Origin of the sequence: Variovorax sp. J22R115 (assembly GCF_030317005.1) — a bacterium.
In the GTDB taxonomy this organism is placed as follows: Bacteria; Pseudomonadota; Gammaproteobacteria; order Burkholderiales; family Burkholderiaceae_C; genus Variovorax.
In genome coordinates this window covers 57,672-109,523 of the sequence record NZ_JASZYM010000021.1, presented here as the reverse complement: position 1 = coordinate 109,523, position 51,852 = coordinate 57,672, and the positions used below count along the sequence as shown (strand labels likewise).

48 protein-coding genes and 1 pseudogene (1 of these 49 cut by a window edge) are annotated in these 51,852 nt (G+C 66.7%); 17 read left to right on the top strand and 32 right to left on the bottom strand.

Features of this window, described 5'->3' with window-relative positions; genetic code table 11:
* Nucleotides 1-499: 499 nt before the first annotated feature.
* The 4 genes from kdpF to kdpC all read left to right on the top strand — a co-directional run bounded on the left by kdpF (nucleotide 500) and on the right by kdpC (nucleotide 5,196).
* Nucleotides 500-598, top strand: coding sequence for a K(+)-transporting ATPase subunit F (gene kdpF / locus QTI04_RS29475; protein WP_286604693.1), 99 nt, complete (start codon nucleotides 500-502; stop codon nucleotides 596-598).
* 1 nt (nucleotide 599) lies between these two features.
* Entirely contained in the window at nucleotides 600-2,402 is a 1,803-nt protein-coding gene (gene kdpA, locus QTI04_RS29470) for a potassium-transporting ATPase subunit KdpA (RefSeq protein ID WP_286618773.1), read from the top strand.
* A gap of 110 nt (nucleotides 2,403-2,512) precedes the next feature.
* Nucleotides 2,513-4,606 (top strand): potassium-transporting ATPase subunit KdpB, encoded by a 2,094-nt coding sequence (gene kdpB / locus QTI04_RS29465; RefSeq protein ID WP_286604696.1) that lies wholly within the window; start codon nucleotides 2,513-2,515, stop codon nucleotides 4,604-4,606.
* A gap of 11 nt (nucleotides 4,607-4,617) precedes the next feature.
* Nucleotides 4,618-5,196 (top strand): potassium-transporting ATPase subunit KdpC, encoded by a 579-nt coding sequence (gene kdpC / locus QTI04_RS29460; protein ID WP_286618771.1) that lies wholly within the window; start codon nucleotides 4,618-4,620, stop codon nucleotides 5,194-5,196.
* Between the two features lie 16 nt (nucleotides 5,197-5,212).
* Here the strand turns inward: kdpC and QTI04_RS29455 are convergent, their stop codons facing one another.
* The 8 genes from QTI04_RS29455 to QTI04_RS29420 all read right to left on the bottom strand — a co-directional run bounded on the left by QTI04_RS29455 (nucleotide 5,213) and on the right by QTI04_RS29420 (nucleotide 14,341).
* Nucleotides 5,213-5,944 carry an MBL fold metallo-hydrolase gene (locus tag QTI04_RS29455; protein WP_286604698.1) on the bottom strand — a complete coding sequence of 244 codons (732 nt, stop codon included), beginning with the start codon at nucleotides 5,942-5,944 and terminating at the stop codon, nucleotides 5,213-5,215.
* A gap of 216 nt (nucleotides 5,945-6,160) precedes the next feature.
* Entirely contained in the window at nucleotides 6,161-6,628 is a 468-nt protein-coding gene (locus tag QTI04_RS29450) for a MarR family winged helix-turn-helix transcriptional regulator (protein WP_286604699.1), read from the bottom strand.
* A gap of 179 nt (nucleotides 6,629-6,807) precedes the next feature.
* Nucleotides 6,808-7,257: an Ohr family peroxiredoxin gene (locus QTI04_RS29445; RefSeq protein WP_286618769.1), complete on the bottom strand. Its 450-nt coding sequence runs from the start codon at nucleotides 7,255-7,257 to the stop codon at nucleotides 6,808-6,810.
* Nucleotides 7,258-7,711: 454 nt separating this feature from the next.
* Nucleotides 7,712-9,223: an efflux transporter outer membrane subunit gene (locus tag QTI04_RS29440; RefSeq protein WP_286618767.1), complete on the bottom strand. Its 1,512-nt coding sequence runs from the start codon at nucleotides 9,221-9,223 to the stop codon at nucleotides 7,712-7,714.
* Between the two features lie 24 nt (nucleotides 9,224-9,247).
* Nucleotides 9,248-10,378: an ABC transporter permease gene (locus tag QTI04_RS29435; protein WP_286618766.1), complete on the bottom strand. Its 1,131-nt coding sequence runs from the start codon at nucleotides 10,376-10,378 to the stop codon at nucleotides 9,248-9,250.
* Nucleotides 10,379-10,383: 5 nt separating this feature from the next.
* A complete protein-coding gene (locus tag QTI04_RS29430) occupies nucleotides 10,384-11,538 on the bottom strand; it encodes an ABC transporter permease (RefSeq protein WP_286618764.1) in 1,155 nt (384 codons plus the stop codon).
* Nucleotides 11,535-13,316 (bottom strand): ATP-binding cassette domain-containing protein, encoded by a 1,782-nt coding sequence (locus QTI04_RS29425; protein ID WP_286618763.1) that lies wholly within the window; start codon nucleotides 13,314-13,316, stop codon nucleotides 11,535-11,537. Before QTI04_RS29425 ends, QTI04_RS29430 begins: the two co-directional genes overlap by 4 nt.
* Nucleotides 13,316-14,341, bottom strand: a complete 1,026-nt coding sequence (locus QTI04_RS29420; protein WP_286618761.1) for an HlyD family efflux transporter periplasmic adaptor subunit — start codon at nucleotides 14,339-14,341, stop codon at nucleotides 13,316-13,318. Before QTI04_RS29420 ends, QTI04_RS29425 begins: the two co-directional genes overlap by 1 nt.
* Before the next feature lie 104 nt (nucleotides 14,342-14,445).
* Here QTI04_RS29420 and QTI04_RS29415 point away from each other — a divergent pair.
* A pseudogene (locus QTI04_RS29415) lies at nucleotides 14,446-14,964 on the top strand (TetR/AcrR family transcriptional regulator); the annotation flags it as partial.
* A gap of 103 nt (nucleotides 14,965-15,067) precedes the next feature.
* Here QTI04_RS29415 and QTI04_RS29410 read toward each other — a convergent pair.
* A complete protein-coding gene (locus QTI04_RS29410) occupies nucleotides 15,068-16,060 on the bottom strand; it encodes a LysR substrate-binding domain-containing protein (RefSeq protein WP_286618760.1) in 993 nt (330 codons plus the stop codon).
* A gap of 177 nt (nucleotides 16,061-16,237) precedes the next feature.
* Between QTI04_RS29410 and QTI04_RS29405 the strand changes: the two genes are divergently transcribed.
* From QTI04_RS29405 to treF, 3 genes are read left to right on the top strand one after another with little or no spacing between them, the layout of a single operon-like run.
* Nucleotides 16,238-17,437, top strand: coding sequence for an acyl-CoA dehydrogenase (locus QTI04_RS29405; protein ID WP_286618759.1), 1,200 nt, complete (start codon nucleotides 16,238-16,240; stop codon nucleotides 17,435-17,437).
* Nucleotide 17,438: 1 nt separating this feature from the next.
* Entirely contained in the window at nucleotides 17,439-18,680 is a 1,242-nt protein-coding gene (locus QTI04_RS29400; protein WP_286618758.1) for a CaiB/BaiF CoA-transferase family protein, read from the top strand.
* The gene (gene treF, locus QTI04_RS29395; protein WP_286618756.1) at nucleotides 18,677-20,347 is read left to right on the top strand and encodes an alpha,alpha-trehalase TreF; all 1,671 of its coding nucleotides are present in this window, start codon (nucleotides 18,677-18,679) and stop codon (nucleotides 20,345-20,347) included. Before QTI04_RS29400 ends, treF begins: the two co-directional genes overlap by 4 nt.
* Here the strand turns inward: treF and QTI04_RS29390 are convergent.
* A complete protein-coding gene (locus QTI04_RS29390) occupies nucleotides 20,265-20,522 on the bottom strand; it encodes a DUF1127 domain-containing protein (RefSeq protein ID WP_286618755.1) in 258 nt (85 codons plus the stop codon). The two genes, treF and QTI04_RS29390, sit on opposite strands and share 83 nt — an antisense overlap.
* 88 nt (nucleotides 20,523-20,610) lie before the next feature.
* Here QTI04_RS29390 and QTI04_RS29385 point away from each other — a divergent pair, with 88 nt between their 5' ends.
* Nucleotides 20,611-21,501, top strand: coding sequence for a LysR family transcriptional regulator (locus QTI04_RS29385; protein ID WP_286618754.1), 891 nt, complete (start codon nucleotides 20,611-20,613; stop codon nucleotides 21,499-21,501).
* 21 nt (nucleotides 21,502-21,522) lie between these two features.
* Here the strand turns inward: QTI04_RS29385 and QTI04_RS29380 are convergent, their stop codons facing one another.
* From QTI04_RS29380 to QTI04_RS29350, 7 genes are all read right to left on the bottom strand, one after another.
* A complete protein-coding gene (locus tag QTI04_RS29380) occupies nucleotides 21,523-21,984 on the bottom strand; it encodes a CopD family protein (protein WP_286618753.1) in 462 nt (153 codons plus the stop codon).
* Between the two features lie 172 nt (nucleotides 21,985-22,156).
* Nucleotides 22,157-23,137: a tripartite tricarboxylate transporter substrate binding protein gene (locus QTI04_RS29375; protein ID WP_286604724.1), complete on the bottom strand. Its 981-nt coding sequence runs from the start codon at nucleotides 23,135-23,137 to the stop codon at nucleotides 22,157-22,159.
* Nucleotides 23,138-23,211: 74 nt separating this feature from the next.
* Nucleotides 23,212-23,571, bottom strand: a complete 360-nt coding sequence (locus QTI04_RS29370; RefSeq protein ID WP_286604726.1) for a cupin domain-containing protein — start codon at nucleotides 23,569-23,571, stop codon at nucleotides 23,212-23,214.
* A 13-nt stretch (nucleotides 23,572-23,584) separates the two neighbouring features.
* Nucleotides 23,585-24,580: a zinc-binding alcohol dehydrogenase family protein gene (locus tag QTI04_RS29365; protein ID WP_286618750.1), complete on the bottom strand. Its 996-nt coding sequence runs from the start codon at nucleotides 24,578-24,580 to the stop codon at nucleotides 23,585-23,587.
* Entirely contained in the window at nucleotides 24,577-25,464 is an 888-nt protein-coding gene (locus QTI04_RS29360; protein ID WP_286618749.1) for a 3-keto-5-aminohexanoate cleavage protein, read from the bottom strand. The genes QTI04_RS29365 and QTI04_RS29360 overlap by 4 nt, the downstream gene beginning before the upstream one ends.
* Complete coding sequence (locus QTI04_RS29355) at nucleotides 25,461-26,225, bottom strand: SDR family NAD(P)-dependent oxidoreductase (RefSeq protein ID WP_286618747.1); 765 nt, start codon at nucleotides 26,223-26,225, stop codon at nucleotides 25,461-25,463. The genes QTI04_RS29360 and QTI04_RS29355 overlap by 4 nt, the downstream gene beginning before the upstream one ends.
* Nucleotides 26,226-26,358: 133 nt before the next feature.
* Nucleotides 26,359-27,228, bottom strand: a complete 870-nt coding sequence (locus QTI04_RS29350) for a dioxygenase (RefSeq protein WP_286618778.1) — start codon at nucleotides 27,226-27,228, stop codon at nucleotides 26,359-26,361.
* Nucleotides 27,229-27,363: 135 nt separating this feature from the next.
* On the opposite strand from QTI04_RS29350, the gene QTI04_RS29345 reads away from it, so the two are divergent.
* Nucleotides 27,364-28,395, top strand: coding sequence for a LacI family DNA-binding transcriptional regulator (locus QTI04_RS29345; protein WP_286604733.1), 1,032 nt, complete (start codon nucleotides 27,364-27,366; stop codon nucleotides 28,393-28,395).
* Here QTI04_RS29345 and QTI04_RS29340 read toward each other — a convergent pair whose 3' ends face one another.
* From QTI04_RS29340 to QTI04_RS29315, 6 genes are all read right to left on the bottom strand, one after another.
* Nucleotides 28,396-28,872: a hypothetical protein gene (locus QTI04_RS29340; protein WP_286618746.1), complete on the bottom strand. Its 477-nt coding sequence runs from the start codon at nucleotides 28,870-28,872 to the stop codon at nucleotides 28,396-28,398.
* Between the two features lie 22 nt (nucleotides 28,873-28,894).
* On the bottom strand, nucleotides 28,895-29,809 hold the full coding sequence (locus tag QTI04_RS29335; RefSeq protein WP_286618744.1) for a glutaminase: 915 nt from the start codon (nucleotides 29,807-29,809) through the stop codon (nucleotides 28,895-28,897).
* The gene (locus QTI04_RS29330; RefSeq protein WP_286618743.1) at nucleotides 29,806-30,708 is read right to left on the bottom strand and encodes a DMT family transporter; all 903 of its coding nucleotides are present in this window, start codon (nucleotides 30,706-30,708) and stop codon (nucleotides 29,806-29,808) included. The genes QTI04_RS29335 and QTI04_RS29330 overlap by 4 nt, the downstream gene beginning before the upstream one ends.
* Nucleotides 30,705-31,253, bottom strand: coding sequence for a BON domain-containing protein (locus QTI04_RS29325; protein WP_286618741.1), 549 nt, complete (start codon nucleotides 31,251-31,253; stop codon nucleotides 30,705-30,707). The genes QTI04_RS29330 and QTI04_RS29325 overlap by 4 nt, the downstream gene beginning before the upstream one ends.
* Nucleotides 31,253-31,762, bottom strand: coding sequence for a flavin reductase family protein (locus tag QTI04_RS29320; protein ID WP_286604739.1), 510 nt, complete (start codon nucleotides 31,760-31,762; stop codon nucleotides 31,253-31,255). The genes QTI04_RS29325 and QTI04_RS29320 overlap by 1 nt, the downstream gene beginning before the upstream one ends.
* 63 nt (nucleotides 31,763-31,825) lie before the next feature.
* Nucleotides 31,826-33,055, bottom strand: a complete 1,230-nt coding sequence (locus QTI04_RS29315; protein WP_286618777.1) for a nucleoside recognition domain-containing protein — start codon at nucleotides 33,053-33,055, stop codon at nucleotides 31,826-31,828.
* 83 nt (nucleotides 33,056-33,138) lie between these two features.
* On the opposite strand from QTI04_RS29315, the gene QTI04_RS29310 reads away from it, so the two are divergent.
* Nucleotides 33,139-34,764, top strand: coding sequence for an alkaline phosphatase (locus tag QTI04_RS29310; protein ID WP_286618740.1), 1,626 nt, complete (start codon nucleotides 33,139-33,141; stop codon nucleotides 34,762-34,764).
* Here QTI04_RS29310 and QTI04_RS29305 read toward each other — a convergent pair.
* A complete protein-coding gene (locus QTI04_RS29305) occupies nucleotides 34,703-35,635 on the bottom strand; it encodes a helix-turn-helix domain-containing protein (RefSeq protein WP_286618739.1) in 933 nt (310 codons plus the stop codon). The genes QTI04_RS29310 and QTI04_RS29305 overlap by 62 nt on opposite strands.
* A 118-nt stretch (nucleotides 35,636-35,753) precedes the next feature.
* On the opposite strand from QTI04_RS29305, the gene QTI04_RS29300 reads away from it, so the two are divergent.
* The gene (locus QTI04_RS29300) at nucleotides 35,754-36,545 is read left to right on the top strand and encodes a fumarylacetoacetate hydrolase family protein (protein ID WP_286618737.1); all 792 of its coding nucleotides are present in this window, start codon (nucleotides 35,754-35,756) and stop codon (nucleotides 36,543-36,545) included.
* A gap of 9 nt (nucleotides 36,546-36,554) precedes the next feature.
* Here QTI04_RS29300 and QTI04_RS29295 read toward each other — a convergent pair whose 3' ends face one another.
* From QTI04_RS29295 to QTI04_RS29285, 3 genes are read right to left on the bottom strand one after another with little or no spacing between them, the layout of a single operon-like run.
* Entirely contained in the window at nucleotides 36,555-37,310 is a 756-nt protein-coding gene (locus QTI04_RS29295; protein ID WP_286618735.1) for a fumarylacetoacetate hydrolase family protein, read from the bottom strand.
* The gene (locus tag QTI04_RS29290) at nucleotides 37,307-38,287 is read right to left on the bottom strand and encodes a tripartite tricarboxylate transporter substrate binding protein (RefSeq protein ID WP_286618733.1); all 981 of its coding nucleotides are present in this window, start codon (nucleotides 38,285-38,287) and stop codon (nucleotides 37,307-37,309) included. Before QTI04_RS29290 ends, QTI04_RS29295 begins: the two co-directional genes overlap by 4 nt.
* A gap of 35 nt (nucleotides 38,288-38,322) precedes the next feature.
* A complete protein-coding gene (locus tag QTI04_RS29285) occupies nucleotides 38,323-39,564 on the bottom strand; it encodes an alanine--glyoxylate aminotransferase family protein (protein ID WP_286618732.1) in 1,242 nt (413 codons plus the stop codon).
* 123 nt (nucleotides 39,565-39,687) lie between these two features.
* Between QTI04_RS29285 and QTI04_RS29280 the strand changes: the two genes are divergently transcribed.
* Together QTI04_RS29280 and QTI04_RS29275 are read left to right on the top strand one after the other, a co-directional pair.
* Entirely contained in the window at nucleotides 39,688-40,383 is a 696-nt protein-coding gene (locus QTI04_RS29280) for a GntR family transcriptional regulator (protein WP_286604757.1), read from the top strand.
* Nucleotides 40,384-40,394: 11 nt separating this feature from the next.
* A complete protein-coding gene (locus tag QTI04_RS29275; protein WP_286618730.1) occupies nucleotides 40,395-43,439 on the top strand; it encodes an FAD-binding and (Fe-S)-binding domain-containing protein in 3,045 nt (1,014 codons plus the stop codon).
* A gap of 15 nt (nucleotides 43,440-43,454) precedes the next feature.
* Here the strand turns inward: QTI04_RS29275 and QTI04_RS29270 are convergent, their stop codons facing one another.
* On the bottom strand, nucleotides 43,455-44,261 hold the full coding sequence (locus QTI04_RS29270) for a metallophosphoesterase (RefSeq protein WP_286618729.1): 807 nt from the start codon (nucleotides 44,259-44,261) through the stop codon (nucleotides 43,455-43,457).
* Nucleotides 44,262-44,383: 122 nt separating this feature from the next.
* On the opposite strand from QTI04_RS29270, the gene QTI04_RS29265 reads away from it, so the two are divergent.
* A complete protein-coding gene (locus QTI04_RS29265; RefSeq protein WP_286604764.1) occupies nucleotides 44,384-44,557 on the top strand; it encodes a hypothetical protein in 174 nt (57 codons plus the stop codon).
* A 15-nt stretch (nucleotides 44,558-44,572) separates the two neighbouring features.
* Here the strand turns inward: QTI04_RS29265 and QTI04_RS29260 are convergent, their stop codons facing one another.
* Complete coding sequence (locus tag QTI04_RS29260; RefSeq protein WP_286604766.1) at nucleotides 44,573-45,553, bottom strand: LysR family transcriptional regulator; 981 nt, start codon at nucleotides 45,551-45,553, stop codon at nucleotides 44,573-44,575.
* 108 nt (nucleotides 45,554-45,661) lie between these two features.
* Here QTI04_RS29260 and QTI04_RS29255 point away from each other — a divergent pair, with 108 nt between their 5' ends.
* Nucleotides 45,662-46,207: a hypothetical protein gene (locus QTI04_RS29255; RefSeq protein WP_286604768.1), complete on the top strand. Its 546-nt coding sequence runs from the start codon at nucleotides 45,662-45,664 to the stop codon at nucleotides 46,205-46,207.
* 165 nt (nucleotides 46,208-46,372) lie between these two features.
* Here the strand turns inward: QTI04_RS29255 and QTI04_RS29250 are convergent, their stop codons facing one another.
* The 3 genes from QTI04_RS29250 to QTI04_RS29240 form a co-directional block, all read right to left on the bottom strand.
* Nucleotides 46,373-48,220: a phosphoenolpyruvate carboxykinase (GTP) gene (locus QTI04_RS29250; RefSeq protein WP_286604770.1), complete on the bottom strand. Its 1,848-nt coding sequence runs from the start codon at nucleotides 48,218-48,220 to the stop codon at nucleotides 46,373-46,375.
* A 213-nt stretch (nucleotides 48,221-48,433) separates the two neighbouring features.
* The gene (locus QTI04_RS29245) at nucleotides 48,434-48,586 is read right to left on the bottom strand and encodes a hypothetical protein (protein WP_286604772.1); all 153 of its coding nucleotides are present in this window, start codon (nucleotides 48,584-48,586) and stop codon (nucleotides 48,434-48,436) included.
* Nucleotides 48,587-48,678: 92 nt separating this feature from the next.
* Nucleotides 48,679-49,878: a threonine ammonia-lyase gene (locus tag QTI04_RS29240; RefSeq protein ID WP_286618728.1), complete on the bottom strand. Its 1,200-nt coding sequence runs from the start codon at nucleotides 49,876-49,878 to the stop codon at nucleotides 48,679-48,681.
* 121 nt (nucleotides 49,879-49,999) lie between these two features.
* Here QTI04_RS29240 and QTI04_RS29235 point away from each other — a divergent pair, with 121 nt between their 5' ends.
* A protein-coding gene (locus QTI04_RS29235; RefSeq protein WP_286604775.1) for an ATP-binding protein crosses the window boundary here: on the top strand, nucleotides 50,000-51,852 show its 5' portion. The gene runs 469 nt beyond the window's last position; only the first 1,853 of its 2,322 coding nucleotides appear in the window; it begins with the start codon at nucleotides 50,000-50,002; its stop codon lies off the right edge, out of view.

The following is a 51,852-nucleotide window of genomic DNA, read 5'->3' as shown; positions in this document are numbered from 1 at the left end:
CCGATCACGTCCTGATCCTGGCCACGGAACTTGTAATTGGTGGTCAGCGCCACGTTGCCCGTGAGGTTCGGCGGCTCGGCAGTCTGCGCGCCAGCGAGCATCGGCATGGCGATCAGAGACGCCGCGATCAGTTTTCTTTCAAATGCGTGTTTCATGTTTGAAGAGCGATGGGAGGAGGCGAGAGCGTATGGTTGCGCTCGTAAAGAGCACGCAAAAATCCGACGGCCGCGCATAAAGAATCGATCTCTTCGCAGTCGACTGAAGCACAAGGCAAATGCCTTTTCTTTGGCGTCGGCAGCTGGGCATTTACGACTTCTTTACGCCTCTCACTTCACTCTATCCCCTGTTTTTACGCAGCCGCGCGGAGACTTTCAGGATTGCTTTTGCAGGAGTGAAGAATGGACATCGTGTGGATTGCTGGCTTGGCGGCGATGTGGGTCGTCATGGCCGGAATGGTGGTCGGGCTCTTCAAGCTCGCCACACCCCAGGGAGAGCGTTCGTGATCGGCCTCGAAATCCTCTACGGGTTCGGCGGGCTCATCGCCGTGATCCTGTTCGCTTACCTTGTGTTCGCGCTGATCTGCGCGGAGGAGTTCTGAAATGAGCGCCTCTGCCTGGGGCCTGCTGGCCCTCTTCCTCGTTGTGCTGGGCCTCATGGCCTGGCCGCTTGGCCGGTACCTCGCCGTCCTGTGCGAAGGGCGCCTGCCGCGCTGGATGCAGCGTGTCGAATCGCCCATCTTCAAGCTCGCGGGCGCATCACCGGACAGCCCAATGCACTGGCGCAGCTATGCCCTGGCACTGCTCGCATTCAACGCGATCGGCGCGTTGGCCGTCTACGGCCTGCAGCGGCTGCAATCGCTGCTGCCGCTCAACCCCGCGGGCATGTCGGCGGTGTCACCGGATTCGGCTTTCAACACTGCTGTGAGCTTCGTCTCCAACACCAACTGGCAGGGCTATGCCGGCGAATCGACGATGAGCTATCTCACGCAGATGCTCGGGCTCACGGTGCAGAACTTCCTGTCCGGCGCGACCGGCATCGCGGTCGCGTTCGCGCTGGCGCGCGGCTTCGCGGCGCGCAGCACGGACGGCAAGGGACTCGTCGGCAACTTCTGGGTCGACGTCACGCGCATCACCGCGTGGCTGCTGCTGCCGATCTCCTTCGTGATCGCGATCTTCTTCGCGAGCCAGGGCGTGATCCAGAACCTCGACGCCTACAAGACCGTGACCACCGTGGAGGCCACGGCCTACCAACAGCCGAAGCTCGACGCAGCGGGCCAGCCGATCAAGGATGCATCCGGCAACCCACCGCTGGAGGACGCGACCACGACGATGCAGACGCTGGCCATGGGCCCCGTCGCCTCGCAGGAGGCGATCAAGATGCTCGGCACCAATGGCGGCGGCTTCTTCAACGCCAACTCGGCGCATCCCTACGAGAACCCCACCGCTCTCACCAACTTCGCACAGATGCTGGCGATCTTCCTGATTCCGGCCGCCTTGTGCTTCGCCTTCGGCCGCGTGGTCGGCGATCTGCGCCAGGGCTGGGCGGTGCTGGCCGCGATGACGGTGCTCTTCGTGGCCGCGGTCGTTGTGGTCATTCCCGCGGAGCAGGCCGGCAACCCCCTGATCGGCGCACTGGGCGTGGACCAGGCATCCAGCGCGATGCAGGCCGGCGGCAACATGGAAGGCAAGGAAGTGCGCTTCGGCATCGCCGCGTCGAGCCTGTTCGCGGCGGTCACGACGGCCGCGTCCTGCGGCGCCGTCAACGCGATGCACGACGCTTTCACGCCGCTCGGTGGCATGGTGCCGCTGGTGTTGATGCAGCTCGGCGAAGTCGTCTTCGGCGGGGTCGGTACGGGGCTCTACAGCATGCTGATCTTCGCGATCCTCGCGGTCTTCATCGCGGGGCTGATGATCGGTCGCACGCCGGAGTACCTCGGCAAGAAGATCGAAGTCCACGAGATGAAGCTGACATCGATCGCGATCCTGGTCACGCCCATCCTGGTGCTGGCGGGCACGGCCATCGCCGTGATCGCGGACGCGGGCAAGGCGGGCATCGCCAATCCGGGGGCACATGGATTCTCGGAAATCCTCTACGCGTTCACCTCGGCCGGCAATAACAACGGCAGCGCCTTCGCCGGCCTGTCGGCCAACACACCCTTCTACAACGCGTGGCTCGCCATCGCCATGTGGTTCGGCCGCTTCGGCGTGATCGTGCCGGTGCTCGCCATCGCCGGCGCACTCGCCGCCAAGAAGCGCATTCCGGTCACTGCGGGAACGATGCCGACGCACGGCCCGTTGTTCGTGACCCTGCTGATCGGCACCGTGCTGCTGGTGGGCTTGCTCAACTATGTGCCCGCGCTGGCCCTGGGGCCCGTGGTCGAACACCTGATGCTCTGGAAATAGGCACACCTCCAGGCTGCGCGCACTTCGTGTCGCTTCGCCAACCCCCTCGCAGGGGGCTACACCGGCGGGCCGGCGGAGCCGGTTCCACGGTGTTTCTGAAAGGTATTGAGATGCAAACTAAAACTTCCCTGTCACTGTTTGATGCAGCGCTGCTGCGCCCCGCGCTGTGGGCGTCGGTCACCAAGCTGAGCCCGCGCGTGCAGTGGCGCAATCCGGTGATGTTCATCGTCTACATCGGCAGCATCCTCACGACCGCGTTGTGGGTGCACTCGATCAGCTTCCCGGGCGACACAGGCATGCCAACCGCCTTCGTGCTCGCGGTCTCGATCTGGTTGTGGTTCACCGTGCTCTTCGCCAACTTCGCCGAGGCGCTGGCCGAAGGCCGCAGCAAGGCGCAGGCGGCCTCGCTGCGCGGACTGCGCAAGGACACCTGGGCCAAGAAGATGGTCGAGCCCTTCCACGGCGGCAAGTGGTTGCCGCTGCAGGCGCCGGAACTGCGCCGCGGCGACGTCGTGCTGGTCGAGGCGCACGACGTCATTCCGCTCGACGGCGAAGTGATCGAAGGCGTGGCCTCGGTCGACGAGAGCGCCATCACCGGCGAATCCGCGCCCGTGGTGCGCGAATCGGGTGGCGACTTCTCGGCCGTCACAGGCGGCACGCGGGTGCTGTCGGACTGGCTGGTCGTGCGCATCACGGTCAATCCGGGCGAATCCTTCCTCGATCGCATGATCGGCATGGTCGAAGCGGCCAAGCGCCAGAAGACGCCGAACGAGATCGCGCTGACGATCCTGCTGGTGGCGCTGACGCTGGTGTTCCTGGTCGTCACCGCGACGCTGCTGCCGTACTCGGTGTTCAGCGTCGGCGCGGCGGGCACGGGCACGGTGGTGTCGCTGACCGCACTGGTCGCGCTGCTCGTGTGCCTGATCCCGACCACCATCGGCGGCCTGCTGTCGGCGGTCGGAGTGGCCGGCATGAGCCGCATGATGCAGGCCAACGTGATCGCGACCTCGGGCCGCGCGGTCGAGGCCGCGGGCGACGTCGATGTGCTGCTGCTCGACAAGACCGGCACCATCACGCATGGCAATCGCCAGGCCAGCGCCTTCCTCGCGGCGCCAGGCGTTCCTCAGGAGCGCCTCGCGCGCGCCGCGCTACTGGCGTCGCTGCCCGATGAAACGCCGGAAGGCCGCAGCATCGTCGAGCTGGCCCGCCGCGGCGGCACGGATGACAAGGGCGTAGCAGATGCCCACTTTGTGCCCTTCACGGCGCAGACCCGCATGAGCGGCATCAACCTGCCGCCGGCGCCCAACAGTCTCGACGCCGAAGCGATCGCGCTGCGCAAGGGCGCTGTCGACGCGGTACGTCGGCACGTGGAAGCCATCGGCGGTGCGATGCCGGCCGAAGTCCTGCATGCCGCCGATGCGGTGGCGCGTCGCGGCAGCACGCCGCTGGCGGTGGCCGAGGGGCAGCGTGTGCTGGGCATCGTCGAGCTCAAGGACATCGTCAAGACCGACATCAAGGAGCGCTTCGCCGAGCTGCGCCGCATGGGTATCAAGACCGTGATGATCACCGGCGACAACAAGCTCACGGCCGCTGCCATTGCGGCCGAGGCCGGCGTGGACGACTTCCTCGCCGAAGCCACGCCGGAGGACAAGCTCGCGCTGATACGCCGCTACCAGGCCGACGGCCGCCTCGTCGCGATGACCGGCGACGGCACCAACGACGCACCCGCACTGGCGCAGGCGGACGTGGCCGTCGCGATGGGCAGCGGCACGCAGGCCGCGAAGGAGGCCGGCAACATGGTCGACCTCGACTCGAACCCGACCAAGCTGCTCGAAGTGGTCGAGACCGGCAAGGCGCTCCTGATGACGCGCGGCTCGCTCACCACCTTCTCGATCGCGAACGACGTGGCGAAGTACTTCGCGATCATTCCTGCGATCTTCATCTCGACCTATCCGCAGCTCGGCGCACTCAACGTCATGCGGCTGTCGAGCCCGTCGTCGGCCATCCTGTCGGCGGTGATCTTCAATGCGCTGATCATCGTGTTCCTGATCCCGCTTGCCCTGAAGGGCGTGCGCTACAGGCCCGTCGGTGCTGCCTCGCTGCTGCGCCGCAATCTCGCGATCTACGGCCTCGGCGGCCTCATCGTGCCTTTTGTCGGCATCAAGTTGATTGACTGGCTGCTCGTGGCAGTCGGTCTGGTCTGAGAACCTTCACCATGAAAAACATTCTTCGTCCCGCCCTCGTGCTCTTCGTACTGCTCAGCGCGCTCACGGGCATCGTCTATCCGTTGGCAGTGACGGGTGTTGCGCAGGCCGTGTTCCCGGCGCAAGCCGCTGGCAGCCTGGTCGTGCGCGACGGCATGACCGTTGGCTCCACGCTCATCGGTCAGAACTTCAGCGATCCGAAGCACTTCTGGGGCCGTCCCTCGGCCACGGCGCCCATGCCCTACAACGGCGGTGCGTCGGGTGGCGCCAACCAGGGGCCGCTGAATCCGGCGCTGGCCGATGCGGTCAAGAGCCGGATCGAAGCCCTGCGTGCGGCGGATCCGGGCAATACCGTGCCCGTGCCGGTCGATCTCGTGACGACCTCGGCCAGCGGACTCGACCCGGACATCAGCCCGGCGGCCGCGCACTACCAGGCGGCGCGCGTGGCGCGTCTGCGCAACCTCCCGATCGGACAGGTCGAGAACTTGATCGATCACCACACCGATGCGCCACTCTGGGGCCTGCTCGGCGGGGCGCGGGTCAACGTGCTGGCGCTCAACCTTGCGCTCGACGCGCAACCGTCTCCCTGAGGCTGCGCGCCCTGGCTCAATGCGCCTCCGACAATGCCTCCGAAAGCTGGCGCAACAATGATGCGCCGTCGCCCTGCCATGCGCTGCCGTGCATGCATGCGAGCGTGCGGGGTTGCTGCTGCGCAAGGCCGGCCAGCAATGCAGCCGTGTGCGGTGCATGCGCGTAGTAGTCCATTTGGTGTCGAAACGCCTCGCTCGGGCCCAGGATGTCGGTATCGGTGAGCGCCTTCTCGCCGTTGCCCGGCTGCGTGAAGAGGTCGCCACAGAAGAATGTGTGCGTGCGCGTGTCCATCATCAGCCCACATTCCCAGCCATGTGGAAGATGGGGAGTGTCGAACCAGCGCATCGTATGGTGGCCGAGCTCAAGTTCCTCGCCGTCGGCAAGCGCGCGCGGCGGGCGGTCGGCCAGATCGCCCATCGAGACCATGGCCGCGACACTGCTGCACACCGGCACTGCCTGCGGCGCTGCCGCCAGGAACAGGTTGATGGCGCCGCACTCGTCGGCCTCGACATGGGAGAACGCAACGTAGCGCAGGCGCTCGAGGGGCATCACGCTCGCGATGGCTTCGCTCACCAATGGAAAGAGCTGGCGCAGCCCGGAGTGAAACAACAACGGCTCGTCGTCGACCACGAGGTACTGGTTGAAGCTGAACAGGTTGCCGTCGGGCAACGGCGCGGGCGTGTTGATGCGGAAGATGCCCGTCCCGATTTCCTGTACGTTGGTGCCCGACTGTGAATTCGTGACCATTGCGCGTCTCCTCTGCGTTGGGAGCGACGACCGGATGCGTCGCCCGGGGGCGTCACGGTACTCCGATTCGGCAGTCCGGCGCCAGGGGCGCGAACCTGAAGCCGCAAATTCACAGCCTTCCGCTCACGACGCGGTAGATGTTCAAACAAGAATAATTGTCATCTGACCTCGCGCTGGTCAGCTGAAGCGCCGGACGTTCGCGAGGACGACTGACGCTTATTCCTCTGGACCAGCCGACTGAAACTCGATGAGATTGTTGCGCAGCGACACGATCGCCTTTTGCATCCGAGCGAATTCGTCCGGGGCGAGGCCCGGTGCATCCTTGATGCCCAATTCCATGCGCTTCTCGCGCAGTCGCCGACCGGCCTTCGTCAGCTTGACTCGCACCTGGCGCTCGTCCTCGGGGTCACGCTGCCTCTCCAGATAGCCCATCGCCTCCAGCTTCTTCAGCATCGGCGTGAGGGTGTTCGATTCGAGAAACAGCTTTTCGCCAAGGCCGCCGACCGTCTGATTGTCTTCCTCCCATAGCGCAATGATGGTGATGTATTGCGTATAGGTAAGCCCGAGCTGGTCGAGGACAGGCTTGTATGTCTTGCCGAAGGCCAGGTTCGCAGAATAGACCGCAAAACACAGGAAATCGGAGAGCCTCAGATCCTCGGAGTCCGCCTTGTCTGTCGATTTCATTTGCATCCTTTTGTCAAGAGACGAATGTCTCGGAAGAATTGAATTGTGGATCGTATGCGATCTCATCGCAAGGTATCCAACAGTCGCGAAAGAAGCCCGCAGACACAACTGCGGGCTTCTTCGGACCAGGGCCGGGGATGGAAATCAGTCCTCGATCACCGCGAGTGCCGCATGGTGCATCACGACGTGAGGACGTTCAGCGCCACGTCGATGTTGCCCCGGGTGGCCTTCGAATACGGGCAGATGTCGTGCGCGCCGTGTGCAATGGCCTCGGCGACTTCCTGCGCCACGCCCGGCAAGCGGACATGGAACCGGGCCTGGATGAAGTAAGCCTGGCCGGTCTGGCCCAGGTCGACCTCGATCTCGACGGACAGATCTGGCGGAAGCACCACCTTCTTCTCCCTGGCCACGAGCCCGATCGCAGCGGTGTAGCAGGCGGACCAGGCACCCGCGAACAGCTGTTCCGCGGTGGGGTGCGGCTGGATGGCCGAGAACACGTGTGCGGGCTTGGCTCCGGGCGACGAGAGCTGGATGTTGAGACTGTCGTAATGGCCGCGCGAAGCGCCGGCAGTGTTGTTGACCGTGGTGGTCGTCTTGCCTGTCATCAGGACTTTTTCGATCTTGCTCATGGGATGGATCCTTAAGGTTGCGGTTGGGGGATAGGGTGAACGGAGGATTGCAAATCTGATGCGATTACATCGTGTGCGATATATATGACGCACTCACACTGGCGCCCACGAGAACGCCGAACGCGGCCAGAAGCGAGGCAGCGGCGGTAGCGATGTAGTTGGAGCTCTTCATTTCAGTTTCCTTCGATGGTTTGGATGTTGCTTCGATTGCTATCGTATGCGTGTTAATCGTATGCGATACATACAATCCGATTGGCTGGCAAGGTCTTCATTTGTCTCCTGGATCGGTTGAGTTGTTATCGTATGCGATTGAATCGTATGCGATGGCGGAATCATAGCTTGCGACGCATCAATGTCAAGCGACCGAAGCCGGGCAGTTTGTAACGAAGAGAACGCGACCGCGGAGCATGTCCTGGGTGACCAGCCGGCCGCTCCCATGTTGTCCCGGCCGACGTCAGGACCTCCCCGCAACATCCCCCGCACCACCCAACGCCTTCGACACAGCCACCAGCCCCATCGCCAACCGGCTCGTGCTCTCCGCGTAATCCCTCTGCGCCTGCAGCCACGTCCGCTGCGCATCGAGCTGCACCAGAAAGTCGGTGAGCCCGTGCTCGTAGCGCACCTGCGCCAGTTGCAGCGACTCGCGGCTGCTGCGCTCCCTCACCGCCAGTTGCGCGTTGCGGCGCCGTTCCGCCGTGTAGACGTTCAGTGCGTCGTCGATCTCATGCCATGCTTTCAGCACGGTCTGCTGGTAGGCGACCGCGGCTTCCTGTTGCTGCAGTTCGCGCAGGGTCACGGTCGAGCGGCGGCGACCGCCGTCGAAGATGGGCAGTTGCAGGCTGGGCCCGATGGCCCACGTGCGGCTGCCCCAGTCGCCGAAGCTGCTGCTGTTCACCGACTCGAAGCCGAAGTTCGCGCCCAGCGTGATGCGCGGATACAGGTCGGCCACTGCCACGCCGATGGTCGCGGTGGCCTCGTGCAGTCGCGCCTGCGCCATCTGGATGTCGGGGCGGCGCAATGCCACTTCCGAAGGCAGGCCCAGCGACAGATCGGGCAACGGCGCCGTCGCCGCCGTGTCGGGCAGCGGCGCGAGTTGCGCCTGGAGCGCACCGGGTCGCTCGGCGACGAGCAGGGTGAGCTGGTTGATGGCCTGCGCCTCTTGCGCCAGCAGTTGCGGCAGGCGCGCACGGAGATCGGCGGCCTGCGCGTTCTGCCGCGTGACGTCGAGGTCGGTGGTGAGTCCGCCGTCGGCGCGGGCCTTGACCAGTTCCAGCGTCTCTTCGGCCGCCGCAATGTCTTGCCGCGTGAGCCGGATCTGGCGCTGCACCGCGCGCAGGTCGAAGTAGTGCCGTGCCACTTCGGCCTGCACGCTGAGCTGCACTTGCGCGAGCATCGCCTTCGATGCGGCGACGTTGGCATCGGCGGCTTCGACGGAGCGGCGCACGCGGCCCCAGAGGTCGATTTCCCACGAGGCATCGAAGCCGGCCTGATAGAAGTTGTGCGGATCGCTCAGCACCCGGATCAACTCGTCGCGGTTGGCCGGGTTCAGCGCGCCGAGCAGTCGCGTCATCTCGCCGTCCTCGCTCTCTCGCAGCCGCATCGCCCCGGCGCTGGCGTTGACCTGGACGCTCTTCTGCGAATTGACCACCGCGAGCTGCGCGCGGCTCTGGGCGAAGCGCAGGGCAGCGGTCTGCAGGTCCTGGTTGGCGGCGAGCGCCTTGGCCTCCAGCGCGTCGAGTACCGGGTCGCCGAACATCGACCAGCTCTGCGGTGGTGCTGAGGCAGCCGGTTTGGCGAGCTCCGGGTCGATCAATTCCGGCGAGCCGCTGTGCCATGTGGAGAAGCTGGCGGGCGCCTCGGGCGCTTCGGGCCTGAAATCGGGGCCGACAGCGCAACCGGACAGCGTGGCGATCGCCAGCATCGCGAGTGCGGCCATGGCGTTGAGTGGGAACGAGGGTGTCTTCATGTCATGTCCTCCAGGTGCGGGGCTTCAGACGAGCCTGTGGCGGAAGAGCCAGGCGGCGAGCGGCAGCGTGATGGCCGCAATGATGAAAAGCGGAATGAGGTTGTGCCAGACGGTGAGCAGTCCCACCCCTTCGAGATAGACGCGCTGCACCAGGTCGATGGCGAAGCGCAGCGGATTCGCCATGGTGGCGATCTGCAGTACGCGCGGCATGTTGCTCACCGGTGTGGTCAGGCCCGACAGCAGCATCATCGGCATGATCAGCACGAAGGTGTAGAGCATTGCCTGCTGCATGTTCGCCGAAACGGCCGAGATCGAGAGCCCGATGCCCACGCTCGCGATGGTGAAGAACGAGAGCCCGATGTAGAGGGTGACGAGGGAGCCCGCCATCGGCACCCTGAACCACAGCAGCGTGATGAGCAGCACGAGCGTGGATTGCACCAGCCCGATCATCACCGGCGGGATGGCCTTGCCGATCATGATCTCGGTGGGCGACAGCGGCGTCACGAGCAACTGGTCGAAGGTGCCTTGCTCGCGTTCGCGCGCCACGGAGAGTGCGGTCAGCAACAGGGTCTGGATCATGCTGAGCGCGGCGATCATGCCGGGCATGAAATTCCAGCGCGTCTCCAGATTGGGGTTGAACCACGCGCGCGATTCGATCGAGACGGGCGCCTTGAGGCCGCCGTGCTTCTGGCGCCATTCGTCGTTGAAGGCGGTCACGACGGAGTTGACGAAGCCCGCCGCCGAGCCCGCGGTGTTGGAGTTGCGCGCATCGACGATGACCTGGATGGGCGCCTGCTCGCCCGCGTTGAGCTGCCGCTCGAACTGCGGCCCGATCTGGATCACGACCAGCGCGTCCTGCGCATTGACGATGGGCGCGATCTCGTTCGGTGAGCTGAGCGTCGCGGCGCGGTGGAAAACGCCGGTGCCGTCGAGCTTGGCGATGAGCGCGGTCGATGCTCCGCTGCGGCTCTGGTCGAGCAGCGCGTAGTCGACGTGGCTCAGGTCGTAGGTGGCGGCATAGCCGAAGAGCAGGCTCTGCATCAGCGCCGGCACGATCAGGATGACGCGGCTGGATGGATCCTTGAGGATCGCCAGCAGCTCCTTGTGGCAGAGGTGGGCAACGCGTCGCACGAAGTCGAGCAATGAGCCATTCATGATCTTCAGTCCAGCCTTTTGCGGGTGACAAGGCGCGCGACACCGAGCAACACCACCGCGTAGAGCATCAGGATCGCGCAGTTCCTGAAGATCAGCGGCCACACGTTGCCCGCGAGGAAGAGAGTGCGGACCAGCTCCATGAAGTAGGTCGCCGGCAGCGCCTGCCCCACGACGCGAACGACGGTCGGCACGTTGCGCAGGTCGAACAGAAAGCCCGACAGCATCAGCGACGGCAGGAAGCTCGAAATCAGCGCCACCTGGCTCGCCAGGAACTGGTTGCGCGTGACGGAGGAGATGACGAGCCCCACGCCCACCGCGACCAGCAGGTAGAGCATGGCGCTGACGACGATGACGGCGAGCGATCCGTACATCGGCACCTCGAACAGGAAGCGCGCAGCGACGAGGCACAGCAGCAGTCCGATCATGCCGATGCCGAAGTAGGGAATGATCTTCGCCAGCAAGATCTCCACCGGCCGCACGGGCGTGACGAACAGCGCCTCCAGCGTGCCGCGCTCCCATTCGCGCGCCATCACGAGCGCGGTGAGAAAGGCGCCGACCAGCGTCATGATGAGCACGATCAGCCCCGGCACCAGATACCAGGTGCTGGTGTTGGCGCCGTTGAACCACAGCCGCTGCTCGATGATGACCGAGCCGACGCCGGGTGCGGTGCCGGCGCCCTGGTCGGCCATCCGCAACGGGTTCTGCGCGAGGGCGCCGCTCGCGTAGCGCAGCACGATGCCGGCCTTGTTCGCGTCCGCGCCGTGCACGACCACCTGGATGCTGGCATTGCCCGCCGCGAGCCGACGCGAGAAGTCGCCCGGCACGCGCACGATGCCGTCCACCTTGCGCTCGTGCATGAGCACCTCCGCCTCCCGCATCGACGTGAGCATCACCGGCGAGATGTAGGGCGTGAGCTGCAGGCCCGAGACGGCCTGCACGGCGGTGGGCGAGGTGTCTTCGAGGACGACGGCCATCGGCGCGTTCTTCACGTCGAGCGAGAGGCCATAGCCGAAGATGAGGATCAGGATGATCGGCAGCAAGATGCCGATCGCCAGGCTGCTCGGGTCGCGCAGGAGTTGCCGCGTCTCCTTGCGCGTGAGCGCGATCAGCCGGGGCCAGAAGCGGCTGTGCGTCGCGGGGGCCTGCGCTGGCGCGCTCATGCGGCCGCCTCGGTTGCGGGTGCGTGGGCGGCATCGCGCGCCTGCGTGACGATGTCGATGAAGGCCTCCTCCATGCTGAGGCGGCTGTCCGGTGCGCTGCCGGCCTGCACGCGGACTTGCTGCGGCGTGCCGATGGCGAGCAGCTTGCCTGCATCCTGGATCACGATGCGGTCGCAGTACTCCGCCTCTTCCATGAAGTGCGTGGTGATGATGACCGTCACGCCCGCTGCGGCCAGCGCGGTGATTCGACGCCAGAACTCGCGCCGCGCGAGCGGATCGGTGCCGCTGGTGGGCTCGTCGAGAAAGAGGATCTCCGGCTCGTGGAGCAGGCCGGTCGCCATCGCCAGGCGTTGCTTGAAGCCGCCGGGCAACTGGCCGCTGGTGGCGTTCTCCTGGCCGAGCAGGTCGAACTGCTGAAGCACCGTCTGCATGCGATCGCGAAGGCGCTGCCCGCGCAGGCCGTAGGCGCCCCCGAAAAACTGCAGGTTCTCCGAGACGGAGAGATTGCCGTAGAGCCCGAACTTCTGCGAGACGTAGCCGATGCGGGCGCGAGCCTGCGCGCGGGCGGTGCGCAAGTTGACGCCGGCCACCTGCAGGAAGCCGCTGCTGGCCGGCAGCAGTCCGCAGAGCATTCGGAAGGTGGTGGTCTTTCCGGCGCCATTGGGGCCGAGCAGGCCGAAGATCTCGCCGCGCCGTACGTCGAAGCTGGTGCTTGCGACGGCGGTGAAATCGCCGAACTTGCGCACGAGGTCCTTCACCTCGATGACGACCTCGTCGGAGTTGTCGCCGGACGCAGAGGCTTCAGATGGAACACCGGCCGCCTTTGCTGAAGACTGCTTCGCGCGCAGCAGCACCATGAAGCCGTCCTCCAGCCGCGCCGACACCGGCTCGGAGGGCGCGCCGTCGAGCAGGGCGGTGACGGCCGCGGCATCCGCATCGGGCCGCCGGATGAAGCGCACCTCGCCGCCTTGCGGCACCGCATCGATGATCGCCTCGGGTGCGTCCAGCAACCGTGCCTGCAAGGTGCGCGGCGCGGTGCCTTTGGGGGGTGTCGTGACGAAGCAGAGATTCGTCGCGTTGTCTCGGATCCCGGCGGGCGCGCCTTGCGCGATCAGCTTGCCGTCGTGCAGCACGAAGACCTGCGCGCAACGCTCGGCCTCGTCCAGATAGGCCGTGCTGACGATCACCGACAGATGCTCGTCGTTGACCAACTGTTGCACGATCTCCCACAACTCGCGCCGCGACAGTGGATCGACGCCGACCGTCGGCTCGTCGAGCAGCAGCAGCGCGGGCGAGCGCACCAGCGTGCAGGCCAGGCCGAGCTTCTGCTTCATGCCGCCGGAGAGTTTGCCGGCCGGCCGCGACGTGAAGCGGCCCAGGTCGGTCATCTCCATCAGGCGGGCGTAGCGCTCGCGCCGCTCGGCCTTGCCCACGCCGTGCAGGTCGGCGTAGAGATCGAGGTTCTCCTGCACGCTCAGGTCGTCGTAGAGGCCGAAGCGCTGCGGCATGTAGCTGATGCGGTCCTGCACCGACTGGGGGTCTTTCGCGACGTCGATGCCCAGCACCGCCAGCGAGCCCTCGTCGGCGCGCATCAGGCCGGCGGCCAGGCGCAGCAGCGTGGTCTTGCCGGCGCCGTCGGGGCCCACCAGCGCGGTGAGCGTTCCGGACGGCACTTCGAGCGACACGTCGTCGAGCGCGCGAACCACGTCCGCCGCACCCTTGACCTGGAACCGCTTGTGCAGGCCGCGGCCCGCGAGCGCCGGCGCGGGGTGGTCCATCAGGGCTTGCCCCCCGCTGTCGCGGCGTTGCCGTCGAGTGCGATCCGCACCGTCACGGGCATGCCGAGGCGCAGCCGGTCTTCGGGGTCGTCGGCGAGCACGCGGATCTCGTAGACGAGGCTGCTGCGCAGTTCCTCGGTCTGCACGGTCTTGGGCGTGAACTCGGCGACCGAGGAGATGTAGCCGACCTTGCCCTGCAAGGGCTGGCCCGGATGGCTGTCGGTGCTCAGCGTCGCGGGCATGCCGGGCTTGACGCGGCCGAGATCGCCTTCGGTCACGTAGGCGCGCACCCACTTGGGATCGGTGATCGCCAGCGTGAAGACCGGCCGCTGCGGTGACGCCATGTCACCCGGTTCCATCAGCCGCGCGCGCACCACCGCATCGATGGGCGCCTTGAGCTGCGCTTCCTGCAACTGGTGCCTGAGCACGGCGAGCGCCGCGACCGCGACATCGAGTTGCGCCTGGGCCTGCGCGATGTCTTCCTTGCGCGGCCCGGTCACGACGAGTTGTTGTGCCTTGCGCACGTTCTCGAGTTGCGCCTGCGCCACCTTCTGGCGCGCCTGCGCGGCATCGATGTCCTGCTGGCTGACAGCGCGGCCGACCGTGGTCTGGCGGATGGATTGCAGGCGCTCCAGTTGCTGGCGGGCCAGTTCGGCATCCGCCGCGGCGGCGGCGACCTGCGCGCGAGATTGCGCGACTTCCTCCGGGCGGCTGCCACTCTTCAGGCGCTGCAGCGCTTGCGTCTGCACGGCGATCTGTGCCTCGGCCTGTGCGGCTTGCAATTGCAGGGTGCGCGTGTCGAGTTCGCCGAGCACCTGGCCGGCTTTCACGCGGTCGCCTTCCTGCACGTGGAGCTTGCCGATGCGCTCGCTGCCGTTGAAGGCCAGGGATACCTGCCGTAGATCGACGTTGCCGTAGAGCACGAGGCTGTGCGCGTCGGTGGGTTGCCGGTTGAAGTACCACGCCGCGAAGGCGGCACCCGCCAGGAGAACGATGGCGCCCAGGATGATCGGCTTCTTGTTCATGGTCTCTTGCGTGTCGAGGTGACGATGCGTTGTCGATGAAGTAGACTGATGATATCGAATTTGAATTTAAATTCAAACTGCCACTTTGTTTCCAGGGTTAACAGATGCCAGCGACCGCGAAGAAGAGATCCACCGCACCCGCCAGGCGCGCCTCGCGCCCTGACGGCGATGCCACGCGGCTGACGCTGATCGAGACGGCGGGACAGGTCTTCGCCGAGCGCGGCTACGCCGAAGCGACCAGCAAGGAAATCTGCGAACGCGCCGGCATGCCGCTGGCGTCGGTCAATTACCACTTCGGCAGCCGAGACGGTTTGTACGAGGCTGTGCTCATCGCCGCGCACCAGCAAGTCATCGGGCTCGACGACCTGATGAAGCTGGTGGAAGCCATCGAAGACCCCAAGCTGAAGCTGCGCACCGTGCTAACGCAACTCGTGCGGCTGGCGACGCGCGCGGGCGCGCCGTGGGGGTTCCGCGTGGTACTGCGCGAGGTGATGACGCCTTCGGCCGCGATGCCCGCACTGATCGAGAAGGCGGTGCGCCCCAAGTCGCAATTCATGCTCGGCCTCGTGAGCGGCGCAATGGGGCTACCGCCGGAGCATCCCACCGTTCAGCGCGGGCTGATCTTCGCGCTCTTGCCTTGCCTGGCGATCATGATCGTCCCGAAGGATGTGCCGGCCAAGCTGCTACCGGCCATCGCGCGCGACAGCGATGGGCTGGCGGATGAACTTATGCGCTACGTGATGGCGGGGCTGGACGCGATGGCGAGCGCGCAGCGGCCTGAGAAGAAGGCTGAGAAGACGGGGAAGAAGCAGACGAGCCTGGCGCGCCCGCCTGCGCTAGCAACCAAGCGCGAAAAAGCGTGAGTGCCGGGCGCTCGTCGTGGGTCGCGGGCGTCACCAGGTAGTAGCTCCGCTCGCCGCGCAGCGGCCGGTCGCAGGCAATCACGAGTTCACCTCGCGCGAGTTCCGCCTCGATCAACATGCTCGGCATCAAGGCCACGCCCAGCCCGTGCGCAGCCGCAATCGCCAGCATCGAGAACAGCTCGTAGCGTGGTCCGCTGTGGGCCCGCGCCGAATCCACGCGCTGCGCGTCGAACCACTGGCGCCAACCGTCGGGCCGCGTGCTCTGCTGCAGCAGCGGCATCCGCGTCACCGCCGCGGGTGACAGCGGCTTTCGGCCGGTGAGCAGGGTGGGGCTGCAGACCGGCACTACGTCTTCATTGAGCAGCACCGTAGATTGCGTGCCGGCCCAGTTGGCCGTCTGCGCAGCGGTGCCGGCATAGAGCGCGGCGTCGAAGGTCGTGTCGTTGAACAGGAAAGGCCGCGTCCTCGTCTCGATGTGCACTGTGATGTCCGGGTGCTTCGCCGCGAAATCCGGCAGCCTCGGGATCAGCCAGCGCGTCGCGAAGGTCGGCACCGCCGCGAGCTGGAGCGAGCCGCCCTGGCCTTGCCGCGCCATGGCGTCGAGCGTGTCGCGCTCCATGGTGTCGAGCTGCCGCGCGATCTGGCGGGCGTAGTCCGCGCCGGCCGGCGTGAGCGCCACGCCGTGGCGGGTTCGGCGGAAGAGCGCCATGCCGAGGAAATCTTCCAGGGCGGTGATCTGGCGCGACACGGCGCTCTGCGTCAGCGCCAGTTCCTGCGCGGCGCGCGTGTAGCTCTCGTGGCGGGCGGCGGCCTCGAAACAGATCAAGGCCTGCGTGGAAGGGATCTTGCGGCGCATGGTATGCGGAGCCTACATAGTTGATGATCGAAGCCCGCCTATGGAGTGACGACGCAACATTATGTCTTGATGTGAGTAAAACGCATAACTGGGTGTGGAATCGTCGTTTGCGCTCGTCACCCCGCGCGCTTACGATCACGCCCAACCTCAGCACTTCCACACCCTCGGAGACATCACATGGCCAAGCACGCCGCATTTCATTGGGACGACCCCCTTCTCCTCGACCAGCAGCTCACCGACGACGAGCGCATGGTGCGCGATGCCGCCAACGCCTACTGCCAGGAGCGCCTCGCACCGCGTGTGCTCGATGGCTTCCGCAACGGCGAAACCGATCCGGCCATCTTCCGCGAGATGGGCGCGCTGGGTCTCCTCGGCCCGACCATCCCCGAGCAATACGGCGGCCCCGGCCTCAACTACGTCTGCTACGGCCTGATCGCCCGTGAAGTCGAGCGCGTCGATTCCGGCTACCGCTCCATGGCCAGCGTGCAAAGCTCGCTCGTGATGGTGCCCATCTACGAATTCGGCAGCGAAGCGCAGAAGCAGAAGTACCTGCCCAAGCTCGCCACCGGCGAATGGATCGGCTGCTTCGGCCTCACCGAACCCGACCATGGTTCCGACCCCGGCAGCATGGTCACGCGTGCCAAGAAGGTGCCCGGCGGCTACTCGCTCACCGGCGCCAAGATGTGGATCAGCAACAGCCCGATCGCCGACGTGTTCGTCGTGTGGGCCAAGGAAGTCAGCGAGAGCGGCGCCGTCGGTCCGATCCGCGGCTTCGTGCTCGAAAAAGGCGCCAAGGGCCTGAGCGCGCCCGCGATCCACGGCAAAGTCGGGCTGCGTGCCTCGATCACCGGCGAGATCGTCATGGACAACGTGTTCTGCTCGGAAGAGAACGCTTTCCCCGAAGTGCAGGGCCTCAAGGGTCCGTTCACCTGCCTCAACAGCGCCCGCTACGGCATCTCATGGGGCGCGCTCGGCGCCGCCGAGGACTGCTGGCACCGTGCTCGCCAGTACACGCTGGACCGCAAGCAATTCGGCCGCCCGCTCGCCGCCAACCAGCTCATCCAGAAGAAGCTGGCCGACATGCAGACCGAGATCACGCTGGGTCTGCAGGGCTGCCTGCGCCTCGGCCGCATGAAGGACGAGGGCACCGCCTCGGTCGAAGTGACCTCGCTGCTCAAGCGCAATTCCTGCGGCAAGGCGCTCGACATCGCACGCCTGGCCCGAGACATGATGGGCGGCAACGGCATCAGCGACGAATTCGGCGTGGCGCGCCACCTGGTCAACCTCGAAGTCGTGAACACCTACGAAGGCACGCACGACATTCACGCGTTGATCCTTGGGCGCGCTCAAACCGGCATCGCTGCCTTTGCCAACTGACATGGCGGCTCCGAAGGAAGGCGCCCTCGCGGGCCTCAAGGTTCTGGACCTCTCCCGCGTGCTCGCGGGCCCGTGGTGCACGCAGATCCTGGCGGACCTTGGGGCGGACGTCGTCAAGATCGAACGCCCCGGCGTCGGCGACGACACGCGGACCTGGGGCCCGCCCTTCCTGAAGGATGCCGAAGGCAGGGACACCAACCAGGCGACTTACTTCACCGCCTGCAATCGCAACAAGCGCTCGGTCACCATCGACATGGCCACGGCCGAGGGGCAGGCTCTGTTGAAGCAGATGGCCGCGCAGAGCGACATCCTGGTCGAGAACTTCAAGACCGGCGGGCTCAAGCAGCACGGACTCGACCACGAATCCCTGCGCGCGGCGAACCCGCGCCTCATCTATTGCAGCGTGACCGGCTTCGGTCATGACGGACCGCATGCCTCGCGCGCCGGCTACGACCTGATGATCCAGGCCACCAGCGGCATGATGAGCATCACCGGCCGTCCCGACGATGCCCCCGGCGGCGGACCGCTGCGCGTCGGCGTGGCGCTGACGGACCTGTTTACCGGCGTCTATGCAAGCACCGCGATCCTCGCTGCGATCGAAGTGCGGCACCGCACCGGCGAAGGTCAGCACATCGACATGGCACTCCTCGACGTCGGCATGGCGATCCTCGCCAACCAGGCGAGCGCCTTCCTCAACACCGGCGTGGCGCCACAGCGCCAGGGCAACAGCCATCCGAGCCTCGCGCCCTACCAGGACTTCCGCACGAAGGACGGCGCGATGCTGCTGGCCATCGGCAACAACGGCCAGTTCGCCCGCTTCTGCGAAGCCGCCGGCCATGCGGACTGGGCCAGCGATCCGCGCTTTGCCACCAACACGCTGCGCGTGAAGCATCGCGAAGTATTGGTGCCGCAGATGGAAGTCGTGACCCGAACCCGCACCACCGCGGAGTGGATCGCGCTGCTCGAAGACAAGGCCGTGCCCTGCGGACCGATCAACGACATCGCGCAGGCCTTCGATGACGATCAGGTCAAGGCGCGAGGGCTTGCCGTGAGCCTGCCGCGCGATGCGGGCGACGGCATCGAGCAGATCATCGGCGTCGCGAGCCCGTTGCGTTTGCAGGCCACGCCACCGGTTCTGCGTCACGCGCCGCCTGCATTGGGGCAGCACACGGACGAGGTGCTGGCCGAACTGGGCATCGACGAGAAACGGCGCGCCGCGTTGCGCGAGGCGGGCGTGGTGTGAGCCACGCGGGCACGGCCGGCACGCAGCGCTCGACGCGCGCCGCCGCCGCGCCCGCACCCGACACGCTCACGCCGGCCGACCGCTACGAAGAGCTCTTCATCGCTGTCCAGACGAACCACGTCTTCTCGGACAGCAAGAGCTTCGTCGACTGCGCGCCGCGCATCGAGCCGGCGGACATCCTCGCGGCCTACCGCGCGCAGTCGTCGCAGCCCGGCTTCGATCTCGCCGCCTTCGTGCACGCGCATTTCGAGGTGATCGAGCACGCGCCTTCCGAGTATGTGTCGGTACCCGGCCAGCCCATCGACGCGCACATCGCCGATCTCTGGAACGTGCTCACGCGGCATCCGCAGGCTCATCCGCTTCAGTCCTCGCTGCTGCAACTGCCCCGTGCCTACATCGTGCCGGGCGGTCGCTTCCGCGAGCTCTACTACTGGGACTCGTACTTCACCCTGCTCGGCCTGTGCGGCGACGGCCATGCGCAACTCATGCGCGGCATGCTGGAGAACTTCGCCTACCTCATCGACACCTACGGCCACGTGCCGAACGGCACCCGCATCTACTACCTGAGCCGTTCGCAGCCGCCGGTGTTCGCGCTGATGGTCGAACTCGCGCAAGTGCATGGCGTTGCGGCCGAAGTCGACTTCCTGCCCCAGCTTCGCAAGGAGCACGCGTTCTGGATGAATGGCAGCGACACGCTGGCCGAAGGACAGGCCGCACGGCGCGTGGTGCGCCTGCCCGGCGGTGCCCTGCTCAATCGCTATTGGGACGAGCGCGACGCGCCGCGCGAGGAATCCTGGCTCGAAGACGTGACGACGGCGCAATCGTGCCAGCGCGATGCGGCCTCGATCTACCGCGACATCCGCGCTGCCTGCGAATCGGGCTGGGACTTCAGCACGCGCTGGCTGCGATCGCCGCCGCCGCACAGCACGCGGCGAAACCGGCCGCATGTGCGCGCGGCCACGGCCCCGTCGCTGGCGAGCATCTGCACCACGGACATCCTGCCGGTGGACCTCAACGCCTTTCTCCACAAGCTGGAGTCGAAGATCGCCGTGCTCGCGCAACAGGCCGGCGATGCCACCGCCGCGCAGGAGTTCGCCGCGCGTGCCGACGCGCGCAAGGCCGCGATCAACGAGTACTTCTGGGATCCGAAGCACAACGCGTACTTCGACTACGACTGGCGCCGCGGCGAGTTGCGCGATTGCCTGACTGCCGCCTGCGTCGTGCCGCTCTTCGTCGGCATCGCCGAACCGGCGCAAGCGCAAGCGCTGGCGGACACCGTGTCGCGCAGGTTGCTGGCGCACGGCGGCCTCTCGACCACCGAATGCGGCGGCGACCAGCAATGGGACCAGCCCAACGGCTGGGCCGCCATGCAATGGATGGCGGTCCGCGGCCTGGCCGACTACGGCCACGACGCGCTCTCAGGGACCATTGCCAGGCGCTGGCTCGCGACCGTGGCCGCCGTCTACGAGCGCGAGGGAAAGCTGGTCGAGAAGTACGCCATGCGGCACGTGGAGAACGAAGGCACCGAAGGCGGCAGCGGGGGCGAATACCCGCTGCAGGATGGCTTCGGCTGGACCAACGGCGTCACGGCCGCGCTGCTGGCCCTCCATCCGCGCCACACCGCGCATGGCTGCGTGGCCCACTCCGCGGCGCCGCAGCATCGCTGACCTGCGTGCAGCCGCTCGCCAACATCAGTCCGGGAATCTCGCTGCGGCCGACCCCGAGGTCGCGCAGTTCGCGCTCGCTCATCGCACGCAGCAGCCGTTGATCCCGGCCGACGCGGCGTGCGTTGCGAATCGTCTCCACGATGGCAGCAAAGAGGGCGGGCTTGGACGACGGCATGAGAGGCTCCTTGGATGGGATGCCATGGTGCAAGCTCGCGTGATATTGTGGAAGTTGAGATTTCTGTAACTACCAATCAGAATTCCTGATGAGACAGCTCAACCTCGATCAACTCCGCACGCTGGTGTCCATCGCCGACCTCGGCACTTTCTCGGCGGCCGCGCAGGCGCTGCATCTGGCCCAGCCGACAGTCAGCCTGCACATCAGCGAACTCGAATCGCGGCTCGGCGCCAGGCTGGTCGTGCGTGGCAGCCGCCGCGTCACCCCCACGGCGGCGGGCGCTGCGCTGGTGGAGCGCGCGCGGCGGCTGCTGCGCGATGCGGACGACGCGGTGGACGCCGTGCGGCGCCAGGCCGAGGGGCGCGTGGGTCGCGTGCGTCTGGGCACTTCAACCGGCGTGGTGATCGAGTTGCTGCCGCAGGTGCTCGAGGCACTGGAGCGTGACCATGCCGGCATCGACGTCGAGGTCAACATCCTTGGCTCGACCGAGGCCATGTCGCGACTCGCGATGGGCACACTGGACATCGGCCTGGTGGCGGTTCCGCAGCCGCCGACACGGGCCTTGGTGGTCACGCGCTGGCGCAGCCAGCCAATGATGGCCTTCCTGCCGAAGAAGTGGGTGGCGCCGAAGCGCGTGACGCCGCGATGGTTGGCCGAAAAGCCCTTGATCATCAATGACGCGACCACGCACATGTACCGGCTCACGATGGAATGGTTCGCTGCGGTTGGCGAGGCGCCGCGCCCGCGCATCGAACTCAACTTCGACGCGGCGATGCTCGCACTGGTGGCGGCCGGGTACGGAGCGGCGGTGCTGCCAGTGCATCAGCCGGTGGGCGCAGATTTCAACGAGCGGCTGCAAGTGTTGCCGCTGAGCCCGAAGCTCACGCGGCATCTGGGCATCGCGCACCGGCCGCGTCCGTCGCTCGACGGCGCCACCGAAAGCGTGCTCCAGATCCTGGAGCGGTTCGGCCAGCGGTAGCGCGTGCGCCGGTGTTGCAGATCAGAGGGCGCGTCCGACGACGGCCAGCGCGAACACCAGCACGCCCAGCGCCAGATTCACCGCGACCAGCTTGCGAAGCACATTGAGGTTGGCGGCAGCCACCGGCCATTCGCGCGCCGCGACGGCGCGCTGCAGCCGCGGGTAGGGCGCGAATCGAATGTGAAGGAACAGCGCCATCATCACCAGCCCGATCGTGAGCATCGCGTGCACGCTCCAGTGAACGCGCCCGAAACCTCCCGACATCCACACCATCAGCAATCCGCTTGCGAGCAGAACGACGATGGCCGTCGAGACGCCGGCGAAGAAGCGTGAGAGCGTCGCCGCCAGGAAGGGCAGCCGCATCGGCGGCTCCAGCGTCGCCACGGCAGCCGGTCGAACGGCGAAGTGCATCAAGGCCATGCCGCCGACCCAGAAGGCGGCGGCGAGCAGATGCAGGAAGAGGAGGATGGCGGAGAGGGACATGGCGAAGCGTAGTCCAGATCGCCGCTGTGCGTCCGGTCGCGCGCATAGGAATGAAACCGGCACGGCCAAGTCCAGAAATACCGCGGAACCGGCTTCGCCGGGCCGCCGGTATTGCCCCCGGCCGGGGGTTGGCGAAGCGACACGAAGTGCGCGAAGCCTGGGGGCGAACTCGTCAGTCCACCTTGATCCCCGCCGCCTTCACCACCTGCTGCGCCTTGGCCGTCTCGTCCACGAGGAACTTGTCGAACTGCGCCGACGGCATCGTGAAGGGCTCCGCGCCGAGCTTGTCGAGTCGGTCCTTGAGATCCGGCGCGACCATGATCTTCGCGACCTCGGCCTGCAGGCGATCGACGACGGGCTTCGGCGTCTTGGCCGGCGCGAAGAGGCCGACCCAGAAGAGGTATTCGGAGCCGGGCACGCCGGCCTCGACGGTGGTCGGGATCTGCGGCATCACGGCCGAGCGCTTGTCGGTACCGACGGCCAGGGCCTTGAGGCGTCCGTCCTTGATCAGTGGCAGCGCGGACACCATGGGTGCGAAGAACCAGTCGATGCGGCCGCCCATCACCTCGGTCATTGCTTCCGGCGTGCCGCGGAAAGGCACGTGCTGGGCCTGCAGGCCGGCAGCGAGGCGGAACACTTCGGCGTTCATGTGCGTGGCGGAGCCGTTGCCCGCCGAGCCGTAGTTGAAGCTGCCCGGCTTGGCCTTGACCTGCGCGACCAGATCCTTTTCGTCGACGAAGCGGTTTGGCGAGGTGACGAGCACGTTGGGCAGGCTCGCCAGGGGCGTGACGCCGGCGAAGTCCTTCAGCGTGTCGTACGAGAGGTTCGGATAGATCGACGGGTTCACCAGATGCCCGGCGGAATGAATGAGCAGCGTGTAGCCGTCGGCCGGCGCCTTGGCGACCTGCGCCGCGCCCAGCGTGCCACCCGCGCCGGGCTTGTTGTCGATGATCACGCTGGTGCCCATCGCAGGCCCGAGCTTTTCCGCCATCAGGCGCGCCACGATGTCCGTGCCGCTGCCGGCCGTGAACGGCACCACGATGCGGATCGTCTGGCCGCGCGGCCAATCGCCCTGGGCGTGCGCGCTGGCGAGGGCGCACAAGGCGAGGGCGGCGGTGAGAAGCTGGCGCCGGCCGGGGAAGAATGTCGTCATGGTGTGTCTCCGTTGGAATCGTTGAATCGTTGGGGTATGAAATACGACGTGAGCGGGGTGCGCTTCCGGCTCGCTCAGGCCGGCGGCGGTGCGTTCGCCATCACCAGCGCCACCAGCACGGGGCGGTTGGTGCGATTGACGAGCTGCCGCTTCTCGCCGGGCGCGAAGCGGCAGCTGTCGTAGGGGCCGAGGTCCTGCTCGTCCTGCCGGCCGTCGAGTTCGGAGACGACGGTCAGCCGGCCTTCGAGCACGAGGTAGAGCTTTTCGATCGGCGAGCCGTCGAGGGTGGTGTGACCGCCGGGCAGGATCTGGCTCATGCCCATCCACATCTGCGTCGAGGGGCCGGCATCCTTGCCCTGCAGTCGCAGGCAGCGCATGTCGAAGTGGTTGGGCGCCTCGTAGGTTGGCGCCGAGTCGAAACGGGTGACGTTCATGATGGGCTTCTCCTCAGGGGCGCAGCACGACGCGGTCGGTGCTTCCCGACAGCACCAGGCGGTAGGCATCGAGCGCCTCGCCGAGCGCGAAAGCACGCGCTACGGGAAAGGGCTTCAGCGTGCCGCGCTCGAAGCCCTCGCGCATCGCATCGAGCTGTGCGGTCGAGGCGATGCAGTCCATCGCGAGCGAGTCGATGCCGACGTAGGTGTGCATCCCACGGTAGAACGCAAAGATGTCGAAAGGCACCGCGCGGTCCTGCGTGGAGATCAGGATTTGCGTCGCGCCCTTGGCCATCGACTTGTTTGCGGCTTCGAAGTAGGCGCTGCCGACGGTGTTGTAGGCGATGTCCACGCCGCGCCCGTTCGTCAGCTCGCGCACGCGCGCCGCAATGTCGTCCTGGGTGGCATCGATCACGTCGATCGGCGAACTCGCGAAGCCCTCGAAAGGCCCGGCACGCCGCTGCACTGCGATGACGCGTGCGCCGCCTTGCGCGGCGAGCTGCACCGCGGCCTGGCCGACCTTGCCGTTGGCCCCGAGCACCAGCACGGTCTGGCCCGACTGTGGCATGCCGCTGCGGCGAAAGCCCTCGTAGGCGGTGACGAAGGGCACGCCGACGGCGCCGGCCTCATCCATCGAAATGCTGCGCGGCCGGTCGCGCAAGGCAGCCACCGGGAGCACCAGAAAGCGCGCATGCGAGCCGTCGCGCGTGATGCCGACGTCGCCGCCCGAACCGTAGACCTCGCGGCCAATCCAATCGCTCGGGCCGTCCACCACGACACCGGCGAAGTCGCGGCCCGGCGTGCGCGGCCACACGGCTTGCGGCATCAGGCCCAGCGCGGCTTTCACATCGCTGGGGTTGACGGCAGCCGCGCCGACCTTGACCACGGCGAAGCCTGACTTGGCGACGGGTTGGGGTTGCGGTGCGGCTTCAAGGCGAAGGGCGTCCAGGTTCGCGGCCTTCTGGCTCACGCGCAATGCACGGGCGCTGTCGTTGATGACCGCGCTCATCGGGCAACCTCCCGCAGTCCCAGCATGGAACGCGCTTCGCGTGCATTCGCGACTTCGCCGCCCAGGCTTTGGATGATGTCGCGCGCCTTCGCCACGAGCTGCGCATTGCTCTGCGCGAGCACGCCTTTCTCGAGGTAGATGTTGTCTTCCATGCCGACGCGCACGTGCCCGCCGAGCACCCACGCCTGCGCCACGATCGGGAACTCCATGCGGCCGATGCCGAAGGCGCTCCAGAAGGCGCCGCGCGGCAGCATGTCGCGGGCGTACAGCACGGTCTGCGGCGTGGGCATGAAGCCGTACTTCACGCCGAGCACCAGCGTCCACATGGCGGGCCCTTCGAGCGTGCCGTCGGCAATCAGGTCGAGGGCCATGTGGATGTCGCCCGAATCGAAGATCTCCAGCTCGGGCTTCACGCCGGCATCGCGGATCACCTTGGCCATTCGGCGCACGTTCTTCGGCGTGTTGATGACGACGTCGGGCCCGGAGTTCATCGTGTTGAGATCGAGCGAGCAGACGTCTGGCTTGATCAGCGCAATGTGCTCGACGCGCTTCTCCGGCGGCAGCAAGGTGCTGCCCGGCGCGGCCACCTTGGGGTCGTCCTCGCTGGGGATGAAGCGGCCACCCGGCCCGGTCGTGAGATTGATGATGAGTTCGCGGTTCGCGCGGCGGATGCGGTCGACCACGTCGCGGTACAGCTCGACCTGCATCGAGGGGCGGCCCGTCTCGGGGTCGCGCACATGGATGTGGACCTGGCCTGCGCCGGCTTCCGCAGCGGCGAGGCATTCATCCGCGATCTGTGCGGGGGTGATCGGCAGATGCGGCGTCTGCTCCGGCTTCACGAGGTTGCCCGTGACGGCGCAGGTGATGAGGGTCTTCGTGTTCACAGATGCCTCCCCCCATCGACCACGATGCGCGTGCCCGTGACGAAGCGCAGCGTGGTCGCGAGCGCTTCGACCGTGGAGGCCACGTCTTCGGGCAGCCCGATGCGGCCGAGCGGCGTGGTGTTCGCCATCTTGGCCTTGAAGTCTTCGCCACGTCCCGGCACGAAATCGGATTCGACCGCACCCGGCGATACCGATACCACGCGCACGGCCGGCGCCAGTGCCTTGGCGAGCGCGTCGCCCACCACGTCCAGCCCGGCCTTGGCCGCGACGTACGCGAGATTGCTGCCCACGCCGGTGAACCCGGCGATCGAGGAGATGTTGACCACCAGCCCGTCACCGCTGGCCTTCAGCAGCGGCGCGAAGGCACGGATGGTGGCGAACACGCCGCGGAAGTTGGCGCGCAGCAGCTCGTCGATGAGTTCGTCCGTCAGCGCGTCGAGATCGGCCGCGGGCACCGGCCGCGTGTGGCCGGCGCTGTTCACGAGGATGTCGCAGCGGCCGTAGGTGGATTGCACTTCGGATGCGGCACGCTGCAGGCTGGGCGTGTCGACGATGTCGGCGCGGATCGCCGAATGGCGCTGTCCGCCGGCGCCGGGCAGTGCAGCGGCGCGGGCGTCGGCGTCTTCGCCCTTGCGGTGCAGCAGCACGCAGGTCGCGCCCAGCGCTGCGAGGCGGCGAGCGCTCGCGTAGCCGATCGCGCCGAGGCCGCCGGTGATGACGGCCACCTTGCCGTCGAGTCGGGATGCGGGGTCAAAGCTCATGAGATTCCCAAATTGAAAGTCGTTGGAGTGGGCATTCGGGGGGGGCTGCAGCGGAACCGGCTTCGCCGGTGCGCCAGCAGCGCCCCCTGCAAGGGGGTTGGCGGCCACACGAAGTGGGCAAGCCTGGGGGTGTTCAAGGAATAGGTGGACGCGGGAACTTCATTTCACCGGGCTCGAGCACGAAGTCGTGCTGCAGCGTCGCGCGCTGACCGCCTTGCGCCAGTTCGTAGCGGCCGATCAACTTGCGTGTCACGCCGAACACCGGATCGCTTTCGAGGTTCTCGTCGTCGTCCGCGAACACCTGCGTGATCAGAACCTTGTGCCCCGGCTTGCTGACCATGAAGTGCAGATGCGCGGGGCGATTCGGATGTCGCAACTGTGCGCGCAGCAGGTCACCGCAAGGCCCATCGGTCGGCACCGGATAGCCGGCTGGTCGCACGCTGCGGAAGTGGAAGCGCCCCTCGGCATCGGTCTGGAAGCGGCCGCGAAGGTTCATGTCCTCCTGCGCCGCGTCTTGGTTCTCATAGAGGCCCACAGGTGAGGCCTGCCAGACATCGACGGTGGCGCCGGCCACCGGCTGCCCGTCGGCGGTGCGAACAGCGCCAGAGACCTCCAGCGGAACGCCGCCCGGCGTCTCGGAGCGCGCGATGTTCTCGCCTGCATCGCACACGGGCGCATGCGCACGCCAGAACGGCCCCAGCAGCGCGGCCGGCGATTCGCCTTGCGGGTCCTGGTTGTTGAGCAGCGCGACCAGCGTCGACACGCCGAGCAGGTCGGCCGCCAGCACGACCTCGTTCTTGGTGTCGCCGCTGGCCTGGCCGATGGCGACCAGGAAGCCGAGGGCGTGCTCGAACTCGTCCTCGGTCAGTTTCACTTCCTGCACGAAGGCATGGAGGTGGCGGGTCAGCGCGGCCATCACAGTGCGCAGGCGCGGGTCGGGGGTGCGCTCCATGGCATGGAGGGCCATTTGCAGCACGGAGTCGGGGGTGGTGACGATGTTCATGGTGGGCAAGAGGTTTATGCAAACGTTTGCAAATTAAACTCCGGTTTGGCCGGAACGTAAAATCAGGGTATGCCCTTGACCCTTATGAAAACCGGGTCAAATGGCCAGTTCCGTCAAGTTCAATCGATTGCACTCATGAACCCTTCCGCATCCTCCACCGTCACCATCCGCGACGTCGCGCAGGTCGCGGGCGTGCATGTGTCCACGGTATCTCGCGCGCTCAATCCGGAAAAGCGCGGGCTCATCAGCGCCGAGGTGCTTCGCGTGGTCGAGGAGGCGGCGCTGAAGCTTGGCTACCGGCCCAACCGTGCGGCATCGGCGTTGCGCACGGGCCGCACACACACCATCGGCGTGCTGGTGCCGGACATCACCAATCCGGTGTTTCCGCCCATCCTGCAGGGCATCGAGGCCAGCGCCGCGGCGCGCGGCTACTTCGTCTTCGTGACCAACGTCGTGGACCACGCGCTGGCACGGCCGATCGTCGAGCGCATGCTGGCGCAGCGGGTCGACGGGCTGGTGATGGCGACTGCCACGCGCGACGATCCGCTGGTCGACTACATCGCCAAGGCGGGCATGCACGCCGTGCTCGTGAACCGCGCCGACGAGACCGGTCGCCTGCCAGCGGTGGTGAGCGACGACCGCCTGGCGATGAAGCTGGCAGTCGACCATCTGGTGTCGGCAGGGCATCGGCGCATCGGCCACCTGGCGGGCCCGCAGAACATTCCGACCGGCGTCGGCCGCCGGCAGGGCGTGGAGCAGGCGCTGCGCGACCGAGGGCTCGAGCTGGCCTGCGTCGTCGAATGCGAGAGCTACAGCCGCGAAGCCGGCCGGACCGCCATGCGGCAGTTGCTCGTCGCCCATGCGCGACCCGAGGCCGTCGTGTGTTGCAACGACCTCGTGGCGCTGGGCGCGTACGACGTGCTGCGCGAGCAAGGCATCCGCGTGCCGCAGGACATCTCGATCACCGGCCACAACGACATGCCGCTGGTCGATATGGTGAATCCGCCGCTCACTACCATCCGCCTGCCGCACCGCGAGCTGGGCTGGCGCGCGGCGGAAATGCTCTTCGATGAAATCGAAGGCAAGGCGCTGTCGGCGTCGACGGTGGTGTTGCGGCCGGAACTCGTGGTGCGCGAATCGACGCGCGAATTGGCGACCACCGCCTGATCAGCGCGGGTTCTGGAAGCCGCCTCCGATCCAGGCCTCCGCGCTCGCGGTGTTGAGCTTGAAGTCCGGCCTCACTCGCGCTTCGCCGAGCGATTCGCCGGATTCGTCGTGCGCCCGCAGCACGGCATGCGGGTTGTCCTCGTCCGGCACGATCTGCAGCGACACGCGGATGCGCTCCGATCCCGCGCCGAGGCTCAGATGCTTGTTGAGCTGCGCATGCAGTTGTTGCTCGTGGCGGCGCAGCACTTCGGAGGCGGTCTTCACCAGCGTGTGGAAGGCCGGCGCGTCGAGCGGCTTGGGGTTCTTCTTGTCGCGGCCCATGGTCCACGGCCCGACCAGCGCGGGCTCGGGGTCGCCGTGGCGCGTCATGGCGACCGCCCAGCCGTCGTCGTCCTCGTTCTTGATGACTCTTGCGGTCCAGAGCTCGTCGCTCCAGAGCGTGGCTTCCTGAATGGGAGTTGCAGTTTCTTCTGTCATGGGGGTGCGCAGCTCGCGCGGATCAAAAAATGGAAAGGCCGGTGCGCGCGACGAAGAGTTCGAGCGCCTTCATGCCGAGCAGGGAATTGCCCGTCGCGTCGAGCGCGGGCGACCAGACGCAGAGCGTGAGCTGGTCCGGCACCACGGCAACGATGCCGCCGCCCACGCCGCTCTTGCAGGGCAGGCCGATCGAGAAAGCCACGTCGCCGGCGGCATCGTAGGTGCCGCAGGTCAGCATGAGTGCGTTGATGCGGTGCGTGTGGCGCTCGGTCGTGACCTCGGGCTCGCCATCGAAGGGATGCGCGCCGTCGCGGCACAGGAAGCAAGCCGCACGGGCCAGTTGCACGCAGTTCATGCGGATCGCGCACTGGTGGAAGTACATGTCCAGCACTTCGCTCACCGCGTTGTCGATCTTGCCGAAGCTCTTCATGAAGTTCGCCAGCGCGATGTTGCGATAGCCCGTGGCCGCTTCGGACGCGGCGACCTCTTCGTCGAAGCCGATCGGCTCGCCGCACAGGCTCGACATCAGCGCCAGGACGTCGGGCTTGGAATGTCCCCGGCTGACGAGCCGATCGGCCACCGCGATCGCGCCCGCATTGATGAAGGGGTTGCGCGGCTTGCCGTGTTCGTTCTCGAGTTGCACCAGCGAGTTGAACGGATTGCCCGAGGGCTCGCGGCCGATGCGCTCCCACAGCGCGTCACCCATGCAGCGCATGGCGAGCGTGAGCGTGAAGAGCTTGGAGATGCTCTGGATCGAGAAAGGGGCGACCGCGTCGCCCGCTGAAGCCTCGACGCCGTCGCGGGTTCGCAGCGCGATGCCGAACTGGTTCGCCGGCACGCGCGCCAACGCGGGGATGTAGCTGGCCACCGCGCCGCCGGCGCCCAGTAGCGGGCGCATCTCGGCGTTGATCTGGTCGAGGACGGGCTGGAAGTTCATGGCTTGAGGGCGGGTCGCCGGTTCACCATCACGATCCCGAGGGCCACACCGGCGAGTGCCAGCACGAGTTGCAAGGTGAGCGATTCCGACAGTAGCACCACGCCGAACACCAGCGCAAACAGCGGCGTCAGAAAGGTGAAGGACGAAATGCGCGTGGCCGGGTAATGCCGCAGCAGCCACATCCAGGCCAGGTAGCTCGCGAAGGCGCCGATGGCGGTCTGCAGCGCGATCGAGAACCACGCGTAGGTCGAATACGAGAAGCTCCAGCGCTCGCCCAGCAGCAGCGACAGCACTGGCGACACCGCCGCGGTGACCGCGATTTGATAGAAGAGTGTCTTCTCGGCACTGGCCGTGGCGAGCTTCGTGGTGCGGATCGCAATGGTCGTGAGCCCCCACAGCACGCCGGCCGCGAGCGCGAGCGCGTCACCGTGCAACTGGCTCGACGTGCTGTGCCCGAAGCTTTCGCTGAAGGCCAGCACCACGCCCGCGAAGGCCAGCGCGAGCCCGACCCACTGCATGCCGCGCAGCCGCTCCGACGGCACGACGCGCGGCAGCAGCACGGCGACCACGAAGGGCGAGGTATAGAGAAACACCGTGAGCCGCGAGGCCGAGGTGTGCTGCAGCCCGATGTAGATGCAGACGAATTCGCCCGCAAACAGCGCGCCGGCCAGCAGCCCGCCCGGCAGCGTGCCGTCGCGCTTGAACAGCGGCACGCCACGCGACCTGCACCACAGCCACAGCAGGACGACGGCGCCCGTCATCCGGATCGAAGCCTGCCAGAGCGGCGGCACTTCGGTGACGGTTGTCTTGATGAGGATCTGCTGCAGCCCCCAGAACGCGCAGCAGGCGACGAGGATGGTGGTGGCGCGGCTGTCGAGATGGTCCTTGCGGTCGATCATTCTTTGTCTTTTTCTTGATTTGTCGTGAGCGGGTAGGGCGGCTTGCCGCGCGTGCCAGTCATGAGGTCCGACAGCACCATCTCGACGTCGGGCACGGCCTTCGCCGCGCGTTCGAGCCGCCGTGACAAGTCACGCGTCGGCACGCAGCCCTGCAGGTAGACCCAGCGCCGCTGCACCGTCACCCACACGCTGCTGCGTTGAATGCCGGACACGCCGTCCAGCGCCCCGCGCACCTGGGGCGCGATGGCCTTGTCGTAGCGGTAGGCATTGCTGTCCTTGCAGCGGCCCGCCAGCCAGCAGCTGGTGCCACGTTCGAGGCGGCCGTGCATCTGCGAGCGCACTTCCGCGGGCGAGTAGAACGGCCCCAAAGGCGTGGGGCAATTCTTGAGGCCCGACGAGACCTGGAAGAAGGGGTCGTCGAAGAAGTTGGTTCGCGCATCCGCCTCGCCGCTTTGCGCGGCCGGCGCGACCGCCACGCCTGCGAACAGCAGCACCGCGAGCGATGACGTGCAGGAGTGCGTCCGGTGAGAACTCGGCCCGGCCATCAGAGCGGATGCTCGGTATAGAAGCGTCCGCCATGAAACAGGAGCGGCGAAGCGCCGGCGCTGTGCGAGCAGCGTTCCACTTCGCCGACGAAGATCACGTGGTCGCCTTCGTCGTAGCGGCTGCGGTTGAAGCACTCGAAGCTCGCGGCCGCGCCCACCAGCACCGGCGCGCCGCCGACGCCTTCGATGAAAGCGACATCGGCCCAGCGATCGACGTCCTTGGTCGCGAAGCGCTCTGCGAGGTTTTTCTGATTCGCGGCGAGGATGTTGACCGCGTAGTGCGAGCCCGTGCTCAGCGCGGCCATCGACGCGGCGCTGCGGGCGAGGCTCCACAGCACCAGCGGCGGATCGAGCGACACGGAGTTGAAGGAGTTGGCCGTGAGCCCGACCAGTGCGCCGGTGGCGGACCGCGCGGTGACGATCGTCACCCCGGTCGCGAACATGCCGAGGGCTGCGCGAAACTCGTCAGTCGAGAAGGAAGGCGGTTGCGCCTGGGCGGGAGCGGTCACGGGGAAGCGAGAGGGAGAGTGAGGGGCTATTCTGGCCGATCGGCCCGAGGCCTGCTGTCGCCCTCATCCGAAGAACCAGTAGCCGACGCCGATCGCGGCCAACACGCCGGCCAGTTCTGCCAAGAGCGCGCAGCCCACCGCATGCCGTGCGCGCTGGATGCCGACCGCGCCGAAGTACACGGCCAGCACGTAGAACGTCGTCTCGGTGCTGCCCTGGATGACGGCCGCGACCAGCGCCGGGAAGCTGTCCACGCCATGGGTCTTCATGGTCTCGATCAGCATCGCGCGTGCCGCACTGCCGGAAAAGGGCTTGACCAGCGCCGTCGGCAACGCATCGACAAAGCGTGTGTCCCAGCCGGTCCACCCTACCAGCCACCGGATGCCTTCCAGCGCGAGATCGAGTGCACCCGAAGCGCGCAGCACGCCCACCGCGCACAGCATCGCAACCAGGTAGGGCAGCAGGTTCTTGGCGACGTCGAAGCCTTCCTTCGCACCTTCGACGAAGCATTCGTAAACCTTGACTCTGCGGATCGCGCCCACCAGCAGGAAGGCGACGATAAGGCCGAAGAGCGTGAGATTGCCGAGCAGCGACGAGAGCGATGCAAGGGCGGCGGCTGACAGCGTCGCAAGCAGTGCCATGAAGCCGCCGAGCAGCAGTGCGCCGGGCAGCAGGTAGGCCAGCACCACCGGGTCCCACAGCTTCAGCCGTTGCATGACAGCCACCGACAGCAGACCCACCAGCGTCGATGCGCTGGTCGCGAGGAGGATCGGCAGGAACACCATCGTCGGATCGGCCGCGCCCAACTGCGCGCGGTACATGAAGATCGTGACCGGCAGCAGCGTCAGCGACGACGCGTTGAGCACCAGGAACAGGATCTGCGCATTGCTCGCCGTCGTCGCGCTCGGGTTGAGCGTCTGCAACTCGCGCATGGCCTTCAGCCCGATCGGCGTCGCGGCGTTGTCCAGGCCCAGTGCATTGGCCGCGAAGTTGAGCGTGATGAGCCCGAGCGCCGGATGTCCCGGCGGCACCTCGGGCATCAGCCGGCGAAACAGCGGGCCGAGCAGGCGCGCGAGCCGGTCCACGATGCCGGCAGCCTCGGCGATGCGCAGGAAGCCGAGCCACAGCGTGAGCGTGCCGAAGAGCAGCACCATCACTTCGACCGAGAGCTTCGCCATCGCAAACAGGCTTTCGACCACGGCGGCGAATACCGTGGCATCACCCCCGATGAGCCAACGCGCGAGCGCAGCCACCGCTGCCGTCAAAAAGAAGCCAAGCCACAGACCGTTGAGCACGCGAATCCCTTGCTGCGAATGCGCGCCGATCATAGGGGGAGCGTGAGCGTGAGCGGGAGCGGCGGCGCGCTACATTCGCGGCCATGAAATTCAGCCGCAGAGAATTGAACCGGGCCGCGCTGTGGCTGGCATTGGGGAACTGGGCCGCGCCGCTGCGCGCGCAAGTGCAAACGGCACCACGCTGGTCGTCGAACCCTTTCACGCTGGGCGTTGCCAGCGGCCAGCCGCGGCCGGACAGCGTCGTCCTGTGGACCCGGCTCGCGCCCGAGAACGAGGAAGACGCGGCCCGACTGGCGAAGAACGCGTGCGCCGTGCAATACGAGATCCATACGGATGCCGCCTTGCGCCAACCCGTCGCCCGCGGCGAGGTGGTGACCGATACATCCCGAGCCCTCAGCGTCCACGTCCACGCGCAGGGCCTGCAGCCCCAGCGCGACTACTGGTATCGCTTCAGATGCGGCAATGCCGTCAGCGCGATCGGCCGTACGCGCACTGCGCCGGCGGCCGAAGCCGATGTGCGGCGCCTGCGGTTCGCGCTCGCTTCCTGCCAGCACTTCGAGCAGGGCTACTTCAAGTCGCATCGGGAAATCGCCGGCCGCGAACTGGACTTCGTGCTTTTCGTCGGCGACTACATCTATGAGGGCAGCAGCCCCGCCTACGAGGTGCGCAAGCACGGCACCCGCACGCCGCACACGCTGGACGCCTACCGCGACCGCCACGCGCTCTACAAGGGCGACGCCGACTTGCAGGCTGCGCACGCCGCGCATCCGTGGATCCTGACCTGGGACGATCACGAGGTCGTGAACGACTATGCCGGCGACCGCGAGCCGGCCCGTGACGATCCCGAGCGCTTCCTGCGCCGCCGCGCCGCGGCCTATCGGGCCTACTTCGAGCACATGCCTCTGCGGATTCCGCCGCAGGGCAGCGCGATGCGCATCCATGACCGCTACACCTGGGGCCGATTGGCCGAGCTCTGGACGCTCGACTGCCGCCAGTACCGCAGCCACCACGCCTGCCCCGATCCCGAGCGTGACGCAGGCCGCTCGGTCATCGGGTGCGCGGACCTTGCAGCGCCCTCCCGCACGATGCTCGGCGCCGAACAGGAACGCTGGCTCGCACAGGGCCTGGTCTCTTCGACGCGGCAGTGGAAGCTGCTCGGCCAGTCCTCGCAGGTCAGCGCCACCGGGATCGACACGCCGGAAGGCCGAAAGATCTGGACCGATGGATGGGATGGCTACCCCGAGGCTCGCCGCCGTCTGCTGCAAGGCGCCCACCAGGCCGGCGTGCGCAACCTGGTGACACTCGGCGGCGATGTGCACCGGCATGCCGCCGCCGATCTCCGCGTGGTGCCGAACGACCGCGCCTCGCCCGTCGTCGCCACGGAATTCGTCGGTGGCTCGGTGACATCCAAGGGCGCGAGCATGGCCGCCATGGCGCGGATGCGGCGCGACAACCCGGACGTGCTGCATGCGCGAGGCGACCAGCGGGGTCATGCGTTCGTCGACATCACGCCGCAACACTTGCAATGCGAGTTCCGAGCGACCGCGCATCCGGTGCTGGCCGATTCGGCATTCGGCATTCGGCACGCAGGCGCGCTTCGTGGTCGAGGCGGGCCGTGCGGGCGTTCAGCCAGCCTGAAGAACCTGCTCAGCCTGGCGCCGCCTGCGCGCGCATGGCCTGGGCTTCGTTGCGAAACTGCCGGGGAGTGACGCCGGTCCACTGCCGGAACCGGCGGCCGAAATAGACGGCGTCGCCAAAGCCGCAACGGTGTGCGACATCGCCGATGCGGTCGCTGGAAGTCAGCAGCAGTTCCTTCGCGTGTTCCAGCCGACGCTCGGTCACCAGTTCGGTGAAGGTGCGGTCGGTTTGCTTTTTCAGCAGATGGGCGAGGTAGTTCGGCGACAGCATGGCCGCGGCCGCCGCGTCGTTGAGCGACATTTCCTCGTGCAGGTGTTCGCGCACGTAGCGCATCACGCGCTGCAGCGCGTCGTGCCGCGAACTGCGGCCGCTTTGGCGCGCCGCGTGGTCCAGCAACTGCGCTTGCTGCCGCTGGCAGGCCATTCCGAGCAACTGCAGCAGGATGCCGCGAATCGCGCCCTGGGTGCCGAAGGAGCGCGTCCGGTTCAGCGCGGTCAACTCGTCCAGCCAGCCGAGGATGCGGGCGAAGTCGGCATCCTCGAAGTGAAAGTCGACGTACTCCTGAAAGAGAAACGGTGCCAGTTCCGGCTGGCGGGCGATGGAGACCTCTTCGGGGTCCAGCGCTTCCACGTCGAGTTCCGGCCAGAGAAAGCCCTGGTCGAAATTGATGATGGCGTAGCGGGAGCCGGGAGGGTGCGGAACCACGTGCACCCGATAGGGCAGCACGAAGCTCAAGTGGCCTGTGCCGAAGGGTCGCACCGCACCACCGATCACTTGCTGCGAGCCGCCCTGGACGCTCACCTGAATCTGAAAGTACTCATGCCGGTGCGGTCGCGCGAGAACGTCGCGGGCGCCTTCGAAACGGATGTCGAAGTCGAGGTGGTTCGCACGCTCTTGCATGCCGTAGAGGCGGAGGCTGGAATGGCGGGACGGGGTCGGCATCGGTCGATCCTAAGGTTGTGTGGGTTGCGTCCGTGTTCTGCGTAGATGTGTGCGGCATCGCGGCGGCATGCGGGGCCAGAATGAATCTTTTCAGAGCATCCCAACAAGGAGACAAGACATGTCCAGTTCACGTCGCGGCCTGCTGGCGACATCCGCCGCCATGGCCAGCGGAGCCCTCGTCGGTTGTGCATTGCCGGCCGGCGCCGCGCGCTCCCCGAGCACGCCCTTCGAAGTGCGTTCGTCGACGATTCCGATCGTCGGCAGCGAGCAGGCTTTCCCGGTGCGTCGCATCTATTGCATCGGCCGCAACTACGCCGCGCACGCGCGCGAGATGGGTTCCGATCCGACCCGCGAGCCGCCCTTCTTCTTCCAGAAGCCGGCAGACGCGATCCAGGTCGTCTTGCCCGGCACGGTGCCAGACCATCGCTATCCGAGCCTGACGAAGAACTACCACTACGAGGCCGAACTGGTGGTCGCGCTGTCCAAGGGTGGCTCCAACATCTCGATCGACAACGCGCTGTCCCATGTGTACGGCTACTCGCTGGGCCTGGACATGACGCGCCGGGACCTGCAGCGCGAGATGGGCGACCAGAAGAAGCCCTGGGAAATCGGCAAGAGCTTCGACAGCTCGGCGCCCGTCGGGCCGATCCATCCGGTGGCCAAGGTGGGTCATTTCACCGACGGCGCGATCTGGCTCAAGGTCAACGGCCAGACCAAGCAGAGCGCGACGCTCAAGCACATGATCTGGTCGGTGGCCGAGCAGATCAGCCGGCTGTCGCAGGCCTTCGAATTGATGCCGGGCGACATCATCTATTCGGGTACGCCCGAGAACGTCGGACCGGTGGTGCGCGGCGATCTGATCGAAATGCACATCGACGGGCTGCCGAACCTGTCGGTTCGCGTGGTCTGATCCGGAAGCTCAGAGGCGGGCTTCGGCCCGCCCGATGCCCGGAAACTCGACGACCACCGAGTCGCCCTTGCGCACCGGCAGCACGCCGACCCACGAGCCCGTGGTGACCACGGTGCCGGCCGGCACGGTCGCGCCGTTGCGCGTCGCATGTCGCAGCCAGATCGGCAGCAGCCAGGCGGGGTCGCCCAACGAATGCGCGCCCTTGCGCAGATCGGTCGCGTTGGCGCCGATGCGTGTCTCGCAGGTTTGCGCTGCCCAGTCGCGCGCGGCATAGGGCACCCAGGCACCCAACACCAGCGCGCCATGCGATTGCTGGTCCGCGAGGCGCAACAGGGCCGGCGCCTTCGCCGGGTCTTCCCAGCGCGAATCGACGATCTCGATCGAGACGGCCATCGCATCGATCAAGACTGCGGCAGTCTCGGGCGTGAGCGCCGCGGCGCGTTCGGGCGTCACGGCATCGCCGAGTCGCAAGGCGATCTCGGACTCGATGCCCGGCGCATTGAAATGCATGTCGCCGTAGTTCGCAGGGCTGGCGCGCACACCGGCCGGCGGCAGCGGCGCGTGTGTCAGCACCGCATCACGCGACGGCCCGCCGGACTTCCAGTGACCGGGAACGGCCGTGCCGAACCAGCCCATTGCTTCCGCCACGCGGTCCTGCACGCCATAGGCCTGCGCGGCGTCGCCCACGCTGTCCTGCCACGCCGCCGCAGCCATCGCGCGACCTTCGCGCCATGCCGATGCCAGGGAGGTCGCCAGATCCGTCATGCGTCGACCTTCACCTTGCCGTCCTTGACGACTCTCGCCCATTTGTCGATCTCGCTCGAGATGAACTTGCTGAACTTGTCGCGCGAGCCACCGCCGTCCTCGGCGCCGTAGGTGTCGAGCCGCTCCTGCACGTCGGGCATGGCGAGCACCGTGTTGACGTCGCGATTGATCTTGTCGGCGATGCCCGTCGGCAGCTTGCCGGGGCCGGCGAGCCCGTACCAGGTGGTGGCCTCGAAGCCGTCGAAACCCTGCTCCTGCATGGTCGGAATGCTCGGGTGGCCCTTGGCGCGCTTGAGCCGCGTCTGAGCCACACCGATCACCTTGCCGCTCTTCACGTGCGGGGTCGCCGCGGTCATCGTCTCGAAGCTGTACTGGATCTGGCTGCCCATCAGGTCGGCCAGCAAGGGCCCGCTGCCCTTGTAGGGCACGTGCATCGCATCGACCTTGGCCTGCAGCTTGAACATCTCCAGCGCCAGATGCTGCGCGGAGCCGGCACCGGCCGAGCCGAAGCTCACCTTGCCGGGCTCCGCGGCGCACAGGGCCACGATGTCCTTGACTGTCACGGCCTTCTGCGTGGGGCTGGCGATCAGCAGGTTGGGCGTGACGCCGACCAGCACGATCGGCACGAAGTCGCGCTCCACGTTGTAGCGCAACTTGGGCTGCAGGCTGGGCGCCAGCGCATGGCTGTTGATGTGTGCCATCAGCAGCGTGCTGCCGTCGGCCGGCTGCGTCGCCACGTACTCGGCCGCCAGCACGCCCGCCACGCCGCCCTTGTTCTCGACGATGACGGTCTGGTTCCACATCACGGCCAGCTTCTGCGCGACCACGCGGGCCAGTGCGTCGGTCCCGCCGCCCGGCGGAAAGCCGACCACGATGCGCACGGGACCGGAGGGCCAGTCCTGCGCGAACACGCTGGGCACGCCGAGGGTGGCGGCCGCCGCCGCGCCTGCGGCCTGGATGAAGGAACGTCTTTGCATGGTGTCTCCGTTTTTTTTGATTGAACGCGCTGCGCTCAGGCCGCCTTCTGCAGGGCGGCCGGCGCGACATGGCCGGCGAAGTAATCCATCGTGGCCTGCACGCCGCTGCCGGCGAGTTTCACGCCGGAGAGCTTCAGACCCATCTCGACACCGGCGACCATCGCGACCAGCGTCAGGTCATTGCTGTCGCCGAGGTGGCCCATGCGGAACATGCGGCCCTTGAGCTTGCCCAGCCCGGTGCCCAGCGACAGGTCGAAGCGCTGGTGGATGAGCCGGCGCACCGCGTCAGCATCGACGCCTTCGGGCGTGATCACGCCGGTGAGCACCGGCGAGTACACGGCCGGGTCGGCGCACTGGATCGGCAGGCCCCACGCGTTCACCGCCGAGCGCACGCCGGCGGCCCAGCGCTGGTGGCGCGCGAAGACGTTGTCCAGCCCTTCGCCGAGGATCATGTCCAGCGCCTCGGAGAGGCCGTAGAGCAGGTTGGTGTTGGGCGTGTAGGGCCAGTAGCCGTCCTTGTTCATCTCGACGATCTCGTCCCAGGCCCAGAACGAGCGCGGCAGCTTCGCACTTTTCATGGCTTCGAGCGCACGCGGCGAGATGGCGTTGAAGCTGATGCCCGGCGGCAGCATCAGCCCTTTTTGCGATCCGCTGATGGTGACGTCCACGCCCCATTCGTCGTGGCGGAAATCGGCGCTCGCGAGGCCGGAGATGCTGTCGACCATCAGCAGGGCAGGGTGGCCCGCCGCATCGATGGCGCGGCGCACCGAGGCGATGTCGGAGGTCACGCCGGTCGAGGTCTCGTTGTGCACCACGCACACGGCCTTGATCTTCTTTTCCGTGTCCTTGCGCAGGCGGGCTTCGATGAGGTCGGCCTGCACGCCGCGGCGCCAGCCCGCCGCCTGCGGCAGATGCTCGTCGGTGCCGTTGAAGGCGAGGAACTCGGTCGAGATGCCCAGCCGCGTCGCCATCTTCTGCCACAGCGAGGCGAAGTGGCCGGTCTCGTACATCAGCACGTGATCGCCGGGGCTCAGCGTGTTCGACAGCGCGGCCTCCCAGGCGCCGGTGCCGGAGGCCGGATAGATGATGACGGGATGCTGCGTCTTGAAGATCTGCCGGATGCCCGTCAGCACCTGCCGCCCGAGCACGCCGAATTCGGGCCCGCGGTGGTCGATGGTGGGCAGGCTCATCGCGCGCAGGATGCGGTCGGGCACCGGGCTCGGGCCAGGGATCTGCAGGAAGTGCCTGCCGGTGGGATGGGAGTCGAGTTGAAGCATGGGGCCGTCCTTTCCTCATCAGTTTTGCATTCAAAAGACAAATGTGGATGATGGTTATCCCCTACGCCAAGCACTTGAGGGACAAAAAATTTGCATTCAAAATGCAAACAAGGAAATGAACCCATGGCCGAAGTGATCGAAATCTCGCGTCTCGCGCTGCATGACCAGGTGGCATCGCGGCTGCGCACGATGCTCATCGAAGGCCAGATCGCGCCCGGCGCCAAGCTCAACGAGCGCGAGCTGTGCGAGCAGTTGCGCGTCTCGCGCACGCCGCTGCGCGAGGCCATCAAGCTGCTGGCGGCGGAGGGACTGGTCGACTTGCTCCCCAACCGCGGCGCGGTGGCCGTCAAGCTGACCGAGGCCGATGTGGTCAACACCTTCGAGCTGCTCTCGATGCTCGAAGCCATGTCCGGCGAACTGGCGGCGCAGCGCGTCACCGACGAAGAGCTGGCCGAGCTGCGGGCGCTGCACTACGAAATGATGGCGTGCTTTGCACGTCGCGACCTCTCCGGCTATTACCGCATCAACGCGCGCATCCACGTCGCGATCAACGACGCGGCCAAGAATCCGGTGCTGACGAGCACCTACCGGTCCATCAACGCGCGCGTGCAGTCGCTGCGCTTTCGCACCAACCAGAACGAAGCGAAGTGGGCGGGTGCGGTGGCCGAGCACGAACGAATGATCGAAGCCCTGAGCGCGCGCGACCCCGTCGCGATGCGCCAGGTGTTGATCGAGCACCTGAACCGCAAGCGTGACACCGTGCTGGAGCTGCTGCGCGCCGGCGAAATCTATCCACGGTCCAACGCGGCCAAGACCTGAAGCCTCACCCCATGCGCATCGAGCCCGCGAGCCATCTCCAGCCAGCCGGTACCGTCCTGCCCCCCAACGAAACCTGCGAGGCGCTCGCGAGGCGACTGGCGGCGGAGACACAGGGCGAAGTGCTCTTCGACGACGCTTCGCGGGGCCGCTACGCGACCGATGCGTCGATCTACCAGATCATGCCGGTCGGCGTGCTGGTGCCGAAGACCGAGCGCGACATCGCGACCGCCATCGACGTGGCGCGCGATCTCAAGGTGCCGGTGCTGGCGCGCGGCGGCGGCACCAGCCAGTGCGGCCAGACCACGGGCGCGGCGCTGGTCATCGACAACAGCAAGCATTTCCGGCGCGTGCTGGACCTGGACCTCGAACGCCGCACCGCCACGGTGGAACCGGGCATCGTGCTCGATCACCTCAACGCGCAGCTCAAGCCGCACGGGCTCTGGTATCCGGTCGACGTGTCCACCAGCGCGCAGGCCACGCTCGGCGGCATGGCCGGCAACAACTCCTGCGGCTCGCGCTCCATCGCGTACGGCAACATGGTGCACAACGTGGCCGGTGCGAGCGCGTGGCTGTCCGACGGCGAACTCGTCGACTTCGGCCCGGTGTCGAACCTGGGTGCGCGGGCGAGCGACATCGCGCTGCACGTGCGGCAGCTGGTGGTGCAGCACCGCAGCCAGATCCAGGCGACCTGGCCCAAGGTGCTGCGGCGCGTCGCCGGCTACAACCTCGACATCTTCGACAACCAGAGCGAGAAGCCCTACACCACGGACGGCAGCGTCAACCTCGCGCACCTGCTGATCGGTGCCGAGGGGACGCTGGCCTACACGCGGAGCCTGACGCTCAAGCTCTCCGAACTGCCGCGCGCCAAGGTGCTGGGCATCGTCAACTTCCCGACCTTTCACGCCGCGATGGATGCGGCGCAGCACATCGTGAAGCTCGGCCCCACCGCGGTGGAACTGGTCGATCGCACGATGATCGAGCTGAGCCTTGCCAACCCGGCCTTCAGGCCTACCGTCGAAACTGCGCTGATCGGCCGGCCGGCCGCGATCCTTCTGGTCGAGTTCTCGGGGGGCGACAAGGCATCGCTGTTGCCGAAGTTGAAGGATCTCGTCGATTTGATGGGTGAACTCGGTCTGCCGGGCAGCGTGGTCGAGATGCGCGACGACGCCCCGCAGAAGAACCTCTGGGAAGTGCGCAAGGCCGGTCTCAACATCATGATGAGCCTCAAGGGCGACGGCAAGCCGGTGAGCTTCATCGAGGATTGCGCGGTGCCGCTGGAGCATCTGGCGGAATACACCGATGGCCTCACCGAAGTCTTCGCCAAGTACGGCAGCCGGGGCACCTGGTACGCGCACGCGTCCGTGGGCACGCTGCACGTGCGGCCGATCCTCGACATGCGGACCGACGGCGCGGCCAAGATGCGCGCGATCGCCGAGGAAGCGAGCGCGCTGGTGCGCAAGTACAAGGGCGCCTTCAGCGGCGAGCATGGCGATGGCTTGTGCCGCGGCGAATGGATCGAGTGGCAGTTCGGCCCGGCCCTCAACGAAGCCTTCCGCTCCATCAAGCAGAAGCTCGACCCGATCAATCTCTTCAATCCCGGCAAGATCATCGATCCGCCGAAGATGGACGACGCCTCGCTCTTCCGCTTCGCGCCGGCGACCGCACCCAAGCCGTACAAGCGCATTCCGCTCACGCCCGTGCTCGACTGGTCCGCGTGGAACGTGCAGGCCGACCCGGTGACGGAGGTGACGACCGCGCCGGGCACCGGCGGCGACATCACGGGCGGCTTCGCCAAGGCCGTGGAGATGTGCAACAACAACGGCCACTGCCGCAAGTTCGACGCGGGCACGATGTGCCCGAGCTACCGCGTGACGCGCGACGAGCAGCACCTCACGCGCGGCCGCGCAAACACACTGCGCCTCGCGATTTCCGGCCAGCTCGGCCCTGACGCATTCACCAGCGAAGCCATGCACGAAACGATGGACCTGTGCGTCGGCTGCAAGGGCTGCAAGCGCGACTGCCCGACGGGCGTCGACATGGCGAAGATGAAGATCGAGTTCCTGTCGCACTACAAGAAGAAGCATGGGCACACGCTCAAGGACAAGCTGATCGCCCGGCTCCCGGACTACGCGCATGCGGCCAGCCGCGTGCCGTGGCTGCTCAATCTGCGCAACACCGTGCCGGGTGCGCGCTGGCTCGGAGAGAAGGTGCTGGGGCTTTCCGCGAAGCGCTCGCTGCCCGAGTGGCGCAGCGACACCTTCTGGCGCGCCGGCGATCCTTCGATGTTCGCGAGCCGCGAGCAGGCAATCGCCGCCGCAGGCGTGGGGCGCAAGGTCGCGGTGCTTTTCGTCGACACCTTCAACGGCAATTTCGAGAGCGAGAACGCGCTGGCTGCCGCGCGTGTGCTCAAGGCGGCGGGCTACATGCTGCACACGGTGCAAAAGGATGGGGGCCACCATTGCTGCGGCCGCACCTATCTCGCCAATGGCATGGTCGACGAGGCCAAGGCCAAGGCCGGCGCGCTGATCGATGCGCTGCTGCCGCTGGCCGATGCGGGCATTGCGATCGTGGGGCTCGAGCCCTCGTGCCTGCTGACGCTGCGCGACGAGGCATTGGTCATGGGCTTTGGCGCGAAGGCCGAGACGGTGGCCGGTCAGTCGCTGCTGTTCGAGGAATTCATCGCCCGTGAGGCAAAGGCCGGCCGCTTCCAGTTGGCGCTCAAGGCGGTCGACAAGCCGATCCTGCTGCACGGCCACTGCCACCAGAAGGCCTTCGGCGCGGTCAGCCCGATCCTCGACGTGCTCAAACTGATCCCGGGCGCCAAGCCGGAGCTGATCGAGAGCTCGTGCTGCGGCATGGCGGGGAGCTTCGGCTACGAGGCTTCCCACTACGAGGTCTCGATGCAGATGGCGGAGGCCAGCCTGCTGCCCGCGGTGCGTCAGAACCCCGACGCGATCCTGGTGGCCGATGGCACCAGCTGCCGTCACCAGATCGCCGACGGTGCGCAGCGCGAAGCGGTTCACGTCGCACGGCTGCTCGACGCGCAGCTCGCCTGAGGCCGGCGCCTGCTGCTAGGACACCTCGATCAGCAGGTCGGGCTGGAAGTTTTCCTGCTCGCCCTTGCCGACGTAGCCCAGCGGATTCGCCACCACCCGGCATCCGTCCTTCATGTAGTCGAAGTGGCAATGCAAGTGGCCGTGCAGCCAGAGGTCGGCTTGCGGCAGCAACTCGTCCAGGGAATTGCAGAAGCCCGCCGTGCCAGGGCTCAGTCCGTAGCGCGGATCGGCGCTCGCCAAGGTCGGCGCGAAATGGGTGATCGCCACCGTGGTGCCGTCGAAGCTTTCGGCCAAGGCGTTGCGGAGCCAAGCCTGGCATGTCAGCGAGTGCTCTCTCAGTGCTTCGGCGAGGAAGATTTCCCCGTCACGGAGCGTGGCGGCTTTCTGCAGATAGAAGTTGGCGGCGCGCATTGCCTTGCCGCGCTTCTTGAGGGCTTCGGACAGGCTGTCGGTCCGCTCGACCAGCGCATCGAAGTCGGCCCAGAGCGTGGTGCCGATGAAGCGCACGCCATCGATCACGCAGGTCTCGCGTTCCAGCCACCCGATGTCCAGCGCGTCGCAGGTTTCGCGAAGCCGGCTGTGGATCTCGTCGAAATCCGCGTTGTCGTATTCATGGTTGCCCGGGACGTACAGCACGGGCGCCGGCCACCCGTGGCGCGGGGAAAAGCGGGCCAGACCGAAATCGGGCTCGCTCAGACTGGAGCCTTCCTGGTAGGAGCCGATGTCACCGGCGAGCACCAGCAGGTCGGCACCGGGGGCCGGCGCAATCTGGAGGTGCGGATGGACTTCGATGTGGAGGTCCGAGAGCAACTGGAGCTTCATGAATGCAGTCTAGGCGATGGCGTTATGCGTGGATTGCATAAAGAGGGACTTGGAATACTGGGGAAAACCCTTAATCTTGGTTCATCATCAATACACCAGCGCGCCAACGTCCGCGCACCATCATGTTCAGCTTGATCGCCCAAGTGGCCCGTTTTCTTCGTCCCGCCTGTGAAACGACTCCGTCCAGCCCGGCCGCCGTGCTGATGGAAAGCGCCGGAAGCCGCGCCGGTCTGGACGCTCGCCAGGCCCAGGAACTGCGCGTCGCTGCCAGTGCCTGGCTGAGCGTCGTGCGCTGAGCGAGCACTCCTCGATCATTCTCTCGATGCCGGTTCGCCCGGCGCCCCGGCAAAGGCTGCGGCAGCCGATCGCAGCAGCGCCTTCCGCAGCCATTCATGCGAATGCGCGTGCTGCGCGCGCCGATGCCAGACTGCATCCACATGCACCAGCGGCTGGTCGAAGGGCAGGTCGCGCAGGACCAGTTGGTCGTCGATGCCCGTCACCCGCACGAAGTGCCGGGGCAGCACGGTCAGCAGATCCGAGTTCGCCACCACCCGGCCGGCCGTGAAAAACTGGTTCACCGTGACCACGATGCGCCGCTCCCGCCCCATCGCGCCCAGCGTCTGGTCGATGAATCCATAGGGGCGGCCCGAGAAGCTCACCAGCAGGTGGCGCGCGGCACAGTAGGCGTCGAGCGTCAGAGGCTCCGCCGCCAGAGGGTGGCCCCTGCGCATCACGCAGACGTACTCGCCGACATAGAGCCGCTGGCTTTCGAAGGGCACGCCCACTCCCGATTGCCCGCGAGCCGCAAGGGTGGCGATCACGGCCGGAAAGTAGCCGATCGCCATGTCGACCTCTTCCTTCTCCAGCATGGGACGGGGGTCGCGAGTGGTTAGCGGCAGGACGCGCAGGGAAACGGCACGCGCTTCCCGCTCGACGATTTCGACCAACCCCGGCATGAGTTCGGCGGCGGTGGCGTCGGCCATGGCCAGCAGGAAGGTCGTATCGGCGATCCCCGCATCGAATTCGCCGGGCGCGAGCGTGTGCTGCAACTGCCTGAGGGCATCCCGGACGGTGGGCCACAGCGCCAGCGCGCGCGGGGTCGGTTCCACGCCGGCGCCCGATCGGCGCACCAGTTCGTCACCCAGGACGTCGCGCAGCCGCCGCAGCGCATTGCTGACGGCTGGCTGGGTGATCGAGAGATTCCGTGCGGCCCGCGTCAGGTTGCGCTCTGCCATCACTTCGTCGAAGACGCGAAGAAGGTTCAGGTCGAGCGTGCGAAAGTTGACGTCCATCAGTGTTGTGAATGATAAACATCAGAAAGATAAAGTGGCAAAACACTAGGGTAACCCCTAATATCACCGCATCGGCTCCCGCCTTTCGTTCTTTAGGAGGAACGCATCATGACCAGTTTCGTACACGTTGACACCCCCGCAACTCACCCCGGCGTCGTTCGCGCCGAGGAAGTGATCGAGCGCATCCGCAGCGCTCGCCGCGGCTTCGACGGCGCGCGTGGCTTGGCCGCGCTGCTCCTGGCCGCCATTGTCTCGTCCCTGCTGGTCGTCGCCGACCGGCTGATGTCCACCTCGGAAGAGGGCGGTCTGCTGGTCGCTTGGGTGGTGCTCTGGGGCGTGGCCTTCTTTGCCATCGCGCTCTTTGCCGGCACGGCCCGCGTCGTGGCGACTCGCGCAGTTGCTTCGGCCCGTGGCGCCGCCCGCCGCCGCGCCGCAGTTCGCGCCGACGAGCAATTCATGGCCTACGCCAAGCACGACCCGCGCATCCTGCGCGATCTGCAGGCGATCCGCACCCGCCAGGAAGCGGCAGAAGTCGTGGCACCCGCCAACACCCGGGAACAAGCGCTCGAAGTGGTCGCCAAGCGTTCCGCCAACGTTCGCACGCCGACCCTGCACGAAGCGATGCGCCGCGTGAACCTCGGCCAGTACTACTGATCCGACCCAGCCGCCTAAGACGGCCCGGCCCTCGAAAAAAAGCCCCGCAATGCGGGGCTTTTTCATTGGTGAAACACCGCGGATCCGGCTCAGCCGGTCCGCCGGTGTTGCCCCCGGCAGGGGGTAGGCGAAGCGACACGAAGTGCGCGCAGCCTGGGGGCGAGCTCAAGCCGCCAGTCGCTGCTCGATCGCGGCCTTGGTGGCCGGCAGTTCCTTTGGCAGGTGGTGCGCGAGCTGCTGGAACAGTTCGGCGTGGAGCTTCAGTTCGGCTTGCCACGCAGCGTTGTCGATGCTGGTGACCGTTCGGAACTGTTCGGCGCTGAAGTTCAAGCCGGTCCAGTTCAGGTCCTCATAGCGGGGGCTGACGCCGAAAATGTGATCAGTGCCGCTGTCCTGGCCCTCGATGCGGTCGATCATCCACTTCAGGACGCGCATGTTCTCGCCGTAGCCCGGCCAGACGAACTTGCCGTCCTCGCCCTTGCGGAACCAGTTGGTCGTATAGATCTTCGGCGCCTTGGCGCCCGAAGCCTCGAGCTTCTTGCCCAGGTCGAGCCAGTGCTGGAAGTAGTCGCTCATGTTGTAGCCGGCGAAGGGCAGCATCGCGAACGGATCGCGGCGCACCACGCCTTGCTGGCCTGCGGCTGCGGCAGTGGTTTCGGACCCCATCGTCGCGGCCATGTAGACGCCTTCCACCCAGTTGCGGGCTTCGGTCACCAGTGGCACGGTGGTCGAGCGGCGGCCGCCGAAGATGAAGGCGTCGATCGCGACGCCCTTCGGGTCGTCCCAGGCGTCGTCGAGCGCCGGGTTGTTGGTGGCAGCGACGGTGAAGCGTGCGTTCGGGTGTGCCGCCTTGGCGCCAGTTTCCTTGGCGATAGCCGGCGTCCAGTCCTTGCCTTGCCAGTCGATCGCGTGCGCGGGCGCGTCGCCCATGCCTTCCCACCAGACGTCGCCGTCATCGGTCAGGGCCACGTTCGTGAAGATCACGTCGCGGTCGAGGCTGGCCATGCAGTTCGGGTTGGTCTGCATGTTGGTGCCGGGCGCGACGCCAAAGTAGCCGGCCTCGGGATTGATGGCGTGCAGCTTGCCGTCTGCGCCGGGCTTGATCCATGCGATGTCGTCGCCAATGGTCGTGACTTTCCAGCCGTCAAAGCCGGCCGGCGGGATCAGCATCGCGAAGTTGGTCTTGCCGCAGGCGCTCGGGAAGGCGGCCGCCACGTGGTACTTCTTGCCCTGGGGGTTGGTCACGCCGAGGATCAGCATGTGCTCGGCGAGCCAGCCTTCGTCGCGGCCCATGTTCGATGCGATGCGCAGCGCGAAGCACTTCTTGCCGAGCAGGGCGTTGCCGCCGTAGCCCGAGCCGTAGCTCCAGATCTCGCGCGTCTCGGGGTAATGGACGATGTACTTCGTCTTGTTGCAGGGCCAAGCCACGTCCTTCTGGCCGGCTTCGAGCGGCGCGCCGACCGTGTGGACGCAGGGCACGAACTCGCCGTCGACGCCGAGCACTTCGTATACGGCCTTCCCCATGCGGGTCATGATCTTCATGTTGACAGCCACATAGGGGCTGTCCGACAGCTCGATGCCGATGTGCGCGATCGGCGAACCGAGCGGGCCCATGCTGAAGGGCACGACATACATCGTGCGGCCCTTCATGCAGCCGTCGAACAGCGGCTGCAGGGTGGCGCGCATTTCCGCCGGGGCCATCCAGTTGTTGGTGGGGCCGGCGTCTTCCTTGTTGGCGGAGCAGATGAAGGTGCGGTCTTCGACGCGCGCGACGTCGCTCGGATCGGAGGTCGCGAGGAAGGAATTGGGCCGCTTCGCCGGGTCGAGCTTCTTGAAGGTGCCGGCGTCGACCATCAGCTGGCAGAGGCGGTCGTACTCTTCGGTACTGCCGTCGCACCAGTGGATGTCGGCGGGCTTGCACAGCGCGGCCATGTCGGCCACCCAGGCGATCAGCTTCGCGTTCTTGACGTAGGAGGGTGCCTGCATGGCAAGACCCTTCAGCGGTGCGTTCATCGTCTATCTCCTAAGTTGAAAATCGTCTTTTCGAACGGGACTCGGTGCCTTGACGGCGAGATCCGTTGGAGAAAACGCTTCCGCCTCGGGAGAGCGGCTGCTTGGCAGGCGGTAGGGATCGGAGAACGAAGGCCGGCGACGTTGCCGACCCAGGCTGGCCGGTGGTGCTTCGAGCAGCGGCGAGGGCACGAAGTGCCCGCGCGGCGGCCGGATTCAGGCGACGTAGATGGCGATCGACGCCAGAAGGAGCATCAGTACCCCGCCGACCAACGGCAGCACCAGAGGCATGAGGTGGACGATCGACTCGACCGCGTCTTTTTCGACCGCGGCTGCGTGGCCGGGTTCGATGGGGGTGGGGTTGGACATTGGAGTTCCTTGGGTTCTCGAGACTGAAACCATTTTACCGACTGGTCCGCCGGTCGCGGTCTAGGGGGTTCCCAGACCCCCGATATGCGGCCTTACCGCTGTTCGGCCGCCTCGAAGCCGGCCTCGCGCAATGCATCCAGCACGGCAGACAGGTGCCCGCGGCCGCGGGTCTGCAATACCAGCTCGATGTCGACGTTCTGGGCCGCCAGCATCGTGAACGCGCGCTGATGATGCACTTCGTCGATGTTGGCACCTGCTTCCGCCACCGTGGCCGTGATATGAGCCAGGGAGCCCGGCACGTCGCGCGCACTGACCCGCACCCTCGCCAGCCGCCCGGCCCGGACCATGCCCCGTTCGATGATGGCCGCGAGCAGCAGCGGATCGATGTTGCCGCCCGACAGCACGAGCCCGACCCGCTTGCCCTTGAAGCGCTCCGGATGCCGGATCAGCGCGGCCAGTCCGGCGGCTCCCGCGCCTTCGACCAGCGTCTTCTCGATTTCCAGCAGCATCAGGACAGCCTGCTCGATGTCGCCCTCGTCGACCAGCAGCAGGTCGTCGACGTGGCGGACGATGATGTCGCGCGTCAGCACCCCCGGGGTCCCTACGGCGATGCCTTCGGCGATCGTGCTGGCGCCCTGAGGATGGTGCGTGCCCTGCACCGCGTTGACCATGGCCGGAAAGCGCGTCGTCTGGACGCCGACGATCTCGATGCCGGGCTTGCGGGCGCGTGCGGCGATCGCCATGCCGGCGATCAGCCCCCCGCCGCCGACCGACACCACCAGCATGTCGAGATCGGGCACGGCATCCAGCATTTCCAGCGCCACGGTGCCTTGGCCGGCGATGATGGCTTCATCATCGTAGGGATGGACGAAAGTCAGGCCTTCGCGTTCCGCCAGTGCCAGTGCGTGGGCACGAGCGGCATCGAGCGTGTCGCCGTGCAGCACGACTTCGGCGCCGAAGCCGCGGGTCCGCTCGATCTTCACGCCGGGCGTGAAGCGCGGCATCACGATGAGCGCCCGCAGCCCCAGCCGCTGTGCGTGGTAAGCGACGCCCTGGGCATGATTGCCGGCCGACATGGCGATCACGCCACGCGTGCCCCCCTCGGAGAGGTCCACCAGCTTGTTACATGCGCCGCGTTCCTTGAACGAGGCAGTGAACTGCAGGTTCTCGAACTTGAGGAAAACCTGCGCCCCGACGATTTCGGAGAGCGTGCGCGATTCGACGCAGGGCGTGTCGAGAAGCTGCCCGTGTAGGCGCTTCGCGGCGCGTTCGATGTCTTCGATTCCAACCATCGGCGGAATTGTGGCCGGAATTGCAACTTCCGGGCTGTTACCCGTCGTGAGGCTTCCCGAAGCCAATACTCTGCGTTATGGTCGCGCTCAGATTCAGTTTCCGTTCAATGGGGGATTCCCGATGGTCAAGCGTTCCGGCGTCGATGTCCTGGCTGCGGTTCCCCGCGGCCATGCATTGCCATCGCCCGGACTCAAGGAAGCACCGGTGCTGGAACTCATGTGTTCGCATTTCGTGCTCACCCTGGCGGCCAAGCAAGGCCCGCGCTTCAACGTGCGCCGCGACCTCAACGGATTGCTTTCGCTGACCGGACGCCATCTTGTCTGGCCCTTGCCGGTGCTCCAGCGCTTGCGCGAGTTCCTGGGGCGCCGCTGCGCCGGCAACGAGATCTGGAAGGGCGTCGAGGACTACGATGGCCGCACCCTGCTCGAACGGCACGGCGTCTGGCGCGGCCCTTATGAAGAGGGCACGCTGTTCTTCTACCTGGATGAATATGCCAAGGACCAGCCGAAGGACCTGCTGTCGGTGCTGTCGGTCACGCGCGACTGGCTCACGCATGCGCTGCGCAAGCAGTCCACCCTGGTCGAAAAGAACATCGACGCGCTTGCCGGCCTGCTGCAGCTCAACAAGGCCGAACGCGCGCTGCTGTTGTACGGCACGCTTGCACGCTATCAGCGCGACCTGCGCTCGCTGCTGGTCGAGTTCAAGGTCAACAACGCGCCGGAGGCCTACGCGGCCATCGCGGAGGTGGCCGGCGTCAACGCCAGCGAGGTGGGAGAGGCGCTGCGCGCGGGCTCGCGCCTGGAGCGCATCGGCCTGGTCGAGAATCTGATCTCCGAGCACAACATCACCGATCTCGCAGATCTCATGAAGGTCAGCGAAAAGCTCCCGCCGGTGCTGATGCGCGAATACCGCGACCGCAATGAGCTGATGGCCGTGTTCACGCGCCCATCCGCCAAGAGCGCGTTGTCGGTGCACGATTTTTCCTTCGTCGAGGACGATGCCCAGATGCTGGTCACGCTGCTGCGCGCGGCAGTGGCGCGCAAGGAGCCGGGCGTCAACGTGCTGCTCTACGGCCCGCCCGGCACCGGCAAGACCGAACTGGCCAAGGTCGTCGCGCAGGCCGCCGGGCTTGAGTTGTTCGAGGTGGAATACGCCGACCGCGACGGCAACTCGCTCTCGGGCCGCGACCGCTACCGCTCGCTGCAGATCGCGCAGGTGTTCCTCAAGGGGAGCGAGCAGGCCGCGCTGCTCTTCGACGAAGTGGAAGATGTCTTTCCGCCGATCAGCACCGAGGCCGCGCAGATCATGGCGCGCGCCGAGCAGATTCCGTCGCCGACCAGCGGCAGCGTCAGCGGCAAGGCGTGGGTCAACCAGATCCTTGAATCGAATGCCGTGCCGACGCTATGGGTCACCAACCGCATCGAGCAGATCGATCCGGCGTTCCGTCGCCGCTTCGCCTATCACCTGGAACTGAAATCGCCACCACCCGGCGCGCGCGAGCAACTGGTGCGCAAGACGCTCGAAGGCGTTGCGGTGTCGGAAGCCTTCACGGCCAAGCTCGCCGGACGCAAGGGTCTGACACCCGCGCAGATCCGCACGGCAGTGCGCTTCGCGGAACTGGCGATGACCGATGGCAGTTCGGTCGAAGTTCTGATCGAGCGCCAGCTCAAGAACGCCGATCTGGCCCTGGGCACGCTCGACACCCAGGGCGCGCGCCGCAGCGTCACGACCTACGACCTCGAGATGCTGAACGTCGAGACGCGCTTCGAGATTCCGCGCATCGTCGAGGCGCTCAAGGTGCGCGGCCACGGCACCCTGTGCTTCTACGGCGCACCGGGAACCGGCAAGACTGCGCTCGCCGAGCACATCGCCAAGGCGATTGCCCGGCCGCTGATCGTCAAGCAGGCGAGCGACCTCATGAGCAAGTACGTCGGCGAGACCGAGCAGAACATGGCCGCCATGTTCAAGGAGGC

What these genes read in the sequence shown, in the direction of transcription:
- QTI04_RS29325 (WP_286618741.1), bottom strand. Translation starts at nt 31,253, where the DNA reads ATGGCCGGGCCGAGTTCTCACCGGACGCACTCCTGCACGTCATCGCTC.
- QTI04_RS29270 (WP_286618729.1), bottom strand. Translation starts at nt 44,261, where the DNA reads ATGAAGCTCCAGTTGCTCTCGGACCTCCACATCGAAGTCCATCCGCAC.
- QTI04_RS29455 (WP_286604698.1), bottom strand. Translation starts at nt 5,944, where the DNA reads ATGGTCACGAATTCACAGTCGGGCACCAACGTACAGGAAATCGGGACG.
- QTI04_RS29255 (WP_286604768.1), top strand. Translation starts at nt 45,662, where the DNA reads ATGACCAGTTTCGTACACGTTGACACCCCCGCAACTCACCCCGGCGTC.
- QTI04_RS29260 (WP_286604766.1), bottom strand. Translation starts at nt 45,553, where the DNA reads ATGGACGTCAACTTTCGCACGCTCGACCTGAACCTTCTTCGCGTCTTC.
- QTI04_RS29375 (WP_286604724.1), bottom strand. Translation starts at nt 23,137, where the DNA reads ATGACGACATTCTTCCCCGGCCGGCGCCAGCTTCTCACCGCCGCCCTC.
- QTI04_RS29365 (WP_286618750.1), bottom strand. Translation starts at nt 24,580, where the DNA reads ATGAGCGCGGTCATCAACGACAGCGCCCGTGCATTGCGCGTGAGCCAG.
- QTI04_RS29240 (WP_286618728.1), bottom strand. Translation starts at nt 49,878, where the DNA reads ATGGTTGGAATCGAAGACATCGAACGCGCCGCGAAGCGCCTACACGGG.
- QTI04_RS29300 (WP_286618737.1), top strand. Translation starts at nt 35,754, where the DNA reads ATGTCCAGTTCACGTCGCGGCCTGCTGGCGACATCCGCCGCCATGGCC.
- QTI04_RS29290 (WP_286618733.1), bottom strand. Translation starts at nt 38,287, where the DNA reads ATGCAAAGACGTTCCTTCATCCAGGCCGCAGGCGCGGCGGCGGCCGCC.
- QTI04_RS29390 (WP_286618755.1), bottom strand. Translation starts at nt 20,522, where the DNA reads ATGCCGTCGTCCAAGCCCGCCCTCTTTGCTGCCATCGTGGAGACGATT.
- QTI04_RS29275 (WP_286618730.1), top strand. Translation starts at nt 40,395, where the DNA reads ATGCGCATCGAGCCCGCGAGCCATCTCCAGCCAGCCGGTACCGTCCTG.
- QTI04_RS29385 (WP_286618754.1), top strand. Translation starts at nt 20,611, where the DNA reads ATGAGACAGCTCAACCTCGATCAACTCCGCACGCTGGTGTCCATCGCC.
- kdpA (WP_286618773.1), top strand. Translation starts at nt 600, where the DNA reads ATGAGCGCCTCTGCCTGGGGCCTGCTGGCCCTCTTCCTCGTTGTGCTG.
- QTI04_RS29335 (WP_286618744.1), bottom strand. Translation starts at nt 29,809, where the DNA reads ATGAACTTCCAGCCCGTCCTCGACCAGATCAACGCCGAGATGCGCCCG.
- QTI04_RS29380 (WP_286618753.1), bottom strand. Translation starts at nt 21,984, where the DNA reads ATGTCCCTCTCCGCCATCCTCCTCTTCCTGCATCTGCTCGCCGCCGCC.
- QTI04_RS29310 (WP_286618740.1), top strand. Translation starts at nt 33,139, where the DNA reads ATGAAATTCAGCCGCAGAGAATTGAACCGGGCCGCGCTGTGGCTGGCA.
- QTI04_RS29295 (WP_286618735.1), bottom strand. Translation starts at nt 37,310, where the DNA reads ATGACGGATCTGGCGACCTCCCTGGCATCGGCATGGCGCGAAGGTCGC.
- QTI04_RS29350 (WP_286618778.1), bottom strand. Translation starts at nt 27,228, where the DNA reads ATGAACATCGTCACCACCCCCGACTCCGTGCTGCAAATGGCCCTCCAT.
- QTI04_RS29445 (WP_286618769.1), bottom strand. Translation starts at nt 7,257, where the DNA reads ATGAGCAAGATCGAAAAAGTCCTGATGACAGGCAAGACGACCACCACG.
- QTI04_RS29370 (WP_286604726.1), bottom strand. Translation starts at nt 23,571, where the DNA reads ATGAACGTCACCCGTTTCGACTCGGCGCCAACCTACGAGGCGCCCAAC.
- QTI04_RS29435 (WP_286618766.1), bottom strand. Translation starts at nt 10,378, where the DNA reads ATGAATGGCTCATTGCTCGACTTCGTGCGACGCGTTGCCCACCTCTGC.
- QTI04_RS29420 (WP_286618761.1), bottom strand. Translation starts at nt 14,341, where the DNA reads ATGAACAAGAAGCCGATCATCCTGGGCGCCATCGTTCTCCTGGCGGGT.
- QTI04_RS29250 (WP_286604770.1), bottom strand. Translation starts at nt 48,220, where the DNA reads ATGAACGCACCGCTGAAGGGTCTTGCCATGCAGGCACCCTCCTACGTC.
- QTI04_RS29265 (WP_286604764.1), top strand. Translation starts at nt 44,384, where the DNA reads ATGTTCAGCTTGATCGCCCAAGTGGCCCGTTTTCTTCGTCCCGCCTGT.
- QTI04_RS29305 (WP_286618739.1), bottom strand. Translation starts at nt 35,635, where the DNA reads ATGCCGACCCCGTCCCGCCATTCCAGCCTCCGCCTCTACGGCATGCAA.
- QTI04_RS29330 (WP_286618743.1), bottom strand. Translation starts at nt 30,708, where the DNA reads ATGATCGACCGCAAGGACCATCTCGACAGCCGCGCCACCACCATCCTC.
- kdpC (WP_286618771.1), top strand. Translation starts at nt 4,618, where the DNA reads ATGAAAAACATTCTTCGTCCCGCCCTCGTGCTCTTCGTACTGCTCAGC.
- QTI04_RS29280 (WP_286604757.1), top strand. Translation starts at nt 39,688, where the DNA reads ATGGCCGAAGTGATCGAAATCTCGCGTCTCGCGCTGCATGACCAGGTG.
- QTI04_RS29440 (WP_286618767.1), bottom strand. Translation starts at nt 9,223, where the DNA reads ATGAAGACACCCTCGTTCCCACTCAACGCCATGGCCGCACTCGCGATG.
- QTI04_RS29405 (WP_286618759.1), top strand. Translation starts at nt 16,238, where the DNA reads ATGGCCAAGCACGCCGCATTTCATTGGGACGACCCCCTTCTCCTCGAC.
- QTI04_RS29340 (WP_286618746.1), bottom strand. Translation starts at nt 28,872, where the DNA reads ATGACAGAAGAAACTGCAACTCCCATTCAGGAAGCCACGCTCTGGAGC.
- QTI04_RS29355 (WP_286618747.1), bottom strand. Translation starts at nt 26,225, where the DNA reads ATGAGCTTTGACCCCGCATCCCGACTCGACGGCAAGGTGGCCGTCATC.
- kdpB (WP_286604696.1), top strand. Translation starts at nt 2,513, where the DNA reads ATGCAAACTAAAACTTCCCTGTCACTGTTTGATGCAGCGCTGCTGCGC.
- QTI04_RS29450 (WP_286604699.1), bottom strand. Translation starts at nt 6,628, where the DNA reads ATGAAATCGACAGACAAGGCGGACTCCGAGGATCTGAGGCTCTCCGAT.
- QTI04_RS29285 (WP_286618732.1), bottom strand. Translation starts at nt 39,564, where the DNA reads ATGCTTCAACTCGACTCCCATCCCACCGGCAGGCACTTCCTGCAGATC.
- QTI04_RS29345 (WP_286604733.1), top strand. Translation starts at nt 27,364, where the DNA reads ATGAACCCTTCCGCATCCTCCACCGTCACCATCCGCGACGTCGCGCAG.
- QTI04_RS29425 (WP_286618763.1), bottom strand. Translation starts at nt 13,316, where the DNA reads ATGGACCACCCCGCGCCGGCGCTCGCGGGCCGCGGCCTGCACAAGCGG.
- QTI04_RS29245 (WP_286604772.1), bottom strand. Translation starts at nt 48,586, where the DNA reads ATGTCCAACCCCACCCCCATCGAACCCGGCCACGCAGCCGCGGTCGAA.
- QTI04_RS29430 (WP_286618764.1), bottom strand. Translation starts at nt 11,538, where the DNA reads ATGAGCGCGCCAGCGCAGGCCCCCGCGACGCACAGCCGCTTCTGGCCC.
- QTI04_RS29410 (WP_286618760.1), bottom strand. Translation starts at nt 16,060, where the DNA reads ATGCGCCGCAAGATCCCTTCCACGCAGGCCTTGATCTGTTTCGAGGCC.
- QTI04_RS29400 (WP_286618758.1), top strand. Translation starts at nt 17,439, where the DNA reads ATGGCGGCTCCGAAGGAAGGCGCCCTCGCGGGCCTCAAGGTTCTGGAC.